Genomic DNA, 57,671 nt, shown 5'->3' on the forward strand with positions numbered 1-57,671 from the left:
GCGAGAACATTGCCGTCGAGCGTAATCAGTCGACCGCAGGTTCTTCGAACATGCTGGGGGAAGGGGTGGTTTCCGTTATGAGCGTGCCCATAACGCCGGTCGAGTCTCGGAACCGCACACTGCTGGTCGAGTAGGCGCCGAGGCGCTGGCCGAGGAGCCGTATCGAGACCTGAGGGTGCTCAGATCATCTTGCGTTACAGTCGATTACCCGAACCGGGTCTCGCTATGCTCGGACACCCCCCCAGGTCTCGATACGGATCTTCGGCTAGCGCCTCAGTACCTACTCGACCGGCAATGTGTGCGCCAACCGTGGGGACCGGACGCGAGAACATTGCCGTCGAGCGTAATCAGTCGACCGCAGGTTCTTCGAACATGCTGGGGGAAGAGGTGGTTTCCGTTATGAGCGCGCCCATAACGCCGGTCGAGTCTCGGAACCGCACACTGCTGGTCGAGTAGGCGCCGAGGCGCCAGCCGAGGCACCGTATCGAGACCTGCATTCCGGCACCAGATCTCGATACGCGGCCTCGCTACGCTCGGACGCTACTCGATCAACAGGCAAGGCGTTCCCCTGTGCACCAACAGGACTCACCACCCCGAACCTGTCAGAGGTCGCCGCTACAATTGCATCAGGGCGACGACCGGGACGCCGAAATACGTTGCAGCACAATAAGATACCTGTGGATGAACTCTTCTCGACGAACGCATGTTCGACTACAATCGAGTCGTGCCGTTGGACACCCTGATTCCGTTGCTGCGTGAGGTGACGATCGACGCTGATGCGTCTGGTTGCCAGGTCTTCGAGACCGCGAAGACGTTGATGGACGTGCGTAACCTGGTCGACCACCAGTTGGCCGTACACGTGGCGGCAATGGACAGGTTGGGGGTGGCGCAGCGTTCCGGTGGTCGCACGCGGAGGTTGTTGATCGAGATGGGGGCTGCTCCGGCGGTCGCCGACCGGTGGCTGCGCATCGGGACGGCTCTCGGCCGGTTGGAACGGGTGGCCGCTTATTCTGCGGACGGGGTGTTCTCCGGCGAACACGTGGACGCGTTGGTGCGGGGGATGGCCCATATCGATCAACGGGCGCCGGAACCGTTGTCGGCGGGGTCTGTGATCGAACACGAGTTGGCGTTGATCGCCCAAGCCTTCTCCGGCGCCACACCACGTGAAGTACTGGCGGCGGCACGCGCGCGAGGCAATCAGATCGCCGACGACCAGGACGGTGTGCCGGCGGCCGAGGACCGGACGATCAACGAGGTCTCCACGACCGTAGCCGGTGATGGTCGGTTGGAGGTGTTCGCCAATCTCGACATCGTCACCGGCGAGAAACTCGTGTCCGCGGTCGAGTCCCTGTCCCGCAAGCGGCCGGAACCCGACGGGTCCGAGGATGCCCGGTCCGCGGGGCAGCGTCGCGCTGATGCGTTGGAGATGATTCTGGATGCTGCGGCCAAAGCCAGCAGAACAGGTGACGCGGACATGGTCGTCGCCCCGAAAACACAGGTGAGTGTGACCGTGCCGGCCGACCACCCCGATCAGGCAACCCTGGAATGGCTCGGGCCGATCTCCCAGACCACCGCACACCTGGTGGCCTGTGATGCCAGCGTCACCGTGTTCGACCTCGACGAGCACGGCGCACCCCTCGGCGTGGGCAACGGGGCACGGTTGTTCACCGTCCAGCAGCGTAAAGCACTCATCGTGCGTGACCAGTGCTGTGTGAAATGCGGAGCCGCCGCCGGATATACGCAGTGCCATCACATCATCTACTGGTCACACGGGGGCGCCACCGTCATCGACAACGGCTGCCTGTTGTGCACCTCGTGCCACGCGCAGATCCACGCGTCCGGGTGGGAGATCATCATGGGCGCCGACCGACACCCCTGGTTGATTCCGCCGGTCGAGGTCGACCCGACACGCACACCGTTACCGGCGTATAACCGGCGCACCATGACTCTCGCCGCCTGACCTCGCCACCGCGACACCGATAGCCGAGACCCGAAACCAGCTGAGCGCGAACGCTCGTCACCACACCTGATCGGCAACCCGGCGTATCCCGGGTTGTGCACGGCCTTTGACAACTCCACAGTGTGAAATGGGAAACCCTTTCGGGTGCCCGCCGGGCAATGAGCCGGCGGGCACCCGATGGTGGGCTCTCGGGGGGATCACCAGGTCGTCCGGGGAAGACGCCGTTCGAAGAGTCAGCCTGGTAGTTGGCAATCCTGGGGTCGCTCGCGATCTCGTACTCGAGGACCGGGTGACGATCGCACCGCGGCGGGTAGACGGTACTCGCAGGGTTCCAGAGTCTGGCAACACAAGCAGGACCGGAGCAGCGGCCGGGCTCTGATGAAACGGTCCGGCCGAATCTCCTCGAGCGGGAGGTGGGGTACCGTGCCGGACATGATCAGGATGGCGCCTGCCGACGCGCGGTCGTACTGGATGGCGGACGCCATCCCGAACGACCAGTTCCTGGTGTATTGCTTTGCCGATCAAGGAATTCCGCTCACCGAACTTGCCGCCCACCTGCGAGCGCGGGCCGCCGGCGTCGACGATCTGTGCCTGCGGATTGTCGATGTACCCGCAAGCCTGGACCTACCCCATTGGGTGGGTACGACGGTGCGTGACGACCAGGTCGTCGTCGAGGCGTCGATCACCGGATGGGGCGACTGCCTCGACCGACTCGGTGCCCTGCAGGCCGAGCAACTGGATCCGAGGGAAAGTGCCTGGAGGATCAGGATCTTCGGCCCGGTCGTCGACGCGCCGCGCGGACCCGCGGTCGTGGTGGTGTTGCAGATCTGTCACGCACTCGGCGACGGTCGTCGCACCTCATCGATCGCGCGAGCTCTCTTCGCCGACGATGTCGCACCCCCGCGGCGGCCGCGAGTCGACCGCATCCCCGCCGACGTTCTCGCACTCGGTGCTGCGGTACGTGGTGCGGTCGTCCTGCCCGTGCGAATCGGTCGGATGCTCAGACGTGGGTTCGACGCGTATCGCGAAGTTCGTCGGCACCCGCCGACCGCGGGCGCCGGATACCCGCCGACCGTGCTGAACCGTCGACCGGGACCTGCCCGCACACTGCGGGTCATCGTCGGCGACCGCGCGATGGTGCCGTCTCGGCATCCGGTCACGGTCGGGGCCCTGACCGCGATCTCGTTGGCCCTCGACGAATACCTCCCCGCCGAGACGCCGATCGGAGCCGAGCTCACCATCGGACGATCCGCAGGATCGTTGTCACGCAACAACTTCCGCAATGCGGGTATCGACCTGCACACCGAGATCGACGATGTCGGCCTTCGGGCGGACACCATCGCGGAGGAGGTCGCTCGCGCCCGCGCCGTCGATGACGAACCGGCGCGACGCGCCGAACGGCGTGCCACCGATGCGACCCCTGCCGTGTTGGCGCGGTGGGGTATCCGACAATTCGATGCTGACGTTTCGCCTCCGACCGTCACCGGTGTCACGGTGGTGTCCTCGGTGCATCGGGGACCCGCAGACCTGTGGCTCGGCGGGGGAGAGGTGCTGTTCACCACCGGATTCCCGGCCCTGTCGCCTGCCCAGGGCCTCACCCACGGCGTGCACGGAATCGGCGGTGCGTTGGCGATCTCGGTGACCACGAGCCCCGAGGTGATGCCAGACGTCGACCGCTATGTCACACTGTTGCGCCGCGCCCTCGACCAGGTCTCGTCGGTCCCTGCGTCTCAGAGCTCCCCGGGCCCGTAGTGTTCGGTCCCATCGGTGAGTGATGGTTGTGAACCCCGGTGTGGTGCCGTGCCTTTCGGTGCCCTGGTCAGTCGCTTCGGTAGACGGTCGGCGAGCCCGCCGAGTGGGGCAACGGTCTGGTTGAGCAACTCCACGGTCTCCGCGAGCTCATGCACCGTGTCCTGCATGGCGAGCAGGTTCGGTGCCAACTGTCCGATGACTTCGGTCAGTTCGGTGATCCGATCCAGCGGCCCGTCCGGCGCGATGGCGCGCTCGACGGCGCCGTTCTCGCCGACGAGCTGATCGAGCAGACCGCCGTCCTCGGCCATCCGATCGAGGACGCCGCCCGATGAGGTGACCTTTTCCAGGACACCGTCGGGGGCGGTGAGCTTGTCGACGATGCCGCCCTCGGAGGTCAGGCGTTCCAGGATGCCCTCGTTCTCGGTGAACTGGTCGACCACACCGCCGGCACGGGTCAGTCGATCCAGCGGCCCGTCCTGGGCGGTCAGGCGCACCAGGATGCCGCCGTCCTCGGTCATCTGGTCGAGGAGACCGCCGGTGGCGGTGAGCTTTTCGAGCAGCCCGTCGGGTGCGGTCAGCCGGTCGATGACACCGTCGGGGTTCAGAAGGCGTTCGAGAGGGCCGCCGGCGGCAAGGATCCGGCCGAACGGGCGGTCGGGACCGAGCAGATCGGCGAGCTGATTGAGCAGAGCGAGCGGCGTGCGGGTACTGCCGAGCTCATCGCCGGACAAACCGAGTGCGCTGTTCACCTCGTGCTGAACGCTGGTCGCCGTCAAGCGGGCGATCGTGACCGCCGACTCGGCTGCGGTCAGGGCTACTCCCGTGACGGCAAATCCGATGCGGAAGGGAAGCTCGACGACGCTGCGGGAGGGGGCGCTGTTGGATTCCATGATGTCATCGCGTCCCGGCTACGACTTCGCCGCAGCCTTGGCCGCCTTGGCGGCCTTCTTGAAGTCACGCACCTTCTGCAGTGATTCCGGGTCGGTCACGTCGGCGACCGATCGATACCCCGCCTTCCCGTAGTCGCCGACCACTTTTGTCCATCCGGCCGGTTTCACCCCGAGCTGCTTGGCGAGCAGCGCGACGAAGATCTTCGCCTTCTGCTCACCGAAACCGGGCAGGGCATGCACACGTGCGAACAGATCGGCGCCCGACGACGCGTCGGACCAGATCTTGGCCGTGTCGCCGTCGTATTCGTCGACGACGATCTGTGCGAGTGCCTGGACGCGTCCCGCCATGGACCGGCCATAGCGGTGGATGGCAGGCGGGGTCGCACACAGGTCGGCGAATGCGTCGGGCTCGGCTGCTGCTATCGCACCGGGATCCATCGTGCCGAAGCGGTCGCGGATCTTGGCCGGCCCCGCGAAGGCACGCTCCATCGGGAACTGCTGATCCAGCAGCATCCCGGTCAGCAACGCGAACGGATCGGTGGAGAGGAGAGCATCGGCGGCCGGGTCCTGGGCAATCTGCAGATTCGCCATGGGGACATGCTAATGCCCTTTAGACTCGCCACCATGGGGACCGGACGGAGGGGACGGGGCGGGTCGCTGCGCGCACGCCTGATCGGGATCATCGCTGCGGTGACGGCGCTGGGCGCCACGGTCGCGGGCAGCCCGATGGCCTCGGCCATCCCCGAATACACCGAACCCAACCTGGTCACGACGCTGCGGTGCGACAGCGCGAGCCCATGGCCGGGTGCGACACTCCCGGTCCGCGTGGACGTGTTCAACGGCATCCGATTCCCGGCCGACGGCCTTCCGGGACCGGCCATCTCGCTGATCGCCTCCGATCACGCCAAACCATCTCCGATCACCGACTACACGATCGAGGCAAAGGTGACCTGGCGCAATCTGGCCACCGGACGCACCGGTAGCGTCACCGTTCCGTCGAGGGCCCGCATCGTCACCTGGCAGGCCGATCTTCATCCCGGTAAAGGGCCGGTGGCCTTCACCATCCGGCAGAAGATCGGGCTGATGGCGTTCGTCCCGATGGTCAACGCCAAGACGTCGACCTGCCACGGCCGGGCCACCGCCTGACCGAACCACCCGCAAACGCGGGTCGGCAAGCCCCACGATCGTCGAATCGTGAACCGAATTGCGTGCTTTCGATACCAAAACGTGTGTCGAGTTGCGCCGGTTCGCCGCGCAGTGGCCAGTAGGCTGACACAGGCAATCGTCCACCGATGGTCCGGTGGCCCCGACGATGAGGACACTCTCCATGTCGCAAGCGCATCACGAGGAAATCGCGGAGCAACACACGGCGAAGGTCATCGGTGTCACGGTGGCCGCCGCGGTCGGCGGGTTCCTGTTCGGGTTCGACTCGTCGGTCGTCAACGGCGCCGTCGACTCCATCCAGCAGACCTTCGACCTCGGTGAGCTGTTCAAGGGCTTCGCGGTCGCGATCGCATTGCTGGGCTGTGCCGTCGGCGCCTGGTTCGCCGGTCGCCTGGCCGACATCTGGGGCCGCAAACGGGTGATGCTCGTCGGATCGGTCCTGTTCGTGATCTCGGCGATCGGTACGGCCTACACGCAGACGGTGTGGGATCTGCTGATGTGGCGTGTCCTCGGCGGCCTCGGCATCGGTATCGCCTCGGTCATCGCACCCGCCTACATCTCCGAGATCGCACCGGCCCGCTTCCGCGGCGCGCTGGCGTCCATGCAGCAACTCGCGATCACCCTCGGTATCTTCGCGGCGCTGTTGTCGGACAAGCTGTTGCAGTCCGCGGCAGGCGAACCCATGAACGATCTGTGGTGGGGCCTCGAGGCATGGCGGTGGATGTTCCTCGTCGGGGTGATCCCGGCGGTTGTCTACGGCGCACTCGCGCTCACGATCCCGGAGTCGCCGCGCTATCTCGTCGGCAGGCACCGCGACGAGGAGGCGGCTCGCATCCTGCAGGAGGTGACCGGCGAAGCGAATCCGCTCGAGCGGGTCAAGGAGATCAAGCTGACGGTCAAGCGGGAATCCGCGGCGTCCCTGCACGACATCCGCGGGCCGTCGTTCGGGTTGCATCCACTGGTGTGGGTGGGCATCTGGCTGGCCGTCTTCCAACAGTTCGTCGGCATCAACGCGATCTTCTATTACTCGACGACGCTGTGGAAATCGGTCGGATTCGACACCGCTCAGGCGTTCACGACCTCGGTGATCACCTCGGCCATCAACGTCGGGATGACGTTCGTGGCGATCTTGTTCGTGGACCGGATCGGGCGACGGATCCTGCTGCTGTGGGGTTCGGTCGGTATGTTCGTGGGCCTGGTCATGGCGTGCGTCGCGTTCACCCAGTCGGTGACCACCGTGGTCAACGACGTCGCCGAGGTGTCGTTGCCCAACCCCTGGGGTGTCTTGGCGCTGATCGGGGCCAACACGTTCGTGGTGTTCTTCGCCGCCACCTGGGGCCCGATCATGTGGGTCATGCTGGGCGAGATGTTCCCCAACAGGATTCGCGGTGTCGCGCTCGGCGTGTGCACCGCGGTGAACTGGGTCGCGAACTTCACCATCTCGATGTTGTTCCCGGAGATGAGCAAGGTGCTCGGCCTGTCCTGGATCTACGGGTTCTTCGCCTTCTGCGCTGCGGCGTCGTTCTTCTTCGTCCGCTCCAAGGTGGCCGAGACCAAGGGTATGGAACTCGAGGAGATGGATGGTGTCGCCGCCAGCCGCCTCGAACAGTTCGAGGCGGTCCGGTCCGCCAAGGGCACCGAATGAGTCAGTCGCGGTCGGTCAGCCCGGTGATCAGCAGCCACTGGGCGGCGAAGTAGCTCGCCAACACCCATGCCTCGCTGACGGCCGCGACGCGCCGATCCGTGATGAGGTGACGGCGGTTGAGGATGGTGAGGTCGGAGGCGAGGAACAGCCAGCCACCGGCTCGCATCGCCGGTTGCGGCGCGGCGACGGCGTCGGCGGTGGCCGACATCGTCGCCAGCGTGTTCCCGTAGGTGCCCAGGACGGGCAGCAGTCGGGGACGGTGCAATGCCAGCACGGTTGCGGACTCACCGAGGATCAGGGTGCGCAGCGCCAGTCCACGAGGCCGCGGTCGGGCGCCACGGCGCAGCATCGCCCCGGTCAGGCACAACTGCGCACCTGCGAACAGGCTCGCACCGATCTGGAGGCGACGGTCCTTCGTCGACGGTTCGTCGGCGAACTCCTCGAGCAGCATCGCGCGATCGCCTGCGATGGAGAATGCCAGTGCACCCGCCAGCAAGGCGTTGTCGAGAGCACTTCGTCCGCGGTGACCGCGGGCGGCGTGCGCGGCGAGCACCAGCATCGGCAGCGGTTTGGTGATCTCGGCCGCGCGCCGACGGTGCAGGGCGCCCGCCACGGTGGCCGCGGCGCTCGTCACGGCGAAAGCCGCTGCGGCTGCGTGGGTGCGCGCTGCGGTCGCGGGGCTCACCGGTAGAGCAACCGCGAGACGAACGCGCGGATGTCGTTGTCGGACAAGGCGTCGGCCTGCTGGTCGTTGAGGACCAGGTAGGTGCGCGCGGACACCCGCGAGTCGGCGGCGCGGGCGTCGTTCAGATAGCGAAGACTCAAAGGCACGATGACATTCTGGTCGAACAGGCTCTGGGTCAACAACACCGACCGGCTGAAGCCCCTGATCGGGATCATGTGCGACTGGGAGACCACGTCCATCAGTTCGCGGTTGTCGGCCAGCGGTTTGCGCAGCAACGAACCCAGCGACAGGCCGGCCACCTCGGGTGTCAGATCGTCGGCGCACAGCGATGCTGCCCGGTTCAGCCAGGTGACACCGGTGTCGGTGAGGTAGGAGTCCAGACCGATCGACGGCCGGGCATTGCGCAGTGCACTCAGGGTGTAGAGCACCTCGGCGGTCACCCCGGAGGGCATCGACCCCGTGGACGGGCCGAGTCCGCCCATCAGCGAATCGAATTCGACCGGCACCGACGATGCGACCGAACCGCGATAGTCCAGGGAGGGCCCCTGCAGACGCGTGGCCTGCCGAGCGAGCTCGACAGCCGCAGCGGCTCCCTGGGTCTCGCCGACCACCGCCCAGCGGCGCGACAGGTGCGCGGCCACGTCGCGCCCGGCGCGGACGGCGTCGACGATGTTGCGGGCCGTTGTCGCGGTGTCGAAATACTGTGGTGTGCCCGGTGTTCCGAGGCCGGCGTAGTCGGGGGTGATCACCGCGTAACCACGCTCGACCCACCGTCGGGCGGCGCGGGTGTCGGCCGTCACCGGCCGTACCGAGGGTGCACACCGGTCGGCGATGCCTCGGGCGCCGTGGGCCCAGACGATGACCGGCCAGCCTGCGCGGGGTGCGGCGCCCTTGGGTACCTGCACGGTGCCCGCCGACAGGCGCGGTGTGCCGTCGGTTCCGGTGGTCCAGTAGGTGAACGAGTCGCCGGTGGCGGCCATGGGAGCCAGCCGGTCACGTGGCAGATCGCGGCTCGCGAACACCGTGCCGGGCCGACCGCCGGGCGAGGTCTGTGTGGTGGGGGCGGCCTGCGCGGGTGGCGTCGTGACGCTCCCGACCGTCATCAGCGCCGCGGCGAGTGCGAACGACGGGATGGCGGCCCTCAGCAGCGGGCGTCGTCGGGTGGATGGGTTGGGGGACATGTTCATCGATTCGCTGTTCGGTTGTGGTGCGGGTCGTCGGCGACGACTCAGGCGTCGACGACGCCGACCGCGGGGAGGAAGAAGCAGTTGCGACCGGCAACGTCGGAGTTTCCGAAGACAGCGGCGAGCACGGTGCCGCTCTCGGTGTCCACGGGCGCGAGACGGACGCCGGAGAGCAGCGGGACAGCCTTGAGGATCGGGGCGTCGGCGACCGGTTTCAGATCGGCGAAACCACCCTTCATCGTGGTCGTGTTGAACCAGGCGACCTGCATCTTGCCGGTGTCGGATCCTGGGGTGGCGGTGTGCGTCGGGGTGGCCGGGACGAATGCGAACGCGGTCTGTCCCTTGTCCACGAGATTGAGCTTCGGCAACGTGATGCCGAAGAGTTGCTGCAGCGGCGCCAGCGGTTCGGAGGCGAGCGGCCAGGGCCCGGCCACCGCGCCCGCGCCTGCCGACACGAGCCCGAGCGGGTTGTCGGCGGTGGGTGCGGCGCAGAACGGCGACACGGACGGGGTGAGGGTCTGGACGCCGAGGGCACGCAGGAGACCGATCGGGTCGGTGCCGGCGGCCGGGACCGGCGTGACACGCGCGGCGGCCTGCTCGGTGGAGAGTTGGCCGACACTCGACATGATCGCCTGCGCGGCGTCGAGTGCCATGCGGTCGACGCCGGCGTCGCGCAGCATACGCACCGCGGCGGCCAGTTCGGCGTCGAAGGGGATCGGGGGAAGAGTCATGCTGTTCTGCTCGACCAGCGGCTCGGCGGACGCCGTCGGCGCGCTGATCGCGGGAGCGCAGAGCGCCAGCGCGGCGGCCGTGGCGATTCCGAGTACCGCCGCCCGCACGCCTGGTGAGCGACGAGGGGAGCGGGCAGAGCCCATCGACGTGGTGTTCATGATCTTCTCCTTCAGCAACGGCCACACCCGCACCAGCCGCAGCTGTTACGGATGTGACAGAAGTTTCTTAAGTTAAAAGAGAGCATGACCGATGTGCTGATTTCAAGTCCAGAGTCCGAGCTGTGACGTGGTCGCGACCCAGGCGTGAAGAGCGAGCCCCGAAAAAGCACGACACCCCCGGCCCGGAATGGGCCGAGGGTGTCGGAACCGCAGTGTGTCAGATGGTCGCGAGACCGATCGTCGGGATGATCCCGCAGCTGACCACACGCCCCTTGCTCTTGGTGGTGACGTTGCCGTAGATCGTCGAGACCACGCGGCCCTTGCCGGTGTTGGCGATACCGGTGAACGTGCCGGGGCCTTCCTTCACGTTGATCTTCGGGTTGCGCTTCAGCGTCAATTGCCCGGTGCGACCGTTGTCGATGTTCAGCCAGGTCACCAGCAATTTCTGGTGCGGATTGTCGATGGCCGGGCCGGTGCCCAGGCTGGTGTAGACGTATCCCGCCTGGCCGCGCTTGGGGCCCGGCGCGGGTGCCTGCTGCGGGCCGGCGGTGGCCAGCGCGCGACCCAGGGAGTTGCCACCGTCGGGCATGCAACCGAAGCCGAGGGTCGGATAGAGGAACTCCTGGATCTTCGGGGCGTTGGGGCCCTGCGGGATCTCCGGATCGCCGGGCTTGCGCTCGGCGGCCTTGCGCTCGCGGATCATGGCCACCCGTCCGGGCTCGCCGAGGAAGTCGACGACCGACTTCCAGATCTCCTTGGCCTGCGGCGGCAGTCCGGGGGCCGACGACAGCGCCTTGGCCTGATCGAGCAGCTGCGAGTTGATCTTGCCGTGGGCGTCCTTGGTGGCGACGGACCCGATGATCGCGGGAGCGAATGCGCCAAGCGAATCCAGCGTGCGCTGGTCGAGCTTGGGTGCAGCCGGCTTGGGTGCCGGTGCCGCCTCTGCGACGCCGGGCAGCGCAAGGGAGGCGGCTGCGACGACGCTCATCGCGGCCACGGCCGTACGACGAACGGTACTGCTGGCAGGTCGGCGCATTCGATGTGAACGCAAGCTCTGGAGCGCAGAACGCACTGTTTCCGGTCCTATCGGTCGTCGGTGCGTGCCGGTGGGCACGCACTCCGCGGTCGGTGCCTGGCGACATCGAAGTCGACGTCGCGCGTCATTCTATGTGTCCGCCTACAGCGGTTGCTGTCGAGGCACACTACTGCGTCCATGTGTGACACCTGAGGAAATTGATGCAATTGTTACGGATGTTACGTAACGCGGCGGCCTCGTCCCCGTCGGTCGTACCTGGTTAGATCGAGCCGTGGCAAGACGACGTGTATTGATCTCCCTCGCAATGACCGCCGCCGCCGCGATGACGATGCTCGTGGGCTGTGGTGACGACGCCGAACCCGGCGCAGAGGTCACCCTGTTGACTCACGACTCCTTCGAGCTCCCGGACTCGGTGTTCGACACCTTTCAACGCGACACCGGTCTGACGCTCAAGGTGGTGAAGTCGGGTGACGCCGGTCAGCTGGCCTCGACGGTGTCCCTGACGCCCGGTTCGCCGAAGGCGGACGCGGTGTTCGGCATCGACAACACCTTCGCCTCACGTCCGGTCGAGGCCGGGGCGCTGGACCCGTATCTGTCGCCACTGGCGGCCAACGGCGCGGCCGAGTACGCCCTGCCGGAGGCGCACGATCAGCTCACCGCGGTCGACCGCGGCGATGTCTGCCTCAACATCGACGACACCTGGTACGCCGAACACGATCAGGAACCGCCGAAGAGTCTGCGCGACCTACGAGACCCGGCATACGCGCGTCAGGCGGCATTGCTCGACCCGGGTACGTCGTCACCCGGAATGTCCTTCCTGCTGGCCACGATCGGCGCCTTCGGTAACGGCTGGCCGGATTACTGGAAGGCGGTCACCGGCGGCGGCGCGAGTGTCGTGTCGGGGTGGGAGATCGCCTACAACCAGCTCTTCACCGCCGGAGAGGGTAAGGGAGCCAAACCGATCGTGGTCTCCTATGCGTCGTCGCCCGCCGCCACGCAGGGGACGTCGGCCCTGCTCGACAGCTGCTTTCGGCAGGTGGAGTACATCGGTGTGCTCAAGGGCGCCAAGAACCCGACCGGGGCACGCAAACTCGTCGACTTCATGCTGAGCCCGACCGTCCAGGCGGTGCTTCCGTCGTCGATGTATGTCTATCCGGTGCAGAAGAACACGCCGCTGCCCGACGGCTGGCAACAGCGTGCGCCGGTGCCGACCTGGACGGTGAACATGCCTCCCGCCTACATCGCAGCGCATCGGGAACAGTGGCTGCAGCAGTGGCGCGACGCCGTCGGACGGTGACCGGTCGCATCGGTGCCCTGGCACTGCGGGTGGTGCCCGCCGCATTCATCCTGATCCTGTTCGTCTGGCCGATCGGCGCGCTGGTGCGCCGGGCGGTCACCACCGCCGACAGTGTGGGGATCTGGGAGCTGCTGGAGCGCACCCATGCTCTGAACCTGTTGGGATTCACCCTGTTCCAGGCTGCCGCGTCGACGGTGCTGGCGATGGTCGTCGCGGTACCGATGGTGTGGTTGGTGGCCCGGGTGCAGATCCCCGGATCGCTGCTGCTGATGGTGATCGTGACCGTGCCGTTCGTGCTGCCCACCGTCGTGGTCGGAGTCGCATTCCGCGCATTGTTCGACGGTCCGCTGGCGGGTCTGCACATCTCCTCGGGATTGTGGCCGATCCTGGCGGCCCATGCGTTCCTGAACGTCGCCGTGGTGGCCCGGATCGTCGGGGCGGCGTGGCGTTCACTCGATCCGCGCCCGGCGGAGGCCGCACGGACGCTCGGGGCCGGACGCCTGCGTGCGTTCCTCGAAATCGTCGCGCCGCGTCTGATGCCCGCCGTCGGCGCTGCCGCCGCGCTCGTCTTCCTGTTCTGTTCCACCAGCTTCGGGGTCATCATCGTTCTCGGCAACGGGGAGATCCGCACCCTGGAGACCGAGATCTACACCCAGGCGATCGGGTATTTCCGCATCCCGGAGGCGGTCGCGCTGTCGATGGTGCAGATCGTCGTGGTGGTCGCCGCGCTGTTGCTCACACGGATGTTCACCGCCCCGGCCGGCTCGGACGGCGCGCGGGCCGGGCGCCGTCTGCTACCCCGCGGGCGGCAATGGGTTCCGGTGGTCGCGGCGGTCACCTGGACGGTCGTCGTGCTGGTGGGTCCGATAGCCGTCCTCGCGCTGCGGTCGGTGCGGCCCGGCGCCGACGGCGCGTGGACGCTCGACGGCTACCGGTCGTTGGGGAGCTCGGTCAACGGCGTGACCCCGTTGGAGACGCTGCGCTACTCGCTGACCACGGCCGCCCTCGCGATGGTCATCGCGCTGGTCGTCGGCCTGTTGGCCGCGGTGTCCATGCACCGCTCCCGGGGGTGGTGGACGGTGGCCGGGAACGTGGTCACCACCGTTCCGCTCGGTGTGAGTGCGGTGACCCTGGGCTTCGGATACCTCATCGTCCTCGCCTCCCTGCCGTCGTCGGTGTCGTCGTCGCCGCTGGTCATCCCCTGCGTGCAGGCGTTGATCGCCATCCCGGTGGTGGTGCGGATCGCCCTTCCGGCGCTCGAATCGATACCCGGTCGGCTGCGGCAGGCGGCCGCGACGCTGGGCGCCGGACCGATGCGGGTGTTCGTCACCATCGATCTACCGATGATCGGCAGATCCCTGGGCGCCGCAGGCGGGTTCGCATTCGTGATGGCGATGGGGGAGTTCGGCGCCACGAGCTTTCTGGCTCGTGCGGACACCACGACCTTGCCGGTGCTGATCGGGTCGGCGCTCAATCGTCCGGGCGCCGACAACCTGGCCACCGCCATGGCGGCGTCGATGCTGCTGGTCGCGGTGACCACCCTCGCGGTGATCATCGTGGAGGCGCTGCGACCGCGGACGGGAGGGCTGCTGTAGATGCTCGAGATCGACGACGTGGCAGTGCGATACGGCCCGGTGACGGTGCTCGACGGGCTGACCTGGTCGGCCGGGACGTCGGGGTCGGCCGTGACCGCCCTGCTCGGTCCGTCCGGATGCGGGAAGTCGACGCTGATCCGGGCGGTCGCCGGCCTGGAACCCCTCGACGGGGGCACGGTTCGCTTCGACGGGGCAGATCTGCGCGACGTGCCGACCCATCGACGCGACTTCGGCGTCGTGTTCCAGGACGGCCAGCTGTTCGGCGGACGGACCGTCGCGTCGAACATCGCCTACGGGCTGCGTATTCGCCGGTGGTCGCGATCGGCGATCCGGGAGCGGGTGACCGAACTGCTCGAACTGGTCCGGCTCGCGGACTTCGCCACACGCCGCGTCGACGATCTCTCCGGCGGACAGGCGCAGCGGGTGGCCCTGGCGCGGGCACTGGCCCCACGGCCACGACTGTTGTTGCTCGACGAACCGCTCGCGGCGCTCGACCGGCTGCTGCGCGACCAGCTGGCGACCGAGATCGCCGAGATCGTCCGTGCTGCCGCGATCCCCACCATCGTCGTCACCCACGATCACACCGAGGCGGCCCTGATGGCCGACTCGATCTCCGTCATGCGTGCCGGTGGCATCGTGCAAAGTGCTGCGCCGCAGCACCTCTGGAATCAACCGCGTGACGAGTGGACCGCACGGTTCCTGGGCGTCACGACGGTTCTCGACGCGACGATCGTCGACGGCCGGGCCGACACGGTGCTTGGGCCGGTCGCCCTGGATCGCTCCGACGGCCCCGTGACGTTGGGGCTGCGACCGGAATCCGTTCGCGCTCAGATGATCGACGGCGACGGTGCGGTGGCCGGCACGGTCGGTGCGGTCGCCGATCTGCCCACCGGGCGGCGGCTGCGGGTGCGCGCCGGGTCCGTCGAGCTCGATGCGATGACGTCGGCACCGGTCGTGGTCGGCGACGACGTCGCGTTACGGATCGTCGCCGACCGGGTGGCGGTGATCGGGTGATGACGGATCGGATCGTGGTCGCAGGAGCCGTCGTGGACCGTGCGCGGGGGACGCTGCTGCTGGCCCGACGACGGTACCCGGCCGAGGTCGCGGGACTGTGGGAGTTGCCCGGCGGAAAGGTCGAGCCGGGAGAGACACCGTCGGACGCATTGCGCCGGGAGCTCGACGAAGAGCTCGGCGTCGTGGTGACGGTGGGCGCCAAACTGCGGGCAGATGTGCGACTGCGCCCGGGACTGACGTTGATCGCCCTGCGTGCGGAGATCGTCGAGGGCATCCCGCGGGCCGCCGAACACGCCGCGCTGCAGTGGGTCGACGCGACGACGCTGGTCGAGTGGGCGAGGGAGGGACGCTTGGTGCCCGCCGACAGCGCCTGGGTGCCGGAATTGGTCACCGAACTCGGCGGTCACGACGACCGTGCGCGGGATGCGTAGAGGCGTTGTCGGCCCTGCAGAACCGATGTGAGCACGGTCTCACGCCGTCAACCGATACCCTGTAAAGGTTGACCTGTCCGGGAGACGTGGCCGAAGCCCGCCCGCATCAGGGCGAGCCCATGTACGAACCGCAGTGAAAGAGACCTCAGTGAGCGCTGTCATCAATTTCCGAAACGTCGCGATCGTCGCGCACGTCGACCATGGCAAGACCACTCTGGTCGACGCGATGCTACGGCAGTCCGGCGTCTTCGGGGAGCGTGCCGAACTCGTCGACCGCGTGATGGATTCGGGCGACCTCGAACGCGAGAAGGGCATCACGATCCTCGCGAAGAACACCGCGGTGCATCGTCGTCAGCCCGACGGCACCGAGGTCGTCATCAACGTGATCGACACGCCGGGTCACGCCGACTTCGGCGGCGAGGTCGAACGCGGCCTGTCCATGGTCGACGGAGTGGTGTTGCTCGTCGACGCCTCCGAAGGTCCGTTGCCGCAGACGCGCTTCGTGATGCGCAAGGCGCTGGCGGCGTCGCTGCCGGTGATCCTCGTCGTCAACAAGACCGACCGTCCGGATGCGCGTATCCAGGAGGTCGTCGACGAGAGCCAGGACCTGCTGCTCGATCTGGCGTCCGACCTCGACGACGAAGCCGCCGCGGCCGCCGAACTGGCCCTCGAGCTGCCCGTGCTCTACGCGTCCGGCCGAGCCGGGGTCGCGAGCACCGAGCAGCCCGCCGACGGTGAGGTCCCGGCCGGGGAGAACCTCGACCCGTTCTTCGACGTCCTGCTCGAACACGTGCCCGCGCCCAAGGGCGACCCGGAGGCACCGCTGCAGGCGCACGTGACCAACCTCGACGCGTCGGCCTTCCTCGGCCGCCTCGCGCTGGTCCGCATCCACAACGGCACCCTGCGCAAGGGACAGCAGATCTCCTGGTGCCGTGAGGTCGACGGTGAGCCCGTCATCGAGAAAGCCAAGATCACCGAACTGCTCGCCACCGTCGGCGTGGACCGTGCGCCGGCCGAGTCCGCCGTGGCCGGCGACATCGTCGCCGTCGCGGGTATGCCCGAGATCATGATCGGTGACACGCTCGCCGATCTGGACAACCCGCAGCCGCTGCCGCGCATCACCGTCGACGAGCCCGCGATCTCGGTGACCATCGGCACCAACTCGTCGCCGCTGGCGGGACGTGTGTCCGGCCACAAGCTGACCGCGCGGATGGTCAAGTCGCGCCTCGATTCCGAGCTGGTCGGCAATGTGTCGCTGCGCGTCCTCGACATCGGCCGCCCGGACGCCTGGGAGGTGCAGGGCCGTGGTGAGCTGGCGCTGGCGATCCTGGTCGAGCAGATGCGCCGCGAAGGCTTCGAACTGACCGTCGGAAAGCCGCAGGTGGTGACCCGCAAGGTCGACGGCAAGGTGCAGGAGCCGTTCGAGCACCTGACCATCGACGTGCCCGAGGAGTACCTGGGTGCGGTCACCCAGCTGCTGGCCGCGCGTAAGGGCCGCATGGAGCAGATGAACAATCACGGCACCGGATGGGTCCGGATGGAGTTCATCGTGCCCTCGCGTGGCCTGATCGGATTCCGCACCGACTTCCTCACCGAGACACGTGGTACCGGTATCGCCAACGCGGTGTTCGACGGCTACGACGGCTGGGCGGGCGAGATCCGGGCCCGGCACACCGGTTCGCTGGTCTCCGACCGCACCGGCACCGTGACGCCGTTCGCGATGATCCAGCTCGCCGACCGCGGAACCTTCTTCGTCGAGCCGGGTGCCGACACCTACGAGGGCATGGTCGTGGGGATCAACCCGCGGGCCGAGGATCTCGACATCAACGTCACCCGCGAGAAGAAGCTGACCAACATGCGTCAGTCGTCCGCGGACGTCATGGAGACCCTGGCCAAGCCGATGCAGCTCGATCTCGAGGGCGCGATGGAGTTCTGCGCCGCCGACGAGTGTGTGGAGGTGACTCCCGAGGTTGTCCGGGTGCGTAAGGTTCACCTCGATGGATCGACCCGCGCCCGCGAGCGGTCGCGGGCCAAGTCGCGCGACCAGGCGGTCGGATAGTCGCGGAGAGGCGATGGTGCGCCGTCGTACGCGTGTGCACGTCGTGACCATGGGGGTGGTGTGGTGAGCTCGAAGTCGGTGCGACCGGCGGCGGCAGCATCGACGACGCGAAGTCGGATGATGTACGCCGCGCTGGTCCTCGCGGTGGTCGGGGTGGTTGCGGCCTGTTCGGCCAATCCACCGCCGCCGGTCCAGGAGACCGCGCAGCCGGCGACCCCCGCCGAGTACCCGACCGAGAAGACGATCTACATCGCGACGGATTCCATCGGGAGCGGGTTCAACCCGCACATCGGGTCCGACCAGGGCACGGTCACCACGGCGATCGCGGCGATGACGCTGCCCAGTCCGTTCCGGCCGGTGCAGACCCCGCGCGGGGTCGTCTGGGAGCGCCAGGATGCGCTGATCACCTCCGCCGAGGTCACCGGCACGAGCCCGTTCACCGTGACATACCACATCCAGACCGACGCCCAGTGGTCCGACGGTCTGCCGGTGACCGGTGACGATTTCAGCTATCTGTGGCAGCAGATGTCGCGACAGCCGAACGTCGTCGCGCCCGCGGGGTATCGGCTGATCGATTCGGTGCAGTCGCGGGCCGGCGGCAAAGAGGTCCAGGTGACCTTCGCGCGACCGTATCCGGCGTGGCGGGAACTGTTCACCGACCTGCTGCCCAGTCACGTCCTGCGCGGCGCGCCCGCCGGTTTCCAGACCGGCATGGACACCGGCAAACCGGTGTCGGCGGGTCCGTTCTCGATCGTGTCGATCGATCCGACCCGTGACGAGGTGCGGTTGGCCCGCAACGACCGCTACTGGAAGAAGCCGCCGACCCTCGACCAGATCGTGTTGCGCCGGGCCGGTACCGCGTCGCAGATGGTGGATTCGGTCCGCTCGGGCGACTCGTCGCTGATGACGGTCGGTGCCGGACCGGCGACCACCGCCGAACTCAACGCCGTGCCCGGGGTGCAGACACAGCGCAACGCGACGTCGCGGGCGCTGTCGATCAGCGTCAACGCCCGCACCTCGACGATGCGCTCCCTGCAGATGCGCAAGGCGATCCTGGGCATGATCGATCCCGGCCTGGTGACCCTGGCGGGCGCGGGTGACGACATCGTCACCCCGTACTCCAACACGGTGCTCGCCCCGAGTGATCCGGGCTACTTCCCGGTCGACCGGGCCCGCCCGTCGGACGCCACGATCGTCGGTCTGCTCGCCGACGCGGGGTACCGCCGGGTGCCCGCCGCCGAGGCGACGTCGTCGCCGACCAGTTCCGGCGAGCAGTCGCCCCGATCGAGCGGTGCCCCATCGAGTGGTGCCCCGTCGACCAGTCCGACTCCGAGTTCCTCGGCCGAGGGTTCGACACCGACGACCGTCGACGGCGTCGAGATCAAGCCGCTGCCCGAGGGAGTCGATCCCTACCGCAAGGACGACGACGACCTGGTCGTGCGGGTCGGTGCGATCTCCGGTGACCCGCGGTCGGTGTCCGCGGCGGCCAACATCGTGGACCAGTTGCGGGGCAAGGGTGTGCGCGCCGCCGTGGTCGTGCTGCCCAACAGCGAGCTGTACGGCGTGGCCCTGACCAATTCTCGGGTCGACCTCGTCGTCGGATGGACCGGCCTCGGCGTGCCGCCTGCGGCCTCGTTCGCGTCGCAGGTCGACTGTGAGGCGCCCAAGCCGGGGACCGCCCCGTCCATCGCGACGCCACCGACACCGACCAGTGTGGCCCCGGGTCAGACCGGTGCCTCCGGGGACAGTTACGCGAGCAACCTGTCCGGTGTGTGCGATCCCGAATTGAGTGCGCTGGCCGGTGCAGCGCTGTCGGCGGCCGATCCGCTGCCGCAGCTGACCGAGGCCGAGCCGCTGCTCGCCGAACAGGCGATCTATCAACCGCTGTACCAGGATTCGACGCTCGTCGGGTCGAACGGCACGGTGCGCAACGCTCCGTTGACGGGGCCGATCCAGGTCGGCATCTTCGGTGACACGGTGTCGTGGGAGTTGTCATGACCGACCGAGTCGCCCGCAGGCTGTTGCTGCTGCACGCGCATCCCGACGACGAGACCATCCAGACCGGTGGCGTGATCGCCAAGTATCTCGACGAGGGCGTCGACGTCCGCGTGCTCACCTTCACCCTCGGCGAGGAGGGTGAGGTCATCGGTGACGAATGGGCGCAGTTGGTGGCCGACGGCGGCGCCGACCAACTCGGTGGCTTCCGCATCCTGGAGCTGACCCGCGCACTCGTTGCGCTGGGTCCGCCGGATCGGCAGCCCCTGCGTCCCCGCTTTCTCGGCGGCGCCGGGCACTGGCGGGATTCCGGGATGGCCGGCGCACCGTCGGCGCGCCATCCGCGAGCTCTGGTGCAGGCGTCGTTCGACGACCTGGTCGACACCTTGACCGCGGAGATCGAATCGTTCGCACCGCAGGTCATCGTCACCTACGACGACGCGGGAACCTACGGTCATCCCGATCACGTGCTGGTGCACCAGACCACGGTGGCCGCGGTGGCCCGCCTGTCCGAGGCGGTCCGCGCCGACCTCAAGGTCTACGAATCGATCACCGAGCGCTCGGCGCTGGTGACCGGCCTCGCCGATGCGGCCGACCGGGTTCCGGTCGGGTGGCGGATGCCCGACACCGCCGAACTGCCCAGCCATCCCGACGACGAGATCACCACCGCGATCGACATCGGTGCGTGGTACGAACGCAAGGTCGCCGCCCTGGCCGCGCACGCCACCCAGGTGACGGTTGCCGAGTCGGGTACCGAGTACGCCTTGTCGAACAACATCCTGCAGCCGATCCCGGCAACCGAGTTCTTCATCCGCACCGTCGGTGCGCCGGGTACGCATGGACCGGGCACCCGCGAAACCGACCTGTTCGAGGGCGTCCCGTGATGCGCTGGCCGGATCGCATCCTGATGGCGATGCTCGTCGTCGACGGTTTCGTCGTCGGTGTCATGTCGGTGGCGTTCGCCTACCTCCGATTCGGTGGGGTGGCGATCCCGGTCGCGGCCGTCGTTGCCGGTGTCGTCAACAGCGTGCTGCTATGGCTGGCCGCAGCCCACACCGACTCCCCGGTGCGCTATCTGCCGCTGATCGCGTGGCTGCTGGCGTTGGTGATCGGGGCACTGTCGGGGCCCGGCGGCGACGTCGCCCTCGTCCCCGACGGCACACTGCTGCTGCCGACCCTGCTGTTGCTCGTGATCGGTGCCGGTCTGCCTGCACTGTTGGCGCGGTCGGGCCGACTCCCCGAACCGGAGCTCTGACCGGCGTCGACGCACCCACCCATCGTCGGCGCGCGGACGCCACGACGCCGTCCGCGCGCCGACGGATAGAGTGAGGGAATGGTCCTGCGGGAGTGGGCTCGGGACGCGCACGCCGCGGCGGAGGATACCCGGGCGGCGCTACGTCACGTCGCCGACGATCCGGCGTCGCTCACCGATGACGAATGGGTTGCGCTGCTCGGTGCGTCCGGGTCGCAGCTCGATGAATTGTGTGCGACGGCGGACTCCGCGCGTCGGAGTGTCACCGATCCCGACGCGCTGACGTTCGTGGTCAACCGGAACCTCGACACCACCGTGGTGGCGTCGGGGCGGTCCGATGTGCCCGCCCTCGACGCGCTGGTCGACGAGGCCTGGCGGATCGGCGCCACCGAGATCTGCATGCAGGGACCGATCCCCGACGATGCGCCCGCCGACGGGTACCTCCGTCTGATCGAGCGGGTTCACGCGACGGCACCGGAGCTACACCTGCATGCGTTCCGCCCTGCGGAGGTCCGCGACGGCGCCCGACGGATGGACATCACGGTGACGGAGTTCCTGGGTCGTGCACGCGACGCGGGCCTCGGATCGGTTCCCGGGACGGGTGCGCAGGTTCTCGACGACGAGGTCCGTGCCCATCTTTCGGGCGGGGCCGCGGCGCCGGTCTCGGCCTGGGTGTCGTCGATCGAGGCCGCTCACGGCGTCGGCCTGTTCTCCACCGCGACCCTGCTCTACGGGCACGTCGAAACCGCCCGCCAGCAGGTTGCCCATCTGCGGTTGCTCACTGAGATCCAAAGCCGGACGGGCGGATTCAGTGAGCTGATCCTGATGCCGATGTTGCCCGACACTGCACCCGGACACCTGGCCGCGACGGCGACAACCGCGGTGTCTCGGCGCGAGACCCGCGCCGTGCACGCGGTCGCCCGCCTGCTCACCCTCGGCCACTTCGACCATCTGCAGGTGGCCTGGACGAAGCTCGACCGCGACGTCGTCGAGGAGTTGCTGCGTGGCGGCGCCGACGACATCGGTGGCTTGCTCCTCGACGGTGAGCTGATGCCGGGCGCCGGACAGGAGGCGGGTCGCGTGCTCTCGGTCGACGAACTCGCCGACATCGCCGCCCGGGTCGGTCGATCGCCGCGACAGCGCACCACGCGGTACACCGAACCGCCCGCCGACCGTCTCATCCCGATCCCACAGGTGCGTTCGTGACCGCCCCGATGCCGCCGACGCACGAGGTCGAGGTCGCGATCGTCGGTGCCGGGTTTGCCGGGATCGGCATGGCAACCCAATTGGCCAGGCGTGCACGGGAATCCTTCGTGGTCCTCGAACGCGCGCCTGCCGTCGGTGGCACCTGGCGCGACAACACGTATCCCGGTATCGCGTGTGACATCCCGGCGCACCTGTACTCGTTCTCGTTCCGCCCGCCGTCGGACTGGGAGAGTCTCTACCCCAAAGGTGCCGACATCCAGCGGTATCTGCAGCGCACCGTCGACGACGAGGGGCTCGGACCGCACATCCGTCTCGGCTGCGCGCTCGAACAGGCTCGTTGGGACGCCGACGAAGCATGCTGGATGCTCACCACGACCACCGGTCCGGTGCGTGCCCGTGTCCTGGTGATGGCGGTCGGCAGGCTCTCCGAACCCCACCTGCCCGAAGTCGACGGACTCGACACGTTCACCGGTGCGGTGATGCACACCGCAACGTGGGACGACGAGCTGCTGGCCGGCGCCGAACGGATCGGTGTCGTCGGGACCGGGGCGTCGGCCGTGCAGGTGATCCCGCATCTGGCCGCCGACGCAGAGGAACTCGTCGTGTTCTCCCGGACCCCGCCGTACGTGGTGCCGCGTGAGGATCGTCGGTTCTCCGCGGCCGAACGTGCCGAGATGCAGGTTCCCGCGAATGCGCAGGCGCGGCGCGACCAGATGCTCGTCGACGCCGACAAGGCGTTCGGGCAGAGACTCGGTCGTCACCCGGACATCGACGAGATCCGGGATCGGGCGTTGGGACACCTGCACCGGCAGGTCGACAATCCGTCGTTGCGTGACATGCTCACGCCGGACTACGAGATCGGCTGCAAGAGAATCCTGTTGAGCGACGACTTCTATCCGGCGCTGCAGCAACCGAATGTGGTGTTCGAACCGTCGGCGCTGGATTCGGTCGTGGAGTGCAAGGCGCGTGCGGTGAGCGGCAACACCTACGATCTCGACCTGCTCGTGATGGCAACGGGTTTCGAGGCGACGCGGCCACCGGCGGCGGCACGCGTCCGGGGCCGTGACGGTCGGGTGCTCGCCGACCACTGGGCCGACGGCATGGTGTCCTACGCGTCGACGACGGTGAGCGGGTTCCCGAACATGTTCGTCCTCGACGGGCCGAATGCCGCGCTCGGCCACAATTCGGCGATCTACATGATCGAGACCCAGCTCGACTACGTGGTCGGTGCACTGGACTTCTTGGCGCGCAGCGGAAGTCGTGCCATCGAGGTGTCCGCGCGAGCCGAGGAATCGTATACCGCCGAGATCGACCGACGCAGTGCGTCGACGGTCTGGCTGACCGGGTGCGACAGTTGGTATGTCGATCCGCGTAGCGGGCGGCTCACGTTGCTCTGGCCGGGGACTGCGGTGTCGTTCCGCGAACGCAACGGGACCTTCGCGCCCGAGCCGTACCTGATCGATCCGAATCCGCCCGACTCCGCCGGCGGTCCCGAGTGGGGAATGGCATTGTCCGACAACGGAGGTGAACACGATGGCCGATGACATGCAGATCTCTGCCGCTCTGGCCGCGGCGCGGGCGGGTGAATCGATCGACCTGCCGACAGCGACCGCACTGCTGGGGTGCGCCGGCGAGGATCTCACCGAATTGCAAGCGGTCGCAGGCGAACTGCGCGACCAGGGGCTGGCGGCGGCCGGACGTGATGGACAGATCACGTACTCGCGCAAGGTGTTCATCCCGCTCACCAGACTGTGTCGGGATCGCTGCCACTACTGCACGTTCGTCACCGTGCCCGGCAAACTGGCCCGCGAGGGGCACGGTATGTATCTCGAACTCGACGAGGTCGTCGCCCTCGCCCGCAAGGGTGCCGAACTCGGTTGCAAGGAGGCGCTGTTCACCCTCGGTGATCGGCCCGAGGCGCGCTGGGCACAGGCGGGGGACTGGTTGTCGGCGCGCGGCTACAGCTCGACACTCGACTATGTGCGTGCGGCTGCCGTCGCCGTGCTCGAGGAGACCGGTCTGCTGCCGCATCTGAATCCCGGCGTCATGAGTGCCGAGGAGATACGACGACTGCGTCCGGTCGCGCCGTCGATGGGCATGATGCTCGAGACGACCTCTCGGCGACTGTTCACCGAGAAGGGGCAGCCGCATTACGGCAGCCCGGACAAGGATCCGCTCGTCCGTCTGCAGGTGCTGCGCGATGCGGGTGCGGAGCGTGTCCCGTTCACGACGGGCATCCTCGTCGGGATCGGCGAGACGCCGGCCGAGCGAGCCGAATCCATTCTGGCCATGGCCGACATTCACCGCGATCACGGTCATATCCAAGAGGTCATCGTGCAGAACTTCCGGGCCAAGCCCGATACCGCGATGCGCGGTACACCCGACGCCGAGATGACGGAGTTCTTGGCCGCGGTGGCGGTGGCGCGCATCGTCCTGGGGCCGCACATGCGGGTGCAGGCGCCGCCCAACCTGGTGTCACGTGAGGAATGCGCGGCCCTGATCGCCTCCGGCGTCGACGACTGGGGTGGTGTGTCGCCGCTGACCCCCGATCACGTGAATCCCGAACGTCCCTGGCCGAATCTGGACGTGCTCGCCGAGATCACCGCGGAGTCGGGCTACGTCCTCACCGAACGCATCACCGCCCAGCCGCCCTACGTGCTGGCCGGTTCCTCGTGGATCGACCCGTCGTTGTCCGAACACGTTGCGGCCGTGTCCGATCCGGACACGGGCCTGGCCGCGCCGGTGAACCCGAACGGTCGCCCCTGGCCCGCGGTCGCCTGACCGCCACAGCAACCGCCACCCCCGCGACAGCAACCAGATTTCGCGCGACAGCAACCGCCACCCTCGCGAGAGCAACCTCTTTTCGCGCGAGAGCAACCAGATTCTCAGCGACAGCAACCGGTTTCATCGATGATGGCGTCGACCTGTCCGAAGTGGTTCCGGTGCGACTAAACCGGGCGACTGGTCGGCAGCACCACGTTCGAGCAGGCGATCACTCGCGTGAGGCGCCACCGCCAAAGGGATCCGGCCTGAGGATTGGGCTCGCGAAGCCCGGCGCGGCAGACGGATCGCTCATCGCCTGCCTCGAGACCAGTTGCTCTTGCTGAGAAACCGGTTGCTGTCGCGGGGGTGTCGGTGCTGTCGCGGGGGAAGTGGTTGCTCTCGCGCGAAATCTGGTTGCTGTCGCGGGAGTGTCGGTTGCTGTCGCGAGGAAAGAGGTTGCTGTCGGCGGAAATCCGGTTGTTGTCGCGTCAGGCGGGGGTGGAGTCCTCGACGGCCGAGCCCTCAGCGGCACCGTCCTCGACCGCACCGACCTCGACGGCGGAGTACTCGGCGGCGGAACCCTCGGCGGTGGTGTCGTCGACGGTAGGGCTCTCGACTGCACGGAGAGCCTCGTAACCGCCGGCGACGTCGGTGGCGCGGTGGAGGCCGAGCTGCTGGAGTGCCGCAGCGGCGAGACTGGATGTGTAGCCCTGTGAACAGAGGATGATCCAGCGCACGTCGTGGTCGACGGCCTCGGGTACGCGGGCGTCACTGGCCGGGTCGCAGCGCCATTCCAACACGTTGCGTTCGATCACCAGGGCGCCCGGCGCCTCGCCCTCCGCGGCGCGTTGCGCAGCAGGCCGGATGTCGACGAGCACCGCCCCGGCGGCGAGTTCGGCGGCGACGTCGTGCGCGCGGAGACGCTCGAGCCGATCACGGGCGGTCAGCAGCATGTCGTCGATGGTCGTCGGCACGGCGGTCACTCCGGTTCGTCGGTGAGTTCGGTGCGGGTGCGGCGCAGGGTGGCGTGCTCGGTGACAGCGTAGAACGACATCGCGGTCAGCGGCGGTGAGTAGGCATGCACGCTGAGCGTGGGGCCCGACGCGAGTTCACCGTCGCCGCCCTCGGCCGTCGGCAGCGGATCGTGACGCTGGACGTCGTGGACCCAGCCGAGCGGGAACGCCGCCTGGTCGCCGGGACCGAGGACGCGCAGTGCGAGGTCACGACCCGTCCACCGGTACTCACGCAGTGAGCCCGACAACACCGTGAGGGCGCCCAGCGAGCCGGCGTGGTCGTGCAGTTCGGTCGACCGGTCCGGGGTCCAGCTGATCAGCCACAGGTCCAGGTCGTCGTCGGATTCGAGCCGGGCCGCCCACCGCTCCACCGGGTCCCAGGACTGCGGAAGCAGATGGTCGTAGGTGCCGTCGAGGACGTCGGCGACACCCTGGTCGGTGATGCGCAGGAGATCGGCGGGACGAAGCCGGGTGGGGAGATGGGCCGACCGCGTCGACGTGGCGTCGTTGCGGGTCGCGGCCGACGTCCGGGTGCCGGGCCGGCGAGAGTCGGGACGGGAGGCGCGAGGCAGGGTGGCGGTCATGGATGCTCCGAGTCGGGTCGAGGAGGGGAGGGGGCTCGTCAGTGACGACAGCCCGGACACATCCCTGTCACGCGTGGACGTCCCGTCGTGCGCTCGTACTCGGTCACGGCTCCCAGGTTGATCGGTGACGGCATCCGCGTCGAGGGTTTCCGGCGCCATGATCGCAACGACCGGCGACATCGGCGTCGGTGCTCGGCTGTGATCCCGGTAACTCCGGCCGGATTTGGCGGGGGCGGGTGTCGGTGGGCCCAGCCCGCGCCCGATAGTCTGGGATGCGGACCGGTGTGCGACTCACCCGATGAGCGGTCATGGCGCGAGCACGCTGCACGGTCCGTGATGACGGCGCGTCCAGCCCACGCGCCGAGCCGTCGGGACACCTCGGGAGGGCACCTCCGCGGGCACAGGCCGGCGGCCGAGAGTTTGCAGCGAAGGAGATAGTGGTGACCTACATCATCGCGGAGCCTTGTGTGGATGTCCTGGACAAGGCCTGCGTCGAGGAATGCCCGGTGGACTGCATCTACGAGGGCGGGCGGATGCTCTACATCCAGCCCGACGAGTGCGTCGACTGCGGTGCCTGTGAGCCGGTGTGCCCGGTGGAGGCGATCTTCTACGAAGATGATGTGCCCGACGAGTGGGAGCCCTACGTCAGCGCCAACGCGGACTTCTTCGACGACCTCGGGTCGCCGGGCGGTGCCAGCAAGGTCGGCAAGGTCGACGCGGATGCCGCGTTCGTCAAGTCTCTGCCACCCATGAACGAAGAGGACTGAGCCCACCCGTGGGCACTTCAGGATTCCCGGCCCGACGACGCGTCTCGAGTTCGCTGCCCGACTTCCCGTGGGACACCATCGGGGCTGCGCGGGCACGTGCGTCGGCACACATCGACGGCATCGTCGACCTGTCCGTGGGTACGCCGGTGGACACCGTGGATTCGGTCATCCGCGAGGCGCTGACCGCGTCGTCGGGATTCCCGGGGTATCCCACCACGATCGGCACGCCGGAACTGCGGGCCGCGATCGTGGGCGCGATGGACCGTCGCTACGGCGCCGGTGGTCTCGACGAGTCCGGTGTGTTGCCGGTGATCGGCACCAAGGAGGCCATCGCGGGGATCGTCTCGACGCTCGGCATCGGTGCCGGTGACGTCGTCGTGATCCCCGAGGTCGCCTACCCGACCTACGAGGTCGGGGCACTGTTGGCCGGTGCGACGCCGGTGCGCGCCGACTCGACGGTCCAGCTCGGCCCGACGTCGCCCGCGCTGATCTTCCTCAACTCCCCGTCGAACCCGACCGGCAAGGTGCTCGGGGTCGATCATCTGCGCAAGGTGGTGTCGTGGGCTCGTGAACGCGGCGCGATCGTGGTGTCCGATGAGTGCTACCTCGGCCTGGCCTGGGACTCCGAGGCGGTGTCGGTGCTGGACCGCCGGGTCAGCGACGGTGACCACACCGGGCTGATCGCCGTGCACTCGTTGTCGAAGGTGTCGAACCTGGCGTCCTACCGTGCGGGCTTCCTCGCGGGCGATCCGAGTCTGATCGAGGAGGTGCTCGCCGTGCGCAAGCATTCCGGTCTGATCGTCCCGTTCCCCGTGCAGGGGGCGATGACCGCGGCGCTCAACGACGACCGGCACGTCGACGAACAGCGGGAACGGTATCGGACGCGTCGTGAGACCCTGCTCGCCGCGGTGCGTTCGGCCGGGTTCCGCGTCGACCATTCCGAGGCGGGGCTCTACCTGTGGGCCACGCGCGACGAGGACAGCCGGTTCACGCTGGACTGGCTGGCCGATCGCGGCATCCTGGTGGCGCCGGGTGACTTCTACGGACCGAGCGGGAATCGACATGTGCGGATGGCGCTCACGGCGACCGACGAACGGATCGCCGCCGCGGCGTCTCGCCTGACGGCCTGAGCGCATGGCCCGGACGAGCGCAGGGCCCGGACGGGTGCACCGTCCGGGCCCTGGCGCGTCGGTCGTGCTCAGTGGTGCTTGTGGTCAGTTGTGCTTGTGCAGGGCTTCGTTGAGTGCGATGCCGTCGCCCTTCCACGGCACCACCTCGACCGCACCGGTCAGGCTGTTGCGGCGGAACAGGAGATTCGACTGTCCGGCCAACTCGCGCGCCTTCACCGACGATCCGTCCGGGCCGGTGACCTTGGTGCCCGCGGTCACGTAGAGGCCGGCCTCGACAACGCAGTCGTCGCCGAGGGGGATACCGCATCCGGAGTTGGCGCCGAGCAGGCACCGCTTGCCCAGGGAGATGATCTCCTTGCCGCCGCCGGACAGTGTGCCCATCGTCGAGGCGCCGCCACCGATGTCGGAGCCGTCGCCGACGACGACGCCCGCCGAGATGCGACCCTCGACCATCGAGGATCCGAGGGTGCCCGCGTTGTAGTTCACGAAACCCTCGTGCATCACCGTGGTGCCGGGGGCCAGGTGCGCACCGAGTCGAACGCGGTCGGCGTCGCCGATCCGCACCCCGCCGGGAAGCACGTAGTCGACCATCCGCGGGAACTTGTCGACGCTGTACACGGTGACCGGTCCGCGCGCCTTCAGGCGGGCACGGGTCTTCTCGAATCCGTCGATGGGGCACGGTCCGTGATTGGTCCACACCACGTTGGAGAGCAGGCCGAAGATGCCTTCGAGGTTCGTCCCGTGCGGAGTGACCAGGCGATGGGAGAGCAGATGCAGGCGCAGGTAGACGTCGTAGGCGTCATCCGGCGCAGCGCTCAGGTCGCTGATGCTGGTACGCACCGCGACGGTCTTGACCCCGCGCGCCGCGTCGGTCCCGACGAGATCTCGCAGGTCCTGCGGGATGTCGTCGCCGTCGAGCACCACGGTTTCGGAGGTGCCCGGGCTGTCGAGTTCGAGGGTGGGGAACCACACGTCGAGGACCACGCCGGTGTCGGCCGATCCACCGTCGGTCACCGTGGCTATGCCGGTTGCGAAAGCGCCATTCGTCGTCACGGGTGCACACCTTACCGGTCGCCGGCGACGGGCCGATGTCGACGGCGGGCTCGAAGGATGCCGTCTCGACGGGCATGATCGAGGTGGAGCCGATCGATGTCGACCACCGGGAGAACCTCATGATCCGTGGCATGCATGCGATGTTCTATTCGTCCGAGGATCGGGCGCTGCGCGAGTTCATCAGGGACAAGCTGCAGTTGCCCGGCAGCGACACCGGCGACGGGTGGCTCATCTTCGACGCGCCGGAAGCCGATCTCGGGATCCATCCCACCGACGGCACTGCTCCTCCGTCGGGCACCGCCGACATCTCCTTCTACTGCGACCACATCGAGGAGACGGTCGCGCAGTTGAAGGGCCGTGGAGTGGAGTTCGTCGGGGACATAGAGGATCACGGCTACGGGCTCGTCACGCACTTCGCGGTTCCCGGTGGCTTCACCGTCGCACTGTACGAACCCCGTTACACCAAGTGACCTGATGAGTTCGCCGGTCCGGCGGCTGTGCACGCTACGGTGAGCAGGTGAGCACGCCTGCCCTCGATCTGCACACAGATCCCGTCGACCTGACTGCCGCGCTCGTGGACGTCGAGAGCGAGTCGCGTCACGAGTCCGCGATCGCAGACGCCGTGGAGGCCGCACTCCGTACCCAGACAACCGGTTTCGAGGTGTTGCGGCACGGCAACCGCGTCCTCGCGCGCACCGATCGCGGCCGCGCGAGCCGGGTCATCCTCGCCGGCCATCTCGACACCGTGCCGGTCGCCGGCAACCTCCCACATCGTCGCGACACCGACCCCGAGGAGGGTGACGTCCTGCGCGGGTGCGGCACCGTCGACATGAAATCCGGGGACGCGGTGTTCCTGCATCTCGCGGCGACCATGGCCGAACCCGCACACGATCTGACCCTCATCTTCTACGACTGCGAGGAGATCGCCGCCGTCCACAACGGGCTCGGTGTGATCGAACGTGAACTGCCGCAGTGGTTGCAGGGCGACGTCGCGATCCTCGGCGAGCCCACCGGTGGGCTCATCGAGGCCGGCTGCCAGGGCACGGCGCGGGTGCGGTTGACTGCACGCGGTGTGCGGGCACACTCCGCACGATCGTGGATGGGCGACAACGCGATTCACAAACTCGGTGGCGTGCTGTCGACACTCGCCGCCTACCGGCCCCGGCGGGTGGACATCGACGGCTGCGAGTACCGCGAGGGCCTGTCGGCGGTGGGCATCGCCGGCGGGGTGGCCGGCAACGTCGTCCCCGACGAGGCACATGTCGACGTCAACTTCCGGTTCGCACCCGACCGCAGCGTCGAGCAGGCGATCGACCACGTGCGCGAGGTGTTCGCCGTGCACCTCGACGACGGTCAGCTCGGGTTCGAGGTCACCGACTCGGCGGCGGGAGCCCTTCCGGGACTGTCACATCCGGCCGCGGCCGCGTTGGTGGAGGCCGCAGGCGGTCGGTTCCGGGCCAAGTACGGCTGGACGGACGTGTCACGGTTCTCCGCTCGTGGGATCCCCGCGGTCAACCTCGGCCCCGGCGATCCGAATCTCGCCCACCGGGTCGACGAGCGGGTGCCCGTATCCCAGATCGAGGCGGTGACCGACCTGCTGCGTGCGTTCTTGTCGGGCAAACCGTTAGCGTGATGCGCATGGCAGCAGAGCAGCCCGATTCCACCGACGATCCTGATTTCACCGACGATCCCGAGTCGACCGACGAGGTGGCCGGTCGTCACCGTGCCGAGGATCCGGCAGGAGCGGAGACCCGCTATGTGGGCCCGGTTCGGGTGCGGCGGGAAGAAGCCGAGACCGCCAAGACGACCGACCGTCGCTTCCTCGAATGGGTGGACCCGCGCGATCAGGAGCTGCGGGCCGAACGCACCATGCGTGACTCCTGGCGGGTGCTGCGCATCCAGTCGGAGTTCGTCGCGGGTTTCGATGCCATGAGTGAGGTCGCCGAGGCGGTCACGGTGTTCGGGTCGGCCCGATTGGTGCCGGGCAGCCCGGAGTTCGAGCAGGCCACCGAACTCGGCAGGGTGTTGGGCGAGGCCGGGTACGCGGTGATCACCGGAGGCGGACCCGGCGCAATGGAGGCCGCCAATCGCGGGGCCTGGAATGCCGGGGCGAAGTCCATCGGTCTGAACATCGAGTTGCCGTTCGAACAGCACCTCAACGAGTGGGTCGACATCGGCATGCACTTCCGCTATTTCTTCGTCCGCAAGACGATGTTCGTGAAGTATGCGCAGGCCTTCGTCTGCTTGCCGGGCGGCTTCGGCACCCTCGACGAGATGTTCGAGGCGTTGACGCTGGTGCAGACGAAGAAGGTGGTGCGGTTCCCCATCGTGTTGATCGGCCGTGACCACTGGTCGGGACTCATCGACTGGATGCGAGAGGTGTTGTTGGCCAAGAAGATGATCTCCGCAGACGATTTGGATCTGCTGCATCTGGTCGACCATCCGTCCGAGGCCGTCGAGATCATCTCCGCCGCGGCCGCCGGGCGCGGTGGGCGATGAGTGCCATCTGCGTCTACTGCGCGTCCGGTCCAGTCGACGACACGTTCATCTCGCTCGCGGCCGAGCTGGGTACCGCGATCGGGTCGGGAGGTCACACCCTCGTCTCCGGCGGCGGGAACATCTCGATGATGGGCGCGGTCGCCGAGGCCACCCGCGCCGCGGGCGGGCCGACGGTGGGCATCATCCCGCGCGCGCTCATGGAACGTGAGGTGGCCGACCTCGGTGCCGACGAACTCGTGGTCACCGAGACCATGCGTGAGCGCAAACGTCTCATGGACGAGCGGGCCGACGGGTTCATCACCATGCCCGGTGGCATCGGCACGCTGGAGGAACTGTTCGAGACGTGGACGGGCGGCTACCTGGGGATGCACGACAAGCCGGTGGTGCTGCTCGATCCGTTCGGGTTCTACGCACCGCTGCTCGGTTGGCTCGACGACCTGTCGGGTCGTGGATTCGTGTCCCGGGCCGCGCTGGACCGACTGCTGGTCGCCGAGTCGGTGGTCACGGCGATCCAACTTGCTACTCATCGGTAAGGTAGGTCATAGTCCGTCAACGCGCATTGTCGCGACCGGCCACCCACGAAGAAGCGGAGTAGTTGCCTGATGCCGAGCAGTGACACCCACGACGCCGTCGGTCTCACCGACCTGATCCGTGGCGTCGTGAAGATGGCCCCGCATGCCACGAGCATGGCTCGACATGCGCCCGGACTGATCCGTCGTCCGCCGGAGGCCAAGCGCACCATCGGTTCGATCTTCCAGAAGCATGCGTCGGCACACCCGGATCGCCCGTTCATCCGCTTCGAGGGCCGGTCGATGACCTACGGCGAGGCCAACCGTCGCGTCAACCGGTATGCCGCGGTGCTCGCCGACCGCGGTGTCGGTCGTGGCGACGTGGTCGGCATCCTGGCCAAGAACTCGCCGACCGAACTCATGCTCATGCTCGCGACCGTCAAACTCGGTGCGGTCGCAGGCATGCTCAACTACAACCAGCGCGGCAACGTCATCGAGCACAGCATGAAGCTGCTCGACGCGACGGTGCTGGTCCACGATCCCGACTGTGCCGAGGCCTTCGAGTCGATCCCGTCGTCGGTGCTGCCCGATCACGTCTTCGACTACGCCGCCTTCGACGCGGCCGCCGAGGGGCGTTCGGAGCGCAATCCGGACGTCACCGAGACACTGCCCGCGTCCACCAAGGCGTTCTACATCTTCACCTCCGGCACCACCGGGCTGCCCAAGGCGAGCGTCATGAGCCACAACCGGTGGCTGGCCAGTCTGTCCGGAATCGGCGGTCTCGCAGTGCGTTTGCGGCACAGCGACACCATGTACGTTCCGCTGCCGCTCTACCACAACAACGCGTTGTCGGTGGCGCTGGCATCGGTGCTGGCCTCGGGGGCGTGTATCGCCATCGGGCGGCAGTTCTCCGCGTCGCGATTCTGGGACGAGGTGATCCTCAACCGGGCCACCGCGTTCTGCTACATCGGTGAACTGTGCCGGTACCTGCTGGCGCAGCCGGAGAAGCCGACCGATCGTCAGCACGCGGTCAAGGTGATCATCGGCAACGGCATGCGCCCGGAGATCTGGGATCGGTTCGCCGAGCGCTTCGGCATCGAACGCATCGTGGAGTTCTACGGGGCGAGCGAACTCAATCTGGCCTTCGTCAACGCGTTCAGCGTCGACCGGACGGCGGGGTTCTGTCCGTTGCCCTACAAGATCGTCGAGTACGACGAGCACGGTGAACCCCGGCGTGACGCCGAGGGACGGCTCACCGAGGTCGGTAAAGGCGGGACGGGCCTGCTCATCGCCGAGATCAGCGAGCGGGTTCCGCTCGACGGTTACACGGACGCCGAGGCGACCGAGAAGAAGATCGTGCGTGACGCCTTCAAAGCGGGTGACGCTTACTTCAACTCCGGAGACCTCGTCCGGGATCAGGGCTTCTCACACATCGCCTTCGTCGACCGCCTCGGCGACACCTTCCGTTGGAAGGGCGAGAACGTGGCGACCACCGAGGTCGAGGCAGCACTCGATTCGTTCGGCGCGATCGAACAGTCGGTGGTTTACGGCGTCGCCGTCCCGGGCACCGACGGTCGTGCCGGGATGGGTGCGATCACGTTGCGCGAGGGCACCGACCTGGATCTCGGTGAACTGGCCGCGCACCTGTACTCGGTGCTGCCGGCGTATGCGGTCCCGCTGTTCCTGCGCGTCGTCGACCATCTCGAGCAGACCTCGACATTCAAGAACCGTAAGGTCGAGCTGCGCGAGGAGGGCTACGAGAAGACCGGGGACGACCCGGTGTACGTGCTCGCCGGGCGCGGTGAGGGATACGTCGACTTCTACGACGGCTATGTCGACCACGTGGCGAATGCCAAGGCGCCGAAGGGCTGACCTGTCCGTCTGAGCGGGCATCGTTACCCTGGGACGCATGCTTCCGACGTTGTGCGGTAAACCCGTCGCGACCGACCGTGCCCTGGTCATGGCGATCGTCAATCGGACGCCGGACTCGTTCTACGACAAAGGCGCGAGCTTCACGGACACGGCTGCCCAGGAGCGGGTGGCACGAGTGGTCGACGAAGGCGCCGACATCGTCGACATCGGGGGCGTGAAGGCGGGACCGGGCGACGACGTCGACGCCGCGACCGAGACCGAGCGCGTTGTCCCGATGATCGCGTGGGTGCGCGAGCGCTACCCCGACGTCCTCATCAGCGTGGACACCTGGCGCAGCGAGGTGGCGCAGCGCGCGTGCGCCGTGGGTGCCGATCTCATCAACGACACCTGGGCGGGCGCCGATCAGGATCTGGTCAAGGTGGCTGCGGCAGCGCGGGCCGGGATCGTCTGCTCGCACACCGGTGGAGCCGTCGTGCGCACCCGTCCACACCGCGTCGCCTACGACGACGTGGTCGCCGATGTCGTCGACGAGGTGACCGGAGCGGCCCGCAGGGCGCTCGAGGCAGGTGTCGAGCGGGACTCGATCGTGATCGATCCGACACATGATTTCGGCAAGAACACCCACCACGGGCTCGCCTTGTTACGCCACGTGAACGTTCTTGTTAATACCGGCTGGCCAGTGCTTATGGCGCTGAGCAACAAGGACTTCGTAGGGGAGACTCTGGGTGTGGATCTCGATGAACGGCTCGAGGGGACCTTGGCCGCGACAGCTCTGAGTGCCGCTGCAGGCGCACGGATCTTTCGTGTCCACGAGGTCGCCGCGACCCGTCGCGTGGTCGACATGGTCGCTGCCATCGCGGGGACTCGATCACCCGCCCGAACAGTCAGGGGACTCGCATGACCGAACAGGTACGCCGGACCCGGAACCGCCACACGGCGACAACAGCCAACAACCGTGACAAGACAGCCATCTGGCCGACCCCCGCGGACACCCATCCGTCCGACGCCACCAGCGCCCGCAGGAGGTGGGCCGCGACCCACACCTGGGAACAACCGGACTGGACCATCGACGAGCTCGTCGCCGCCAAGGCCGGTCGCACCGTGTCGGTGGTGCTGCCCGCCCTCGACGAGGAGGAGACCGTCGCCGACGTGATCGCCTCCATCCGTCCCCTGTACGGAACGCTCGTCGACGAACTGATCGTGCTCGACTCCGGCTCCACCGATGCCACCGCGGAACGTGCACGTGCCGCGGGCGCGACGGTGATCAGCCGCGAGCAGGCCGTTCCCGAACTCGACCCGGTCAAGGGCAAGGGCGAGGTGCTCTGGCGGTCCATCGCCGCGGCGACCGGCGACATCATCGCCTTCGTCGACTCCGACCTCATCGACCCAGACCCGATGTTCGTGCCGAAGATGCTCGGGCCGCTGCTGATCGATTCGCGTATCCAACTGGTCAAGGGCTACTACCGCCGTCCCCTGCGGACCGGTGGTCAACACGACGCCAACGGGGGCGGGCGGGTGACCGAGCTGGTCGCGCGTCCGTTGCTGGCCTCGCAGCGCCCGGACCTGACCGGGGTGCTGCAGCCGCTCGGCGGCGAATACGCGGGCACCCGGGAACTGCTCTCGTCGGTGCCGTTCGCCCCCGGCTACGGTGTCGAGATCGGACTGCTCGTCGACACCTTCGACCGCTACGGGCTCGAAGGCATCGGACAGGTCAATCTCGGTGTGCGCACACATCGCAACCGGCCGCTCGTCGAGCTCGGGGTGATGAGCCGACAGATCGTGGGAACCCTGATGCGTCGTTGCGGTATCGAGGATTCCGGGATCGGGCTGACCCAGTTCACGGCCGAACCCGATGGTTCGTTCACGCCGCACACCACCGAGGTGTACCTCGAGGATCGTCCGCCGATGAACACATTGCGCCCGGCCGAGCCCGTCGATACGGAGATGGCCTCCTGAGTCGGGCCTGACGGCGCGTCGTCGACGACCGCATCGTCGCGCCGTGTCGGGTCGGCGGCCGCGGTCTGCCACCATGGATGTCATGCAGACGTTGCTGCTGTACCTGCTGATCATGGCCGTCGTGGTGGCCGCGGTTTTCGCTGCGGTCTGGTTCGTGTTCGGGCGGGGCGAGGAACTGCCCCCGCTCGAACGCGGCACCACACTCACCCGACTACCCCGTGCGGGCATCACCGGCGACAACGTCCGGGACCTCGCTTTCGCACAGACCTTCCGGGGATATTCGCCCACCGAGGTGGACTGGGCATTGGAGAAGCTCGCTCGTGAGCTCGACGAGTTGCGCGGTGTGGTGCACGACCTCCAGCGGCGTGACGGCGAGGATTCGCAGGCCGCCACCGGCGGTCCGGCGGGGCAGAACCCGACTGCTCCGTGACACGACGCGACACCGTGCGCGGGGGCGACACCGTGGCCAGGACGTATCATGGACCAGGCGTCTGCGACATGGCCGGTACATGTCGGGGCGTTGTTCCACACGGTGTGGCGAATGCTCTGGAAGGAGTTCGAGAATGGCGGCGATGAAGCCACGTACTGGGGACGGCCCCCTCGAAGCGGCCAAGGAAGGGCGTGGAATCGTTGTCAGGATTCCGATCGAAGGTGGTGGACGTCTCGTGGTCGAGTTGACCGCTGACGAGGCCGCCGCTTTGGGCGAGGAGTTGCGCGGGGTCACCGGCTGAGTCGGGTGGCCGACGGCGCGGCCGGGCTCCGCGCGGTCGAGGCCGTGTTGCGATGTCCGGTGTGCACGGCCGATCTGCGCGTCGCACCCGACTCCGGATCGCTGGTGTGCGACGACGCAGGCCACCGTTTCGACATCGCCCGACAGGGTTACGTGTCGCTGCTCGACGGGCGCGCGGGACATCATCTCTCCGACACCGCCGCGATGGTCGCCGCCCGACGGCGTGTCCACGCCTCAGGAGTGTTCGACTCCGTCGCGGACACGGTCGCCGATCTCGTCGCCTCGACGGCGTCCACGGACGGGCCCGACATGATGGTGGATGCCGGCGCGGGGACCGGCCACTATCTGGCCCGATGTCTCGATCGGACGCCCACCGCGCGAGGTCTCGGCATCGATCTGTCGAAGTACTGTGCCCGCGCGATCGCGAAGGTGCATCCACGGTCGGCGGCCGTCGTCGCCGACATCTGGCGTCCGCTGCCGATCGCTTCGGGGTCGGTCGGCGCGATCCTCTCGATCTTCTCGCCCCGTAACGTCGCCGAGTTCGGCCGCGTCCTGCATCGCGACGGTGTGCTGGCGGTGGTCACGCCGAATGCCGATCACCTCGCCGAGATCGTCGACCCGATGGGCATGCTCGCCGTGGGCGCCGACAAGGACGAACGGCTGCAGGCAGCTCTCGACGACGTCTTCGCCGCCGCCGACACCGCCGTCGTGCGCACCGAACACGAGCTCGGTGCCGCCGCCATCGCCGACCTGGTCGCGATGGGCCCCTCGGCCTTTCACGCGACGTCCGCGGAGATCGACCGTGGTGCACAGGCGGTGGCCGGGCAGGGCGCGACGCTGCCCGTCACCGTCTCGGTGACCGTGACGACGTGGCGGCCGCGCTGACCTGTCGCGGTCAATGCAGGACGGTCCGATAGACCTGCACGGTCTGCTCGGCGATGGTGCTCCACGAGAACTCGTCCTCGGCGCGTGCTCGTCCGGCCGATCCCATCGATCGGGCTGCGGCCGGATCGGCGACCACGGCGTTCACCGTGTCGGCGAGCGCATGTTCGAACGTTCGTGGATCGGCCGGGTCGAAGTCCACCAGCCTGCCGGTCACGTTGTCCATGACCACCTCCGGGATGCCCCCGACCTTGGAGGCGACGACGGCGGTGCCGCACGCCATCGCCTCCAGATTGACGATGCCCAATGGTTCGTACACCGACGGGCAGATGAAAACGCTCGCGGCGGTGAGTATTTCGCGGATGCGGTCATGTGAAAGCATGTCGCGCACCCAGTGCACCCCGTCGCGCTCGGCGGCCAGGGCGGCGACCGCCGAGGAGACCTCCGCCCCGATCTCCGGGGTGTCGGGGGCACCGGCGCACAACACGAGCTGGATCGACGGGTCGAAGTGGTGGGCGGCCGCGATCAGATGTGGGACACCCTTCTGCCGGGTGATGCGACCGACGAAAGCGACGACCGGGCGGTCGGGGTCCAGCCCCATGTCGCTCGGTGCCGTCCCCGGACCGAACGGCTCGGCCACGGGATACCACCTGGTCGTGTCGATACCGTTGCGCACCACGTGAACCCGCTCGGGATCCACTCGCGGATAGGTGTTGCAGACATCGCTGCGCATCCCCGAACTCACCGCGATGACCGCATCGGCGTACTCGACCGCGTTGCGCTCGACCCAACTCGACACCTGGTATCCGCCGCCGAGTTGTTCGGCTTTCCACGGACGCATCGGCTCCAGCGAATGTGCGGTCATCACGTGCGGGATGTCGTGCAGTCGGGCGGCCAGATGGCCGGCCAGCCCGGTGTACCACGTGTGCGAGTGCGCCAGCTCCCCGGCGGCCGCACCGACCGCCATCCGCAGGTCTGCCGACAGCGTGGTGATCGCGGCGTTGGCGCCGGCGAGCCCCGGATCGGGTTGGTAGACATGGGCGGTGTCGCGTTCGGCGCCCATGCAGTGGACGTCGACCGTGGCGAGGTCGCGCAGGTGTCGCACGAGTTCTGTCACGTGCACACCGGCACCGCCGTACACCTCGGGTGGGTACTCCCGGGTCATCATCGCCACCCTCATGGGCACGACGCTAATGCCAACCTCGGGCGTTTGCCATCTCTGTGTCCGAGAAACTTCCCGACCCGTCACCGACTGGCGCGATTCATCTGGCCCGCACCTGCGATGCCGGTTAAGTTGGGGAGGTGAGATCACAGCCGCACGTGCTCGGAATCGTCCTCGCAGGCGGTGAGGGGAAGCGTCTCTACCCGCTCACGATGGACCGCGCGAAGCCCGCGGTCCCGTTCGGCGGCGCCTATCGGCTCATCGACTTCGTCCTGTCGAATCTCGTCAACGCGGGCTACGAACGCATCTGTGTGCTCACGCAATACAAGTCGCATTCCCTGGACCGCCACATCTCGCAGACCTGGTTCTCGTCGGGGTTCCACGGCGAGTACATCACCCCGGTTCCGGCCCAGCAGCGTCTCGGCCCGCGCTGGTACACCGGCAGCGCAGACGCCATCTTCCAGTCGATGAACCTCATCACCGACGAACAGCCGGAGTACATCGTCGTCTTCGGTGCCGACCACGTCTACCGGATGGACCCGTCGCAGATGGTGGAGGCGCACATCGAGTCCGGCGCCGACGTGACCGTGGCCGGTATCCGGGTCCCGCGGTCGGAGGCGTTCGCCTTCGGCTGCATCGACTCCGACGAATCCGGGCGCATCACCCAGTTCCTCGAGAAGCCCAGCGATCCGCCTGGCACCCCCGACGATCCGGACGTGACCTTCGCGTCGATGGGCAACTACGTGTTCACCACCGAAGCCCTGGTCGACGCGATCCGTTCGGATGCCGCCGACCTCGACTCCGACCACGACATGGGCGGTGACATCATCCCGGCGTTCGTCCGCCGGGGGTCGGCTTTCGTCTACGACTTCAAGGACAACGAGGTGCCCGGTGAGACGGAGCGCGACAAGGGCTACTGGCGTGATGTGGGGACTCTCGACGCCTTCTACGACGCGCACATGGACCTGGTGTCGGTGCACCCCATCTTCAATCTCTACAACCGCCGGTGGCCGATCCGTGGCGAGACGGTGAACCTGCCGCCCGCCAAGTTCGTGCAGGGCGGTACCGCACAGGACTCCGTGGTCGGTGCCGGTTGCATCATTTCGGCTGCGACGGTGAGTGACTCGGTGTTGTCGGCGAATGTCGCCATCGAGGACGGTGCGATCGTGGAGGGCAGCGTCCTGATGCCCGGCGTGCGGGTCGGGAAGGGTGCCGTCGTCCGACGCGCCATCCTGGACAAGAACGTCGTCGTCGGCGAGGGCATGCAGGTGGGCGTCGACCACGAGGTGGATCGAGAGCACTACTCGATCAGTGCCGGCGGCGTGGTGACGGTCGGCAAGGGGATCCGGATCTGACCGGGTTCGGCGGTCACCGACCGAGGCCCTCGGCGCGGCAGGCCGCGAGTCCGTGTCTGATCAGCGTGGGGATGGTCTCGGCATCGGTGTCCGCGGGTAGCGCATCGATCGGCCACCACGCGAGATCGACCGACTCCGAACTCCGGACGATCTGGGGGAGTTCGGTGCCCGCCGATGGGGCGACCGCCGCATACCGCACGTCGAGATGCCGGGTCGGGACGCCGAGCGAACACGTGATCGGGTGGGTGTGCAGGTGTACCGGGCCTGCGGTCAGACGCAGGTCGGCGATGCCGGACTCCTCGGCTGCCTCGCGGGCGGCGGCGTCACCGAGCGTCTCGTCGGTCTCCTCGCAGTGTCCGCCGAGTTGCACCCACTTGCCCACACGTGGGTGCAGCGTGAGCAGCACGTGGCTCAGTGCGGCGTCGAAGACGATGGCTGATCCGGTGAGATGTCCTGCGGCGCAGGCGCGTAGGCACGCCTGCGGGGTCGCGTCGACAAAGGCCCGATAGGTGTGGCGTAGCGAGTCCTGCTCGAGATCGGGGGCGTTCCAGGCGCCCAGGATGCTGCTCGCGGACGCGTGTAGGGACTCCGCGCTCATCGCAGCACCACCAAACCGGTGGTGTCGGCCGGCGGGCGCAGGCCCGTGATCTCGTCGGCCGGGTGGCCGATGGCGATCGCACCGAGCGGTTCGGCGTCGTCGTCGAGCTCGAGTACCTCGCGGACGATGTCCGGCGCGAAGATGGTGGACCCGATCCAGCAACTGCCGATCCCACGAGCCGACAGCGCCACCAGCAGTGCGGAGACCGCCCCGCCTGCCGCCACCGTGAACATGGTGTGTTCGGCCGCCCGGCGACGGTCGTCGGGGTAGTCGTGCGCACCGTCGGGGACCAGCAGGGGGATGACCAGTTCGGGTGCGTCGTACAGGATCTGGCCCCGTCGCACCCGCTTGTCGATGGATTCCGGTGTCTTGTCGTCACCTGCCAGGTCGGCGCGCCAGGCGGCGGCCATATTGTCGAGCAACCGGGTGCGTCGTTGCGCCGACCGCACCCACACGAACCGCACCGGATGGGTGTGATGCGGGGCCGGTGCGGTGAGTGCCTCGGCGAAGGCCTCCGACATCTCGGTCTCGTCGACGGGTTCGTCGGCGAAGGTCCGCACCGACCTACGGGTCAGCAGCGCCTGCCGTCGACCGAGTTCGATCGCCTCGGCGGTACCGAGGCGGAACAGATCCTCGTCGGCGGGGCGGATGAGGTCGGCGGCGTTCGACCCGTCGTCGACCGGTGCCAGGCCGCGGACCACCGCGACGGGCACGCCGGTCAGCTTGCCCTTCACCAGGTCGGCGGCGGCCGCGATCTCGTCGGCGACGGCGATGTCGGTGACCACCAGCGGATTGCCGTAGGTGTCGACCGAGCCGTCGTAGGGGTGTGAGACACGGATGCCCGCGGCGCCGATGGCGACGTCGGTCTGGCCGTTGCGCCAGGCCCGGCCCATCGTGTCCGTGACGATCACTGCGACGTCGATGCCCGCGGTCTCGCGCAGCCGACGGCGCAGGCCTGCCGCGCTGGCGTCGGGGTCGACCGGGAGCAGGGCGAGCTGGTCTCCGGCCACATTCGATCCGTCGACGCCTGCGGCGGCCTGGACGAGCCCGATTCGGTTCTCGGTGATCAGCGTGCGGTTCTTGCGTGCCAGGACGCGAACCGTTTCGTCGTCGATCAGCTTGCGGCGCAGCGTGTCCCGTTCGTCTGGATCGGTCGGGGCGGACACCATGCGGCCTTCGGTCTTGGAGAAGATCTTGCTGGTCACCACCACCACGTCGCCGTCGGTGAGCCACGGTGCCGCACCGAGGAGCTCCGTCGCGATATCGCTGTCGGGGCCGAACTCACCGAGCCCGGTCACCGGCAGGATCTCCAGCCGCCCGGGCGCGCGGTGGTCGCCGGGCGCCGTCACGATGCACTCCCGGAGCCGACGTTCACATCCGGGGTGGGCACCCCGACGAGTCGGCACGCGGCGCGGACCATGTCGGCCGTGGTCGCCGGATCGGACATGAGCAGGGGAGCGCTGCCGATCGCGATGCCGTCGACGTCTGCATGATCGCCGTCGGCGATGAGCCAGCCGTCGAGAAGTCCGTTGCCACTGCGTGCACCGTAGTGCGCCGCGATCGCCTCCGCCGACGTCTGGACACCGATCACCGACAGACATTCGTCTGCCATGCCGCGTAGCGGGCGATTGTCGATCACCGGCGAGACCCCGACGACCGGCGCCGCGGTGGTACGCAGTGCACTGCGCAGCCCGGGCACACTCACGATCGCCCCGATGCTGACCACCGGATTGCTGGGTGCGAGCAGGACGACGTCGGCCTCGGCCACGGCTTCGATGACCCCGGGCGCCGCCTGTGCTTCGTCGGAACCCACCTGGGCGAATCCGAAGGTGGGGATCCCCGCGCGGTGCCGCACCCACCATTCCTGGAAGTGGATGGCGATCCGTTCGTCATCGGCACCACCGGGTTTCGCGACCACCACATGGGTCTCGTGGCGGTCGTCGGTGACCGGGAGCAGCCGTACACCAGGTTGCCACCGACGGCACAGCGCCGCGGTCACATCCGACAATCGGTAGCCGGCGTCGAGCATCTGCGTCCGGATCAGATGTGTGGCCAGATCGCGGTCGCCGAGTCCGAACCAGTCCGGATCGGCTCCGTAGGCGGCGAGTTCCTCCTTCGCGTGCCAGGTCTCGCCGACCCGGCCCCAGCCGCGTTCGCAGTCGATGCCGCCGCCGAGCGTGTACATACAGGTGTCGAGATCGGGACAGATCCGCACGCCGTGCATCCAGGCGTCGTCGCCGACGTTGACGATCGCGGTGATCTCATGTCGGCCGGACGGATGATCTTGTGCCACCGGGAGGGACTCGCCGGTCGCCGGATCCACCGGAGCGGGAAAGGGCGTGGGACCGAGCAGTTCCCGGACGCCGGAGAGGAAACGGGCGCCGCCGACGCCACCCACTAGGACCGTCACTTTCACCTCGTTCACTCTAGTGATTCCGCGGGCGAGGGTCTCGACCGCGGTCGGCGACGACATTTCGCGTGGTCAGCGGTTCGAACCGACGGCGAGGCGAAGATCGGGCCGAGGATTCGCTACCATGGGTGGCGATTTCGGGGGAGGTGATGGCAGATGTGTGATATTGCCGAAGCCTGGACACGCGCACGTGTCATGACGGTTGGAATTCGAGCACGGATGGTATTAAGGAATCTTTCGCTTTAACTTGACCGCGACACCCCATCCCGTGTGTAATCACATCAGTGTCATTCCGAGTTTGAGATCGAGAACTGATGGAGCGCAAGGTTTTCGATCATTTGTTCGAATGGCTCGGTGGGCGTGAGGCCCGGACACACGGTAGAGATCGATGGTGTGGGCAGATGTGGTGGAGCGGCACGTGGCCGCGAATCCCCGATTACTGGAACTGACAGACTTCTCGAGCTAGGAGGCGCCGACGATGGCTTTTGAGAATCCGATCGGCAATCCCCTTGAACCACGCAACTATTCCGATCCGATCAAACCCGTTGCCGCCTCGACTGACTCCGTCGAGCCGGTCGAAGCGGACATGGCAACCAATAACGTTGGCGTTCACGGTGATTCGTCGATGATGGCGTCTGGTGGCGCTGGTTTCCCCGGTCTCGGCGACGCCTCGGGTTCGTCGCAAGGGCGTCATCTTTCCTTGGTGCCCAACGATTTTGACGATCTCTTCGATGCTGTCGAAGAGCAGTGGCAAGACCGCGCCCTGTGTGCGCAGACCGACCCGGAGGCGTTCTTCCCCGAGAAGGGTGGATCCACCCGCGAGGCCAAGCGCATCTGCCAGGGATGTGAGGTCAAGTCCGAATGCCTTGAGTACGCGCTGCACAACGACGAACGCTTCGGTATCTGGGGCGGGCTGTCCGAGCGCGAGCGTCGTCGCCTCAAGCGCGGCATCATCTGAGCCCGATCGTCGTCGGTCGAGCGATCGGGGTGATCCGGGCGCACGGTTCGTCCGGCACCCGATCGCCCGCGATCGACCCCGGCCGGTCACGCCGAGCGCGTCACTCCGGCCCGCGGTCGATGGTGTCCTCGTCGAGACCGAGGTGGGTGGCGACCTGTTGCACCAACACCTCGTGGACGAGTTCGAGAAGATCTGCGCCCCGTTTGCCTCGGATCTCCAGAGGCCGCCGGAACAGGATGATCTGGGCGCGGGTCGGTTGTCCGTGGACGTCGACCCCGGCCGGGATGAGCCGGGCCAGCGGTACCGCGCCGTCCGCGGTGACCTCGTCTGGCCACTGAATCGACTCGGGGTCCCGGGGCAGCATGCGCGGTATGTCGTCGACGGCGATGTCGAGACCGTCGAGTTCATCGTGCCAACGGCTGTCGATCTCGGCGAATGCCTCGAGTGCCACGGTGTCGAAGTTGTCCGCCCGCGTTGCGAAGGCCGGCACGGATTGTGGCAACAGCGGCGAGCGGAGGCCGCGGCCGCGACGATCGCGGATGCGGGCGCGTCGGGCGGACAGGCGTAGCTGGGCGGGCCGCAGGTCACCGCCGCGACCGCGGGCATCCGATGCCCGCGCGTCCGAGGCGCGGGCGCGGGCTTCCTGGCCGCGACCGCGAGGGTCGTCGGCCCGTCCGCGCGACGGCCGAGGCGGATCGAAACGCATGGTGTGAGTCTAAGGATCCGCGGGGTGTCTGTCTTGCGGCGGGGCCGTTCGCGCGTGTCGCCGACGACCTGAACCGGACGCCGGGATAATCTCTTCAGCGTGAAGCTTCCCCGACAGTGCTGCAGGCCGGGCTGCGCTCGCGTGGCGGTGGCGACCCTGACCTTTGTGTATGCCGAATCAACGGCAGTGGTGGGGCCACTGGCCAGCGCGGCGGAGCCGCACTCGTGGGATCTCTGTGAAGACCATGCGCGCCGGATCACCGTCCCTCGGGGGTGGGAGATGATGCGCAGCGAGCGCGGCTTCTCCGCGCCGATCGCCGAGGACTACGAGTTGACCGCACTCGCCGAGGCGGTGCGTGAGGTGGGCGGTTCCGACCGCGTCGAGGCGTCGGATGGATGGCCGGATCGCCACGACGGCGCCGACGACACGTACGGCGGCCGGCACCGCGTCGGCCGGATGAGCCCACGAGCCGCCGACGCATCCGGGCCCGCCGACGAGGCGTCTCGACGGTCCGGACAGGGGTCACGTCCGCGTCCCGGTCGTCGCGGACACCTGCGCGTCCTGCCGGATCCCATCGATTGACGATCCCGTCGTGCCGGTCGTCGATCGACCGGTCTCGCGGGTCGGTACCACCGAATACCAGCGGCAGACATGGGGTCCGAGGCACTAAGGTATGTGTCATGCGTACCGGTGTGCCCGACCTCGACGATGTCGAGGAGTTGATCGCGGCCGACGTGGAGGGACTGCTCCACGGGGTGGCGTTGGCGGGTGCCCAGGTCCGGTCGGTCGCCGAGGCGCAACGTGAAGGGGTCCTGGAACCGCTCGGGCATCTCCGGCCGCGCAGTGTGGTCATCGTGTGCGCGACGACCGGCGTGGCCCGCTCGGCCGCGCAGCTGGTGATCGCGGCGGTGGGCGCGCGAATCGACGTACCCATCGTGTGTGCTCCGGCACTGCCCGGGTGGATCGGTCCGCTCGACGTGGTGGTGCTCGCGGGCGATGACGCCGGTGACCTGGTTCTGGCCGATGCCGCGGCTCGCTCGTTGCGGCGGCGTGCCGAAGTGGTCGTTGCCGCCCCGATCGAGGGTCCTCTCCGAGATGCGTTGGGCGGCAGTGGAATCGATCTCTCGCCGCGAGTCCGGGTGGATCCTCGGTTCCGGTTCGCCGGGATCGTCGCAGCACTGCTCGCAGTGTTCGTCGCGCTGACGGAGGTCCGGTTCACCGGTCAGGCTCCCGAGCTCACCGAGCTCGCCGACGCGCTCGATGGGGAGGCGGTGGCGAACCATCCGGGTAACGAGAGTTTTCGCAACCGCGCGAAGTCGTTGGCGGCTCGGCTGTCCGGGCGCGCGTCGATCTGGGCCGGTGACACCGCCGGGACCGCCGAGGTGGCCGCGCAGGCGGCGCATTCGCTGGTGGCCCTCGCCGGGGTGATCAGCGCGGTCGGAGAGGTGACCGACGCCGTGCGGGTGGTTCGGGACTGGTCCGAGCGCAGTGGCTCGGCCCCGACGGATTCGATCTTCTACGACCCCGAGATCGACGGTCCCGCACCGGAGAACCCGCCGCGGGTGTTCGTCGTCACGACCGTTACGCGGGAGTGGTTCCTGCGTCGTCGGCTCGACGGACTCGGCGACCTCGACGTGTTGGTCGGCACCGACGAGGACGGCGCGGCGCCGCAGCCGACCGCCCCGGCGTACGCGCCTGCGCGTGAGGATCTCGCGGGTGACGCCCCGCGAGACCTGCTGGCGCTGATGGTGTTGTTGTTGCGGATCGAGATGGCGGCCGTGTACGCGCGCCTGGCCGGGGTCTGACACCGATGAAGGTTCTCGAGGGAGTGGTGCGCCCGTATGCCTGGGGTTCGCGCACGGCGATCGCGGCGCTGCGTGGCAAGGCGGTTCCATCGCAACATCCCGAGGCGGAGTTGTGGTTCGGTGCGCACCCCGCAGGCCCGGCGAAATGCCTGGATGCCAACGGAGATGCGGGTGTCGACCTCCTGACGGCGATCGACGCCGATCGGGCGGCCATGCTCGGCTCGACGACGTCGGAGAGATTCGACGGCCGACTTCCCTTCTTGCTCAAGGTGCTCGCCGCCGAGGAGCCCTTGTCGCTACAGGCGCACCCGAGCGCCGAGCAGGCGCGGGCGGGCTTCGAACAGGAGAATGCGCAGGGACTGGCGCTCGACGCACCCGAACGGAACTACCGGGACCCATGGCACAAGCCGGAATTGATCGTGGCGATCACCGGCTTCGATGCGCTCGCCGGCTTCCGCGACCCTGAGGTCACCATCGAGTTGCTGCGGGAACTGCAGGTCAGCGAACTCGATCCCTATCTCGGAATGCTTGCGGGGCAGCCGGATTCGGAGGGGCTGCGTGCCCTGTTCACCACCTGGCTCACCTTGCCGGACGCCACCATTGCCGCCTTGGTGCCCGCCGTGCTGGCCGGTGCGGTCGAGGTGCTGGGCGCCCGACGCACCCGGTTCGCCCCGGAGTTGCGCACCGTGCTCGAACTCGGCGAGGTCTATCCGCGCGATCCAGGTGTGCTTGCAGCGCTCTTGCTCAACCGGATCCACCTCGAGCCGGGCGAAGGTCTGTGTCTGCCTGCCGGGAATCTGCACGCGTACCTGCATGGCACCGGCGTCGAGATCATGGCGAACTCCGACAACGTCTTACGGGGCGGGCTCACACCCAAACACATCGATGTCCCGGAACTGCTCCGCGTCCTGGATTTCTCCCCGGTCGGCCGTGATCGTCTGACGCCGCCGATCCGTACCGTCGGTACCGAGCGGATCTACCTCACCGAGGCGCCGGAGTTCCGGTTGTCTCGGGTCGAGCTCGACGGCACCGGCATGCTGCACGCATCGTCGGTCTGCTTCGACATGCCCGGCCCACAGATCCTCGCGGTGTTGCACGGCTCCGTCGATGTCCGTCCGGCAGGCGGCCGACCGATCACGGTGCCCGCGGGCCAGGCGGTGTGGATCGGTGACGATGAACCGGATGTGGTCGTCCACGCGGCGTCCGCGCACTCGGTGTTCTTCCGGGCGCTGGTGCCGCTCGGCGCAACCCCCTGAGATCACCCTGACGTCACCCGACCCGTCAGGTCGCCGTCAGGGCCCACTCGGCGGCGGTCGCGACCACGGTGACGGTGATCGTGGTGTCCGCGGTGATCACCCGGATCTCCTGTGGCACACCGGGGATCTCCCGCAGGACGAGCGCACCCGGGGCCACGTGATCAACCGGGGTGTCGTCGGGATCGGCGTCGTCGGGATCGACCACGATGACGTGTGTGGTGCCCGGCAGCGGGGGCGGTGCGGTCAGGCCGTCGTAGACCGCGACCCGATGACCGTGCGTGGGGGCTCGATCCGGATGGAGTCCCAACCGCGACGGATCACCGACGCTCTCGACGAGCCGGTGCCATCGGGCCGGGCTCACCGTGTGGACCGTCACCGACGCGCCGACAGCGATTGCACGTAGCAGCACCTGTCCCAGGAGGTGGCGACCGGCGACGATCGTCACCGATTCGACGGCGGGCGCGAACAGCGGCACTGCCACCGCCCGACCGACGCGGTCGGCGCCGACGAGTTGGCCACACCCGCCCGCCGGGAAGCGGAGGGTGTGCAGCAACGCGTCGGCGTCGGTGCCCCGGGACACGAGGAGCCTGCGGTCGAGATCGCCCGCCGCGCCGATCGGCAGTCCGGCTGCCAGCGCGTCGAATTGGTGATCGGGGAGTCCTGTCAGCCCGGCGGGCCACGCGTCGACGGTGCGGCCCGCAGATGGCAGCTCGGCGAACCGGACGAGACCCCCGACGACCGGTGTGCCGTCGGGGTCGGCGCGCAGCCGGAGCGTGATCGTCGTGGACACCGCGGCGTTGGCCCAGACGGTGTCGAGTATCGGGACGATGCTCGTCGGATCGATCATCGCACTGCGAAATCGGAGGTGGCGGTGATCGACCGACTCCCGATGTTCGGCCATATCGGAGATCCGTACGCCGTCGGCCAGCAGCTCGGTGCATGCGGCGATCTCGGCGGCCGACAGCATCGAGACCTTCAGTCCGCCTGCGGCCAGTCGGGCCGCCACGCGTCGTGTGGCGACGGTGGCCGTACGCATGGCGCCGACCGCGCCGCCGCCTCGTCGTCGGATCGCGTCGGGGCAGTCGCTCGGGTTCAGCCGTATCACCACCAGCACCGTGCGGTGCGCGGTGGCGGCCAACGGCCCCAACGTCCGATGGTAGATCTGCGCGATCCGGTCGGTACCCCAGGTTCGGATGCCGTGACCGATGACGTCGATCGATGCGAGTCGGATCTCGAAGGAGCACAAGGAGTCCGCGAGAGCGTGCAACGGGATGAACTGGCCGGACGGATCGGCGACGGATGCCGACTCCGGGGTCAGCCAGGTGAGGGTGGACGAGCCCGGTGCCACGCGAATCACCGTGATGAGGGTGTCGCCTGCCCATCGTGCGCCGATGCTGTCCGGGTCGGCGGCGACGTGCGGCCCGGTTCGTCGACCGGAGCCGGTGTCGATCGGGATGTCGAATGGCGGTGGGGCGAGACCGTCGACGCGGCGGCGCGAGCGTGTCCAGGCGAATCGGAGACGCCCGTACCACCGGCCGGCGTCCCCGTGCCGGCGACCGGCGACCGGTGCGATCAGGCACCCCGCGACGACCAGCGCCACCGCGCCCCAGCGACTGCCGCTGACCGACCACGCGAGCAGTCCGGCCGCGAGGATCGTCTGTGCGGCCACCACGGCCGGCAACCGCGGTGCCCGCCCTGTCATCGCGTCCGGGATCGTCATGCGTGCCCCCGATCGCCTTCACCGAGTCTCCCCGCCGAGCAATGTAGTCGGCTAGGCTTCCTCGCGCGTCGAATCGCCGCTGCCCCAGCAGGACCGGCGACGCGATGGGAGACCGCGTCATCGTGGTCGAAGGGGGAGACGATGGTCCGACAGCTCACCACCCGTGCACAGGTGAACGGCTACCGCTTTCTGGTGCGGCGCCTCGAGCACGCCCTGGTCCGTCGGGACGTACGGATGCTGCACGATCCGATGCGCACGCACCTGCAGGCGCTGGTGGTCAGCGCGGTCATCGGTCTGCTGGTGCTCGGCGGCTTCGGAGTCTGGGGTCTGATCCGTCCGCAGGGTTCGGTCGGCGACGCAAAGATACTGGTCAGCAAGGGTGGAGGCGGTACCTACGTGGTTCTCGACGACACCGTGCACCCAGTGTTGAATCTCGCGTCAGCGCGACTGATCACCGGCGGTGCGAACTCCCCGCGCTCGGTGTCGGACGGGACCCTTGCCGGCTACCCGAGGGGGCCGGTGCTCGGTATCCCGGGAGCGCCGGGGTCCTTGGCGGGTTCTGCACACCCGGGTGAGTCCGCGTGGACGGTCTGCGACACCGCCGTGGACGCTCCCACCGCGGCCGGGTCCGGGGTCGAACTGACCGTGATCGCCCAACGGCCCCATGTCATTCAGGGAATCGACGTGGCCGGGGCGGACGATGCGGTGCTGGTCGTCCAGGACGACGTGACCTTCCTCGTCTACACCGTCGCCCGCGACGGTGTGCCGGTCTCGGTCCGTGCCCGCGTGGACACCGCGAGCGTTCCGGTGATGCGTGCGCTGGGTCTCGAGGGGGCGGTGGCCCGGCCGATCAGCGCAGGTGTGCTGAACAGCTTCCCGGAGGTGGAGCCGCTCACCGTGCCGGTGATCGACGGCCGTGGCGCACCGGCCTCCGCGGCCCTCGATGGTGTGCCGGTCGGCTCGGTGGTCAAGACCGTGGGCGTCGACGACCGGATCACCTACTACGTCGTGCTGTCCGGGGGAGTCCAGCGGGTGGGGTCGGCCGGTGCGGAGATCCTGCGGCTCGGCGACCCCGACGGTGCGGCCGCCGCACCGATCCTGTCGCCGGGACAGATCGCCGCCGTGCCTGTCGTCGATACCCTGCCGATCGGTGAATTCCCGGTCCGCACACCACGTCTCGTCGACGCCGAGAACGCCGGTACGATCTGCCGCAGCTGGCGGCGCGGCACCGACGACGCGCCGGCGACGACCGGGTTCCTCCTCGGACGCCGTCTGCCGCTGCCGTCCGATGCGATCCCGGTACGGGTGAGTACGGCAGACGGATCGGGGCCCGGTGTCGATCGGGTCTATCTGCGTCCGGGCTCCGGCGAGTACCTCCAGGCAACCGGGTCCGAACCGGACAGCACGCGCGCCGAATCCCGCTTCTACGTCAGTGATGTGGGGGTCCGGTTCGGTGTCGCCGACGCCGGGGCGGGGCAGATGCTCGGTCTCGGCGACCGACCGAAACGTGCTCCGTGGTCGGTGATCGGGTTGTTGGCCCCCGGGCCTGTCCTGTCACGCACCGCGGCGCTGGTCTCCCACGACGGGATCGCTCCCGACCGCGACGCCCGATCCATCCCGGCCCCGGGGAGTTGAGCGTCGATCAGGACGTCAGCGGACCTCCGACGATGTTGGAGACGATGCCGCGCAGCACACGTGTGCCGTCCTCGGAGCGCAGTTCGTCGTACCAGGCGGCGGTGGCCTCGGGGTCCTTGCCGTGCGTGACGTCGCATCGTTTGCGGGCGCGCAGCACGAGGTCACCTGCGCGCTCGGTGCGGGTGTGCTCGTAGGCGGCCAAGGCGGCATCGACATCGTCGGGATGGTCGGTGAACGCGAATTGCAGTGCCACCGCGTCCTCCATCGCCGAGCAGCCACCCTGCCCGATGTCGGGGGTGGTGTTGTGGGCGGCGTCGCCGAGCAGCGCGACCCGACCGCGCACCCACGTGTGGAACGGGTCGACGTCGAGGATCTCGACGCGGTTGGTCGTGGCCGGATCAAGCGTGGCGATGAGGCGCTGTACGCCGGGTGCCCATCCCGCGAAGTTCTCGGCGAGTACCTCGCGCGCGGTCCCGGGGTGATAGGGCTGTCCCTGCGGCCCGGTCACGTCGAAGAAGAAGTAGAAGCGGTTGTCCGCGACCGGCATCACCGAAACCCGTTTGCCGTCACCAACATAGGTCGTCCATTCGGTTGCCGGTCCGATTCGGTCGTCGATCCCCACGAGCCCGTTGAAGTTCACGTACCCGGCGTAGCGCCGGTCCACCGGATGACGCAGGACGTAGTCGCGCGCCAGCGATCGCGCGCCGTCGGCGGCGATCACCACGTCCGCGGAAACCGTTGTACTGTCGGAGAATTCGACGGATGCGCCGTTGTCGTCGTCGCTGATCCGGATCATCTTGTGACCGAAGTGGATGTCGTCGATGCCGTAGGCGTTCATCAACATCAGCTGCAGTTCGGCGCGAGCGACCGGATAGGGTCGCTGGCCCACCTCGTCGATCAGCGGCTGCATGCTGAAGCGGCACATCGTGTCGCCGGTGAAACCGTCGAGGTAGGACATCGAGTCGACGATCCCGCCGAGCGCGGCGGTCTGTTCGGTCAAACCGAGGTGATTGAGACATTTGACGCCGTTCGACCACACCGAGATCGCCGCTCCCACAGGCTTGTTCTCGGTCACCTGCTCGTAGACCTCGACGTCGATCCCGATCCGTCGCAGGGCGATGGCCGCACTGAGTCCGCCCATCCCGGCGCCGATGACAACAACCTTCACGTGCTGCAACCCTCTCGATCTCGTCTGTCCGCGCCCACCAGGCTAAGACCGATTCTCGGTCCGCGCTCGCCGGAGGGGATCGGCGCAGGCGATCATTCGGCGCCGGCGGCGAGGGCGGTGACCATCCGTTCCCACTGCGTGGTGATCGTCTCGAGGTCGAGGCCGACGAACTCGCGCAGATGCCGGACGGCGGACGCCTGCAGTGGGGCCTGCACGGCGATCGCGGTGACGTCCAGCTGGTCGGTGAACCCGAGTTGGTCGAGCAGGATCTGAACGTGCCGGTTGGAGGCCGCCCACACCGGGTGGTCGATGAACTCCCCGGACGCGCCTCCGGCCTCGAGGAGGATGTCGAGATGATCGACGGTCAGTTTGAGTCGGGCTCGGCCATACGCCAGCAGGCGGGTGAGCGGGGGCGCGCCGGGGCCCAACGGCGGGGGTCCGGACATGTAGGCGCGCTGGATCTCGGTCTCCGAGTGGTCCAGGAGCGCCATCATGAGGCCGGTGCGATTGCCGAATCGGCGGAACACGGTGCCCTTGCCGACACCTGCTGCGCGGGCCACCGCATCCATGGAGACCGCGGCGGCCCCGTGGTTGTCTATGAGATCCTTCGCGGCGGCGAGCAACAGCCGCCGGTTGCGCGCGGCGTCGGCTCGTTCGGTGTCACCACCGTCTGGTGGGCGCAGGGGGAGCAGACCCCCGTCAGGACCGATCGGCACGTGATGAGGGTAACTCTTCGTCTCGCACCGGAATTATTCGGACTGCGGTCCGGTTGAACGCACGGACCCATTGATCCCATTGAGCCATCGAGAAGGAGCCTTCAGTGTCGGAGAAGAACGTCGAGATCGTCGCCCTGGTCGGAAGCCTGCGGAAGGAGTCGGTGAACCGTCAGCTCGTCGAAGTCGCTGCCGCGAACGCACCGGCAGGCGTGACCGTACGGATCGTCGAGGGCCTCGGTGCCCTGCAGTTCTACAGCGAGGACGATGATCCGTCGACCGCGGCGGATGCGACTCTTCCCGCCGGTGTCGCCGAGGTGCGGGCCGCCGTTGCCGGTGCCGACGCCGTGCTGGTGGCCACGCCCGAGTACAACGGCACGATCCCGGCCGTGCTCAAGAACGCCATCGACTGGCTGTCCCGGCCGTTCGGCGCGGGCGCGTTGTCGGCCAAGCCGGTCGGCGTCATCGGCGCTGCCCTCGGTCAGTACGCCGGCACCTGGTCGCGTGAGGACACCCGCAAGTCCATCCGCATCGCCGGCGGCACGGTCGTCGAAGAGGTCGAGGTCGGGATCCAGACCTCCAAGCTCGGCGAGCAGGGCGTCAGCGACCCGGCCGTCATCGAGCAGGTCGTCGCCGCCGTCAATCGTCTGGTCGACGAGGTCACCGTCGCGGCCTGATCTCACGATTTTCCGACGCGCCGTCGTGGGCCCCAGGGGCCTGCGGCGGCGCGTTGTCGTCTCGATCTCGTAACGGCCCTGTGGACCGTCGGTGGACATGTTGTGGAGAGCCGTGGGAGAAGGTGTGGACGACACGCCGGACACGCCCGACTTCACGATCGCGGATAGCCCGCGACCTGCGGCTTTCACGAATGTTATTCACAAGTTCTTGTGGTGCATCGAAACGTCGGACACTAGGTGTAGTGTTTTGGACACCAGCACGGCAGACGACGCAGACCGGTGTGAGCATGCGGAGGACGCCACGAAGGCGGTGATCTGGATCACTTTCTTCACGTTGGGAAAGTGTCCGTCACCACAGGGCGTTGGACGTCATATGCGGAGTTTCCGCAGGCGTCCGACACGCGCCGGGAGACGGGGTTCGCGCCCTTTCGGGGGTACGGACGGTGACGCCCACACGGGCAGAACCGGTGACAGCAGTAGACCGACATGACGACCCAGTGACTTGACGACCCAGTGACACGACCCCGACATCATCTGATGACCGATCCGATGAGCCCGGGGTCCGCACACCGATCCAGTACACAGTCTGATCCAGCAAGGAGAACTTTGATGGCCATCACCGTCTACACGAAGCCCGCCTGTGTCCAGTGCAACGCCACCTACAAGGCGTTGGACAAGCAGGGGTTGGATTACGACGTCGTCGACATCACCCAGGACGACGAGGCGCGTGACTACGTGATGGCTCTCGGGTATCTGCAGGCCCCCGTGGTGGTCGTGGGCGACGATCACTGGTCGGGTTTCCGTCCCGATCGCATCAAGGCACTCGCCACCGCCGCAGCCTGACGGCCACGCCCGGTCCACGTGTGTCGTGTGCCGCGATCCGAAGGGGAAGCCGGATCGGCGCGACACCGCGAAGTGAACAGTCCCACGTCGGGAGGTGGACGATGAGAACAGCGGCGCCGGGAGCGCAGCGAGCGGGCCGGATCGGCACCGCGCCGGGAGCGCAGCGAGCGGGCCGGATCGGGACCGCGCCGGGAGAGAAGCGAGCGGCTTCGGATCCTCTGGTCGTCTATTTCTCGTCGGTCTCGGAGAACACCCACCGATTCGTCGAGAAACTGGGTATGCGCAGCGTTCGCATCCCGGTTCTCGACGATCCGGGTGGGTTCACCGTCGACGAGCCCTTCGTGTTGATCTGCCCGACCTACGGGGGTGGCAAGGCGTCGGGCGCATCCGGCGGGTTCGTGCCCAAGCAGGTCATCAAGTTCTTGAACAACCAGCACAACCGATCCCTGATCCGAGGTGTGATCGCGGCCGGGAACACGAACTTCGGCGAGGAGTTCTGTTTTGCCGGTGACATCATCTCGCGCAAGTGTGCGGTGCCCTACCTCTATCGATTCGAATTGATGGGAACCGCCGACGACGTCGACCGGGTGCGTGCGGGTCTCGCGGATTTCGCGGCGGGCGTGGCGTTCACCGATCCGTCCCGGGCCGAACTCAGCGCTGCGCGCGCCTGAATCTGTCGGACTCGCGTTCTAGCCTTGTACATACAGCAACACCGATCTTTCAGGAGTCTTTCGTGTCGCCAACTGTCGCTCCCGTCTCCGATACCGCATCCGCGAGCCAGTCGGGCGTTCATCCCGGTCCGTCCGGTCATGAGCCGGGCGAGCTGGACTACCACGCGCTCAACGCGATGCTCAACCTGTACGACGTGGACGGCAAGATCCAGTTCGACAAGGATCGCGAGGCCGCTCACCAGTATTTCCTGCAACACGTCAACCAGAACACCGTGTTCTTCCATGACCTCGACGAGAAGCTCGACTATCTCGTCGAAGAGAACTACTACGAGCCCGAGGTGCTCGGTCGATACGACCGAGAGTTCGTGAAATTGCTGTTCGGCCATGCCTATTCGAAGAAGTTCCGGTTCCCGACCTTCCTCGGCGCGTTCAAGTACTACACCAGCTACACGCTGAAGACGTTCGACGGGAAGCGCTACCTGGAGCGGTTCGAGGATCGTGTCTGCATGGTGGCGCTCACCCTTGCCGACGGTGACACGGCGCTGGCGCGCAACCTGGTAGACGAGATCATGGACGGCCGATTCCAGCCGGCCACACCGACCTTTCTCAATTCCGGGAAAAAGCAACGGGGCGAGCCGGTTTCGTGCTTCTTGCTGCGTATCGAAGACAACATGGAGTCGATCGGTCGGTCGATCAACTCGGCGCTGCAGCTGTCCAAGCGTGGCGGTGGCGTCGCATTGCTGCTGTCCAACATCCGTGAGCACGGCGCGCCGATCAAGAAGATCGAGAACCAGTCGTCGGGTGTCATCCCGATCATGAAGCTGCTCGAGGACTCCTTCTCGTACGCCAACCAGCTCGGCGCGCGTCAGGGTGCCGGTGCGGTCTATCTGCACGCCCATCACCCGGACATCTATCGCTTCCTGGACACCAAACGGGAGAACGCGGACGAGAAGATCCGGATCAAGACCCTCTCGCTCGGCGTGGTGATCCCCGACATCACCTTCCAGCTGGCCAAGGCCAACGACGACATGTACCTGTTCAGTCCGTACGACGTGGAGCGCGTCTACGGGGTGCCGTTCGCCGACATCAACGTGACCGACAAGTATCACGAGATGGTGGAGGACCGTCGGATCCGCAAGACCAAGATCAAGGCGCGTGAGTTCTTCCAGACCCTCGCCGAGCTGCAGTTCGAGTCCGGCTATCCGTACATCATGTTCGAGGACACGGTGAATCGGGCCAACCCCATCGACGGCAAGATCACCCACTCCAATCTCTGCTCGGAGATCTTGCAGGTCTCCACCGCGTCGACCTTCAACGACGACCTCTCCTACTCGCATGTGGGCAAGGACATCTCGTGCAACCTGGGTTCGTTGAACATCGCCAAGACGATGGACTCGCCCGATTTCGGGCAGTCCATCGAGACCGCGATCCGCGGCCTGACCGCGGTCAGCGATCAGACGGCGATCACCTCGGTTCCGTCGATCGAGAAGGGCAACAACGACTCTCACGCGATCGGCCTCGGGCAGATGAACCTGCACGGCTATCTCGCACGTGAGCGGATCTTCTACGGCAGTGACGAGGGCATCGACTTCACGAACATCTACTTCTACACCGTGCTGTTCCACGCGCTTCGGGCATCGAACAGGATCGCTCGGGAACGTGGCCAGGCATTCGGCGGCTTCGAGCGCTCGAAGTACGCCACCGGCGAGTTCTTCGACAAGTACATCAACAAGGTGTGGGAGCCGGAAACGCAGAAGGTCCGGGATCTGTTCGGGCAGGCAGGCATCCACATCCCGACGCAAGACGACTGGCGGGAGCTGAAGACGGCCGTCGCACGCGACGGCATCTACAACCAGAACCTGCAGGCGGTTCCGCCGACCGGCTCGATCAGCTACATCAACCACTCGACGAGTTCGATCCATCCGGTCGCCGCGAAGATCGAGATCCGCAAGGAAGGCAAGATCGGTCGCGTCTACTATCCGGCGCCGTACATGACCAACGACAACCTGGAGTACTACCAGGATGCCTACGAGGTCGGGTACGAGAAGGTCATCGACACCTATGCGGCGGCCACGCAACACGTCGATCAGGGGCTGAGTCTGACCCTGTTCTTCAAGGACACCGCCACCACGCGTGAGGTCAACAAGGCGCAGATCTACGCCTGGCGCAAGGGGATCAAGA

General features: G+C 67.7%; 53 protein-coding genes and 1 pseudogene (1 of these 54 running past the window's edge). 37 read left to right on the forward strand and 17 right to left on the reverse strand.

Annotated elements, in window-relative coordinates; translation table 11 throughout:
• Positions 1-703: 703 nt before the first annotated feature.
• Together AAFP35_RS19260 and AAFP35_RS19265 are read left to right on the forward strand one after the other, a co-directional pair.
• Positions 704-1,960, forward strand: a complete 1,257-nt coding sequence (locus AAFP35_RS19260; protein WP_419223250.1) for a DUF222 domain-containing protein — start codon at positions 704-706, stop codon at positions 1,958-1,960.
• A 432-nt stretch (positions 1,961-2,392) separates the two neighbouring features.
• Positions 2,393-3,712 (forward strand): WS/DGAT domain-containing protein, encoded by a 1,320-nt coding sequence (locus AAFP35_RS19265; protein WP_419223251.1) that lies wholly within the window; start codon positions 2,393-2,395, stop codon positions 3,710-3,712.
• Here the strand turns inward: AAFP35_RS19265 and AAFP35_RS19270 are convergent.
• Both AAFP35_RS19270 and AAFP35_RS19275 read right to left on the reverse strand, forming a co-directional pair.
• Complete coding sequence (locus AAFP35_RS19270; RefSeq protein ID WP_419223252.1) at positions 3,691-4,602, reverse strand: hypothetical protein; 912 nt, start codon at positions 4,600-4,602, stop codon at positions 3,691-3,693. The two genes, AAFP35_RS19265 and AAFP35_RS19270, sit on opposite strands and share 22 nt — an antisense overlap.
• Before the next feature lie 18 nt (positions 4,603-4,620).
• Positions 4,621-5,193 carry an HhH-GPD-type base excision DNA repair protein gene (locus AAFP35_RS19275; RefSeq protein WP_419223253.1) on the reverse strand — a complete coding sequence of 191 codons (573 nt, stop codon included), beginning with the start codon at positions 5,191-5,193 and terminating at the stop codon, positions 4,621-4,623.
• A gap of 33 nt (positions 5,194-5,226) precedes the next feature.
• Here AAFP35_RS19275 and AAFP35_RS19280 point away from each other — a divergent pair, with 33 nt between their 5' ends.
• Both AAFP35_RS19280 and AAFP35_RS19285 read left to right on the forward strand, forming a co-directional pair.
• The gene (locus AAFP35_RS19280) at positions 5,227-5,748 is read left to right on the forward strand and encodes a hypothetical protein (RefSeq protein WP_419223254.1); all 522 of its coding nucleotides are present in this window, start codon (positions 5,227-5,229) and stop codon (positions 5,746-5,748) included.
• 181 nt (positions 5,749-5,929) lie between these two features.
• Positions 5,930-7,411, forward strand: coding sequence for a sugar porter family MFS transporter (locus AAFP35_RS19285; protein ID WP_419223255.1), 1,482 nt, complete (start codon positions 5,930-5,932; stop codon positions 7,409-7,411).
• A gap of 1 nt (position 7,412) precedes the next feature.
• Here the strand turns inward: AAFP35_RS19285 and AAFP35_RS19290 are convergent, their stop codons facing one another.
• From AAFP35_RS19290 to AAFP35_RS19305, 4 genes are all read right to left on the reverse strand, one after another.
• Positions 7,413-8,096: a lysoplasmalogenase family protein gene (locus tag AAFP35_RS19290; RefSeq protein WP_419223256.1), complete on the reverse strand. Its 684-nt coding sequence runs from the start codon at positions 8,094-8,096 to the stop codon at positions 7,413-7,415.
• Positions 8,093-9,283: a lipase gene (locus AAFP35_RS19295; RefSeq protein WP_419223257.1), complete on the reverse strand. Its 1,191-nt coding sequence runs from the start codon at positions 9,281-9,283 to the stop codon at positions 8,093-8,095. The genes AAFP35_RS19290 and AAFP35_RS19295 overlap by 4 nt, the downstream gene beginning before the upstream one ends.
• A gap of 41 nt (positions 9,284-9,324) precedes the next feature.
• Positions 9,325-10,170, reverse strand: a complete 846-nt coding sequence (locus AAFP35_RS19300) for a hypothetical protein (RefSeq protein WP_419223258.1) — start codon at positions 10,168-10,170, stop codon at positions 9,325-9,327.
• Positions 10,171-10,387: 217 nt separating this feature from the next.
• Positions 10,388-11,206: a hypothetical protein gene (locus AAFP35_RS19305; protein WP_419223259.1), complete on the reverse strand. Its 819-nt coding sequence runs from the start codon at positions 11,204-11,206 to the stop codon at positions 10,388-10,390.
• Positions 11,207-11,510: 304 nt separating this feature from the next.
• Here AAFP35_RS19305 and AAFP35_RS19310 point away from each other — a divergent pair, with 304 nt between their 5' ends.
• The 11 genes from AAFP35_RS19310 to cofG all read left to right on the forward strand — a co-directional run bounded on the left by AAFP35_RS19310 (position 11,511) and on the right by cofG (position 24,836).
• On the forward strand, positions 11,511-12,503 hold the full coding sequence (locus AAFP35_RS19310) for a thiamine ABC transporter substrate-binding protein (RefSeq protein ID WP_419223260.1): 993 nt from the start codon (positions 11,511-11,513) through the stop codon (positions 12,501-12,503).
• A complete protein-coding gene (locus tag AAFP35_RS19315; RefSeq protein ID WP_419223261.1) occupies positions 12,467-14,098 on the forward strand; it encodes an ABC transporter permease in 1,632 nt (543 codons plus the stop codon). Before AAFP35_RS19310 ends, AAFP35_RS19315 begins: the two co-directional genes overlap by 37 nt.
• Complete coding sequence (locus tag AAFP35_RS19320) at positions 14,099-15,112, forward strand: ABC transporter ATP-binding protein (RefSeq protein ID WP_419223262.1); 1,014 nt, start codon at positions 14,099-14,101, stop codon at positions 15,110-15,112.
• A complete protein-coding gene (locus tag AAFP35_RS19325; RefSeq protein WP_419223263.1) occupies positions 15,112-15,543 on the forward strand; it encodes a (deoxy)nucleoside triphosphate pyrophosphohydrolase in 432 nt (143 codons plus the stop codon). The genes AAFP35_RS19320 and AAFP35_RS19325 overlap by 1 nt, the downstream gene beginning before the upstream one ends.
• 148 nt (positions 15,544-15,691) lie before the next feature.
• A complete protein-coding gene (typA, locus tag AAFP35_RS19330; RefSeq protein ID WP_419223264.1) occupies positions 15,692-17,602 on the forward strand; it encodes a translational GTPase TypA in 1,911 nt (636 codons plus the stop codon).
• A gap of 117 nt (positions 17,603-17,719) precedes the next feature.
• The gene (locus tag AAFP35_RS19335; RefSeq protein WP_419223403.1) at positions 17,720-19,600 is read left to right on the forward strand and encodes an ABC transporter family substrate-binding protein; all 1,881 of its coding nucleotides are present in this window, start codon (positions 17,720-17,722) and stop codon (positions 19,598-19,600) included.
• Positions 19,597-20,481, forward strand: coding sequence for an N-acetyl-1-D-myo-inositol-2-amino-2-deoxy-alpha-D-glucopyranoside deacetylase (gene mshB, locus AAFP35_RS19340; protein WP_419223265.1), 885 nt, complete (start codon positions 19,597-19,599; stop codon positions 20,479-20,481). The genes AAFP35_RS19335 and mshB overlap by 4 nt, the downstream gene beginning before the upstream one ends.
• Positions 20,481-20,852 carry a facilitated glucose transporter gene (locus AAFP35_RS19345; protein ID WP_419223266.1) on the forward strand — a complete coding sequence of 124 codons (372 nt, stop codon included), beginning with the start codon at positions 20,481-20,483 and terminating at the stop codon, positions 20,850-20,852. Before mshB ends, AAFP35_RS19345 begins: the two co-directional genes overlap by 1 nt.
• 78 nt (positions 20,853-20,930) lie before the next feature.
• Positions 20,931-22,055, forward strand: coding sequence for an FO synthase (locus AAFP35_RS19350; RefSeq protein WP_419223267.1), 1,125 nt, complete (start codon positions 20,931-20,933; stop codon positions 22,053-22,055).
• Positions 22,056-22,063: 8 nt separating this feature from the next.
• Positions 22,064-23,599, forward strand: coding sequence for a flavin-containing monooxygenase (locus tag AAFP35_RS19355; protein WP_419223404.1), 1,536 nt, complete (start codon positions 22,064-22,066; stop codon positions 23,597-23,599).
• On the forward strand, positions 23,589-24,836 hold the full coding sequence (gene cofG, locus AAFP35_RS19360; RefSeq protein WP_419223268.1) for a 7,8-didemethyl-8-hydroxy-5-deazariboflavin synthase CofG: 1,248 nt from the start codon (positions 23,589-23,591) through the stop codon (positions 24,834-24,836). The genes AAFP35_RS19355 and cofG overlap by 11 nt, the downstream gene beginning before the upstream one ends.
• Before the next feature lie 590 nt (positions 24,837-25,426).
• On the opposite strand, the pseudogene AAFP35_RS19365 reads toward cofG, so the two are convergent.
• Positions 25,427-25,771: pseudogene (locus AAFP35_RS19365) on the reverse strand (rhodanese-like domain-containing protein); the annotation flags it as partial.
• 26 nt (positions 25,772-25,797) lie between these two features.
• A complete protein-coding gene (locus tag AAFP35_RS19370) occupies positions 25,798-26,415 on the reverse strand; it encodes a cysteine dioxygenase (RefSeq protein ID WP_419223269.1) in 618 nt (205 codons plus the stop codon).
• Positions 26,416-26,852: 437 nt separating this feature from the next.
• On the opposite strand from AAFP35_RS19370, the gene fdxA reads away from it, so the two are divergent.
• Together fdxA and dapC are read left to right on the forward strand one after the other, a co-directional pair.
• Complete coding sequence (gene fdxA / locus AAFP35_RS19375; protein WP_419223405.1) at positions 26,853-27,182, forward strand: ferredoxin; 330 nt, start codon at positions 26,853-26,855, stop codon at positions 27,180-27,182.
• An 8-nt stretch (positions 27,183-27,190) separates the two neighbouring features.
• Positions 27,191-28,312 carry a succinyldiaminopimelate transaminase gene (dapC, locus tag AAFP35_RS19380; protein ID WP_419223270.1) on the forward strand — a complete coding sequence of 374 codons (1,122 nt, stop codon included), beginning with the start codon at positions 27,191-27,193 and terminating at the stop codon, positions 28,310-28,312.
• Between the two features lie 84 nt (positions 28,313-28,396).
• On the opposite strand, the gene dapD is transcribed toward dapC, so the two are convergent.
• Positions 28,397-29,365, reverse strand: coding sequence for a 2,3,4,5-tetrahydropyridine-2,6-dicarboxylate N-succinyltransferase (gene dapD, locus AAFP35_RS19385; protein WP_419223271.1), 969 nt, complete (start codon positions 29,363-29,365; stop codon positions 28,397-28,399).
• Between the two features lie 2 nt (positions 29,366-29,367).
• On the opposite strand from dapD, the gene AAFP35_RS19390 reads away from it, so the two are divergent.
• The 10 genes from AAFP35_RS19390 (at position 29,368) to AAFP35_RS19435 (ending at position 37,816) form a co-directional block, all read left to right on the forward strand.
• Positions 29,368-29,835: a VOC family protein gene (locus tag AAFP35_RS19390; RefSeq protein WP_419223272.1), complete on the forward strand. Its 468-nt coding sequence runs from the start codon at positions 29,368-29,370 to the stop codon at positions 29,833-29,835.
• A 47-nt stretch (positions 29,836-29,882) separates the two neighbouring features.
• Positions 29,883-30,998, forward strand: coding sequence for a succinyl-diaminopimelate desuccinylase (gene dapE / locus AAFP35_RS19395; protein WP_419223273.1), 1,116 nt, complete (start codon positions 29,883-29,885; stop codon positions 30,996-30,998).
• Positions 30,999-31,003: 5 nt separating this feature from the next.
• Positions 31,004-31,864 carry a TIGR00730 family Rossman fold protein gene (locus AAFP35_RS19400; RefSeq protein ID WP_419223274.1) on the forward strand — a complete coding sequence of 287 codons (861 nt, stop codon included), beginning with the start codon at positions 31,004-31,006 and terminating at the stop codon, positions 31,862-31,864.
• The gene (locus AAFP35_RS19405) at positions 31,861-32,397 is read left to right on the forward strand and encodes a TIGR00730 family Rossman fold protein (RefSeq protein WP_419223275.1); all 537 of its coding nucleotides are present in this window, start codon (positions 31,861-31,863) and stop codon (positions 32,395-32,397) included. The genes AAFP35_RS19400 and AAFP35_RS19405 overlap by 4 nt, the downstream gene beginning before the upstream one ends.
• Positions 32,398-32,466: 69 nt before the next feature.
• Positions 32,467-34,245, forward strand: coding sequence for a long-chain-acyl-CoA synthetase (locus tag AAFP35_RS19410; protein ID WP_419223276.1), 1,779 nt, complete (start codon positions 32,467-32,469; stop codon positions 34,243-34,245).
• A 37-nt stretch (positions 34,246-34,282) separates the two neighbouring features.
• Positions 34,283-35,146: a dihydropteroate synthase gene (gene folP / locus AAFP35_RS19415; RefSeq protein WP_419223277.1), complete on the forward strand. Its 864-nt coding sequence runs from the start codon at positions 34,283-34,285 to the stop codon at positions 35,144-35,146.
• Positions 35,143-36,201 carry a glucosyl-3-phosphoglycerate synthase gene (locus AAFP35_RS19420; protein ID WP_419223278.1) on the forward strand — a complete coding sequence of 353 codons (1,059 nt, stop codon included), beginning with the start codon at positions 35,143-35,145 and terminating at the stop codon, positions 36,199-36,201. The genes folP and AAFP35_RS19420 overlap by 4 nt, the downstream gene beginning before the upstream one ends.
• 82 nt (positions 36,202-36,283) lie before the next feature.
• Positions 36,284-36,631, forward strand: coding sequence for a DivIVA domain-containing protein (locus AAFP35_RS19425; RefSeq protein ID WP_419223279.1), 348 nt, complete (start codon positions 36,284-36,286; stop codon positions 36,629-36,631).
• A gap of 133 nt (positions 36,632-36,764) precedes the next feature.
• Positions 36,765-36,932, forward strand: a complete 168-nt coding sequence (locus AAFP35_RS19430) for a DUF3117 domain-containing protein (RefSeq protein ID WP_004019232.1) — start codon at positions 36,765-36,767, stop codon at positions 36,930-36,932.
• Positions 36,933-36,937: 5 nt separating this feature from the next.
• Positions 36,938-37,816, forward strand: coding sequence for a putative RNA methyltransferase (locus AAFP35_RS19435; RefSeq protein ID WP_419223280.1), 879 nt, complete (start codon positions 36,938-36,940; stop codon positions 37,814-37,816).
• 10 nt (positions 37,817-37,826) lie between these two features.
• On the opposite strand, the gene glgA is transcribed toward AAFP35_RS19435, so the two are convergent.
• Complete coding sequence (gene glgA / locus AAFP35_RS19440; protein WP_419223281.1) at positions 37,827-38,993, reverse strand: glycogen synthase; 1,167 nt, start codon at positions 38,991-38,993, stop codon at positions 37,827-37,829.
• A gap of 122 nt (positions 38,994-39,115) precedes the next feature.
• Between glgA and glgC the strand changes: the two genes are divergently transcribed.
• On the forward strand, positions 39,116-40,330 hold the full coding sequence (gene glgC / locus AAFP35_RS19445; RefSeq protein ID WP_419223282.1) for a glucose-1-phosphate adenylyltransferase: 1,215 nt from the start codon (positions 39,116-39,118) through the stop codon (positions 40,328-40,330).
• A 13-nt stretch (positions 40,331-40,343) separates the two neighbouring features.
• Here the strand turns inward: glgC and AAFP35_RS19450 are convergent, their stop codons facing one another.
• The 3 genes from AAFP35_RS19450 to cofD are packed head-to-tail and all read right to left on the reverse strand — an operon-like array spanning position 40,344 to position 43,344.
• Positions 40,344-40,928 carry an NUDIX domain-containing protein gene (locus AAFP35_RS19450; RefSeq protein WP_419223283.1) on the reverse strand — a complete coding sequence of 195 codons (585 nt, stop codon included), beginning with the start codon at positions 40,926-40,928 and terminating at the stop codon, positions 40,344-40,346.
• Positions 40,925-42,277, reverse strand: coding sequence for a coenzyme F420-0:L-glutamate ligase (locus tag AAFP35_RS19455; protein WP_419223284.1), 1,353 nt, complete (start codon positions 42,275-42,277; stop codon positions 40,925-40,927). Before AAFP35_RS19455 ends, AAFP35_RS19450 begins: the two co-directional genes overlap by 4 nt.
• Positions 42,274-43,344: a 2-phospho-L-lactate transferase gene (gene cofD, locus AAFP35_RS19460; RefSeq protein ID WP_419223285.1), complete on the reverse strand. Its 1,071-nt coding sequence runs from the start codon at positions 43,342-43,344 to the stop codon at positions 42,274-42,276. The genes AAFP35_RS19455 and cofD overlap by 4 nt, the downstream gene beginning before the upstream one ends.
• Before the next feature lie 694 nt (positions 43,345-44,038).
• Between cofD and AAFP35_RS19465 the strand changes: the two genes are divergently transcribed.
• Entirely contained in the window at positions 44,039-44,296 is a 258-nt protein-coding gene (locus AAFP35_RS19465) for a WhiB family transcriptional regulator (RefSeq protein ID WP_171011557.1), read from the forward strand.
• A 100-nt stretch (positions 44,297-44,396) separates the two neighbouring features.
• Here AAFP35_RS19465 and AAFP35_RS19470 read toward each other — a convergent pair whose 3' ends face one another.
• Positions 44,397-45,002, reverse strand: coding sequence for a metallopeptidase family protein (locus AAFP35_RS19470; protein WP_419223286.1), 606 nt, complete (start codon positions 45,000-45,002; stop codon positions 44,397-44,399).
• 99 nt (positions 45,003-45,101) lie between these two features.
• On the opposite strand from AAFP35_RS19470, the gene AAFP35_RS19475 reads away from it, so the two are divergent.
• The 3 genes from AAFP35_RS19475 (at position 45,102) to manA (ending at position 48,063) form a co-directional block, all read left to right on the forward strand.
• Complete coding sequence (locus tag AAFP35_RS19475) at positions 45,102-45,584, forward strand: DUF3499 domain-containing protein (RefSeq protein WP_419223287.1); 483 nt, start codon at positions 45,102-45,104, stop codon at positions 45,582-45,584.
• A gap of 98 nt (positions 45,585-45,682) precedes the next feature.
• On the forward strand, positions 45,683-46,807 hold the full coding sequence (locus tag AAFP35_RS19480; RefSeq protein WP_419223288.1) for a hypothetical protein: 1,125 nt from the start codon (positions 45,683-45,685) through the stop codon (positions 46,805-46,807).
• 5 nt (positions 46,808-46,812) lie between these two features.
• Positions 46,813-48,063: a mannose-6-phosphate isomerase, class I gene (manA, locus tag AAFP35_RS19485; RefSeq protein WP_419223289.1), complete on the forward strand. Its 1,251-nt coding sequence runs from the start codon at positions 46,813-46,815 to the stop codon at positions 48,061-48,063.
• 25 nt (positions 48,064-48,088) lie between these two features.
• On the opposite strand, the gene eccE is transcribed toward manA, so the two are convergent.
• Complete coding sequence (gene eccE, locus AAFP35_RS19490) at positions 48,089-49,783, reverse strand: type VII secretion protein EccE (RefSeq protein ID WP_419223290.1); 1,695 nt, start codon at positions 49,781-49,783, stop codon at positions 48,089-48,091.
• Between the two features lie 141 nt (positions 49,784-49,924).
• Between eccE and eccB the strand changes: the two genes are divergently transcribed.
• On the forward strand, positions 49,925-51,418 hold the full coding sequence (gene eccB, locus AAFP35_RS19495) for a type VII secretion protein EccB (RefSeq protein WP_419223291.1): 1,494 nt from the start codon (positions 49,925-49,927) through the stop codon (positions 51,416-51,418).
• 7 nt (positions 51,419-51,425) lie between these two features.
• On the opposite strand, the gene hpxO is transcribed toward eccB, so the two are convergent.
• Together hpxO and AAFP35_RS19505 are read right to left on the reverse strand one after the other, a co-directional pair.
• Positions 51,426-52,586 (reverse strand): FAD-dependent urate hydroxylase HpxO, encoded by a 1,161-nt coding sequence (gene hpxO, locus AAFP35_RS19500; protein WP_419223292.1) that lies wholly within the window; start codon positions 52,584-52,586, stop codon positions 51,426-51,428.
• Between the two features lie 92 nt (positions 52,587-52,678).
• Positions 52,679-53,302 carry a TetR/AcrR family transcriptional regulator gene (locus AAFP35_RS19505; protein WP_419223293.1) on the reverse strand — a complete coding sequence of 208 codons (624 nt, stop codon included), beginning with the start codon at positions 53,300-53,302 and terminating at the stop codon, positions 52,679-52,681.
• A 104-nt stretch (positions 53,303-53,406) separates the two neighbouring features.
• Here AAFP35_RS19505 and AAFP35_RS19510 point away from each other — a divergent pair, with 104 nt between their 5' ends.
• The 4 genes from AAFP35_RS19510 to nrdE form a co-directional block, all read left to right on the forward strand.
• A complete protein-coding gene (locus AAFP35_RS19510) occupies positions 53,407-53,976 on the forward strand; it encodes an NAD(P)H-dependent oxidoreductase (RefSeq protein ID WP_419223294.1) in 570 nt (189 codons plus the stop codon).
• Between the two features lie 609 nt (positions 53,977-54,585).
• Positions 54,586-54,819, forward strand: a complete 234-nt coding sequence (gene nrdH, locus AAFP35_RS19515) for a glutaredoxin-like protein NrdH (protein ID WP_419223295.1) — start codon at positions 54,586-54,588, stop codon at positions 54,817-54,819.
• Positions 54,820-54,920: 101 nt separating this feature from the next.
• Positions 54,921-55,490, forward strand: coding sequence for a class Ib ribonucleoside-diphosphate reductase assembly flavoprotein NrdI (gene nrdI / locus AAFP35_RS19520; protein WP_419223296.1), 570 nt, complete (start codon positions 54,921-54,923; stop codon positions 55,488-55,490).
• A gap of 62 nt (positions 55,491-55,552) precedes the next feature.
• A protein-coding gene (nrdE, locus tag AAFP35_RS19525) for a class 1b ribonucleoside-diphosphate reductase subunit alpha (protein ID WP_419223297.1) crosses the window boundary here: on the forward strand, positions 55,553-57,671 show its 5' portion. 77 nt of this gene lie beyond the right edge of the window; only the first 2,119 of its 2,196 coding nucleotides appear in the window; it begins with the start codon at positions 55,553-55,555; its stop codon lies beyond the right edge, outside the window.

Source organism: Gordonia sp. CPCC 206044 (genome assembly GCF_048537895.1).
Classification (GTDB): Bacteria; Actinomycetota; Actinomycetes; order Mycobacteriales; family Mycobacteriaceae; genus Gordonia.

Coding starts and splice junctions, on each gene's coding strand:
- AAFP35_RS19260 (WP_419223250.1), top strand. CDS start 704: ATGTTCGACTACAATCGAGTCGTGCCGTTGGACACCCTGATTCCGTTG.
- AAFP35_RS19265 (WP_419223251.1), top strand. CDS start 2,393: ATGATCAGGATGGCGCCTGCCGACGCGCGGTCGTACTGGATGGCGGAC.
- AAFP35_RS19270 (WP_419223252.1), bottom strand. CDS start 4,602: ATGGAATCCAACAGCGCCCCCTCCCGCAGCGTCGTCGAGCTTCCCTTC.
- AAFP35_RS19275 (WP_419223253.1), bottom strand. CDS start 5,193: ATGGCGAATCTGCAGATTGCCCAGGACCCGGCCGCCGATGCTCTCCTC.
- AAFP35_RS19280 (WP_419223254.1), top strand. CDS start 5,227: ATGGGGACCGGACGGAGGGGACGGGGCGGGTCGCTGCGCGCACGCCTG.
- AAFP35_RS19285 (WP_419223255.1), top strand. CDS start 5,930: ATGTCGCAAGCGCATCACGAGGAAATCGCGGAGCAACACACGGCGAAG.
- AAFP35_RS19295 (WP_419223257.1), bottom strand. CDS start 9,283: ATGAACATGTCCCCCAACCCATCCACCCGACGACGCCCGCTGCTGAGG.
- AAFP35_RS19300 (WP_419223258.1), bottom strand. CDS start 10,170: ATGAACACCACGTCGATGGGCTCTGCCCGCTCCCCTCGTCGCTCACCA.
- AAFP35_RS19305 (WP_419223259.1), bottom strand. CDS start 11,206: ATGCGCCGACCTGCCAGCAGTACCGTTCGTCGTACGGCCGTGGCCGCG.
- AAFP35_RS19310 (WP_419223260.1), top strand. CDS start 11,511: ATGACCGCCGCCGCCGCGATGACGATGCTCGTGGGCTGTGGTGACGAC.
- AAFP35_RS19320 (WP_419223262.1), top strand. CDS start 14,099: ATGCTCGAGATCGACGACGTGGCAGTGCGATACGGCCCGGTGACGGTG.
- AAFP35_RS19325 (WP_419223263.1), top strand. CDS start 15,112: ATGACGGATCGGATCGTGGTCGCAGGAGCCGTCGTGGACCGTGCGCGG.
- AAFP35_RS19335 (WP_419223403.1), top strand. CDS start 17,720: ATGATGTACGCCGCGCTGGTCCTCGCGGTGGTCGGGGTGGTTGCGGCC.
- mshB (WP_419223265.1), top strand. CDS start 19,597: ATGACCGACCGAGTCGCCCGCAGGCTGTTGCTGCTGCACGCGCATCCC.
- AAFP35_RS19345 (WP_419223266.1), top strand. CDS start 20,481: ATGCGCTGGCCGGATCGCATCCTGATGGCGATGCTCGTCGTCGACGGT.
- AAFP35_RS19350 (WP_419223267.1), top strand. CDS start 20,931: ATGGTCCTGCGGGAGTGGGCTCGGGACGCGCACGCCGCGGCGGAGGAT.
- AAFP35_RS19355 (WP_419223404.1), top strand. CDS start 22,064: ATGCCGCCGACGCACGAGGTCGAGGTCGCGATCGTCGGTGCCGGGTTT.
- cofG (WP_419223268.1), top strand. CDS start 23,589: ATGGCCGATGACATGCAGATCTCTGCCGCTCTGGCCGCGGCGCGGGCG.
- AAFP35_RS19370 (WP_419223269.1), bottom strand. CDS start 26,415: ATGACCGCCACCCTGCCTCGCGCCTCCCGTCCCGACTCTCGCCGGCCC.
- AAFP35_RS19400 (WP_419223274.1), top strand. CDS start 31,004: ATGGCAGCAGAGCAGCCCGATTCCACCGACGATCCTGATTTCACCGAC.
- AAFP35_RS19405 (WP_419223275.1), top strand. CDS start 31,861: ATGAGTGCCATCTGCGTCTACTGCGCGTCCGGTCCAGTCGACGACACG.
- AAFP35_RS19410 (WP_419223276.1), top strand. CDS start 32,467: ATGCCGAGCAGTGACACCCACGACGCCGTCGGTCTCACCGACCTGATC.
- folP (WP_419223277.1), top strand. CDS start 34,283: ATGCTTCCGACGTTGTGCGGTAAACCCGTCGCGACCGACCGTGCCCTG.
- AAFP35_RS19420 (WP_419223278.1), top strand. CDS start 35,143: ATGACCGAACAGGTACGCCGGACCCGGAACCGCCACACGGCGACAACA.
- AAFP35_RS19425 (WP_419223279.1), top strand. CDS start 36,284: ATGCAGACGTTGCTGCTGTACCTGCTGATCATGGCCGTCGTGGTGGCC.
- AAFP35_RS19430 (WP_004019232.1), top strand. CDS start 36,765: ATGGCGGCGATGAAGCCACGTACTGGGGACGGCCCCCTCGAAGCGGCC.
- glgA (WP_419223281.1), bottom strand. CDS start 38,993: ATGAGGGTGGCGATGATGACCCGGGAGTACCCACCCGAGGTGTACGGC.
- AAFP35_RS19450 (WP_419223283.1), bottom strand. CDS start 40,928: ATGAGCGCGGAGTCCCTACACGCGTCCGCGAGCAGCATCCTGGGCGCC.
- AAFP35_RS19470 (WP_419223286.1), bottom strand. CDS start 45,002: ATGCGTTTCGATCCGCCTCGGCCGTCGCGCGGACGGGCCGACGACCCT.
- AAFP35_RS19480 (WP_419223288.1), top strand. CDS start 45,683: ATGCGTACCGGTGTGCCCGACCTCGACGATGTCGAGGAGTTGATCGCG.
- manA (WP_419223289.1), top strand. CDS start 46,813: ATGAAGGTTCTCGAGGGAGTGGTGCGCCCGTATGCCTGGGGTTCGCGC.
- eccE (WP_419223290.1), bottom strand. CDS start 49,783: ATGACGATCCCGGACGCGATGACAGGGCGGGCACCGCGGTTGCCGGCC.
- eccB (WP_419223291.1), top strand. CDS start 49,925: ATGGTCCGACAGCTCACCACCCGTGCACAGGTGAACGGCTACCGCTTT.
- nrdH (WP_419223295.1), top strand. CDS start 54,586: ATGGCCATCACCGTCTACACGAAGCCCGCCTGTGTCCAGTGCAACGCC.
- nrdI (WP_419223296.1), top strand. CDS start 54,921: ATGAGAACAGCGGCGCCGGGAGCGCAGCGAGCGGGCCGGATCGGCACC.